This window comes from Kribbella sp. NPDC056345, assembly GCF_042262745.1.
Taxonomy (GTDB): Bacteria; Actinomycetota; Actinomycetes; order Propionibacteriales; family Kribbellaceae; genus Kribbella.
The window spans coordinates 113,915-167,436 of record NZ_JBHJQQ010000016.1 but is presented as its reverse complement, the minus strand read 5'-3'; the positions used below and the strand labels follow the sequence as shown (position 1 = coordinate 167,436).

At 68.5% G+C, this 53,522-nt stretch carries 52 protein-coding genes and 1 rRNA gene (1 of these 53 cut by a window edge); 44 read left to right on the top strand and 9 right to left on the bottom strand.

Going from position 1 to position 53,522, the window contains the following annotated elements:
• Positions 1 to 158: 158 nt before the first annotated feature.
• The 8 genes from rrf (at position 159) to ACFCV3_RS37165 (ending at position 7,811) form a co-directional block, all read left to right on the top strand.
• A 5S ribosomal RNA gene (rrf, locus tag ACFCV3_RS37200) occupies positions 159 to 276 on the top strand.
• Positions 277 to 876: 600 nt separating this feature from the next.
• Positions 877 to 1,779 (top strand): hypothetical protein, encoded by a 903-nt coding sequence (locus ACFCV3_RS37195; RefSeq protein WP_376038682.1) that lies wholly within the window; start codon positions 877 to 879, stop codon positions 1,777 to 1,779.
• Positions 1,776 to 2,633, top strand: a complete 858-nt coding sequence (locus tag ACFCV3_RS37190; protein WP_376038680.1) for a hypothetical protein — start codon at positions 1,776 to 1,778, stop codon at positions 2,631 to 2,633. The genes ACFCV3_RS37195 and ACFCV3_RS37190 overlap by 4 nt, the downstream gene beginning before the upstream one ends.
• 238 nt (positions 2,634 to 2,871) lie before the next feature.
• Positions 2,872 to 3,714, top strand: a complete 843-nt coding sequence (locus ACFCV3_RS37185; RefSeq protein ID WP_376038678.1) for a CHAD domain-containing protein — start codon at positions 2,872 to 2,874, stop codon at positions 3,712 to 3,714.
• Positions 3,715 to 3,746: 32 nt separating this feature from the next.
• Positions 3,747 to 4,451, top strand: coding sequence for a GntR family transcriptional regulator (locus ACFCV3_RS37180; protein WP_376038676.1), 705 nt, complete (start codon positions 3,747 to 3,749; stop codon positions 4,449 to 4,451).
• Positions 4,448 to 5,467, top strand: coding sequence for an ADP-ribosylglycohydrolase family protein (locus tag ACFCV3_RS37175; protein WP_376038674.1), 1,020 nt, complete (start codon positions 4,448 to 4,450; stop codon positions 5,465 to 5,467). Before ACFCV3_RS37180 ends, ACFCV3_RS37175 begins: the two co-directional genes overlap by 4 nt.
• An 11-nt stretch (positions 5,468 to 5,478) precedes the next feature.
• On the top strand, positions 5,479 to 6,921 hold the full coding sequence (locus tag ACFCV3_RS37170; RefSeq protein WP_376038672.1) for a purine-cytosine permease family protein: 1,443 nt from the start codon (positions 5,479 to 5,481) through the stop codon (positions 6,919 to 6,921).
• Positions 6,918 to 7,811: a PfkB family carbohydrate kinase gene (locus tag ACFCV3_RS37165; RefSeq protein ID WP_376038669.1), complete on the top strand. Its 894-nt coding sequence runs from the start codon at positions 6,918 to 6,920 to the stop codon at positions 7,809 to 7,811. The genes ACFCV3_RS37170 and ACFCV3_RS37165 overlap by 4 nt, the downstream gene beginning before the upstream one ends.
• Here the strand turns inward: ACFCV3_RS37165 and ACFCV3_RS37160 are convergent.
• Complete coding sequence (locus ACFCV3_RS37160; RefSeq protein WP_376038667.1) at positions 7,798 to 8,958, bottom strand: DUF1015 domain-containing protein; 1,161 nt, start codon at positions 8,956 to 8,958, stop codon at positions 7,798 to 7,800. The two genes, ACFCV3_RS37165 and ACFCV3_RS37160, sit on opposite strands and share 14 nt — an antisense overlap.
• Before the next feature lie 24 nt (positions 8,959 to 8,982).
• Here ACFCV3_RS37160 and ACFCV3_RS37155 point away from each other — a divergent pair, with 24 nt between their 5' ends.
• From ACFCV3_RS37155 to ACFCV3_RS37085, 15 genes are all read left to right on the top strand, one after another.
• On the top strand, positions 8,983 to 10,095 hold the full coding sequence (locus ACFCV3_RS37155; RefSeq protein ID WP_376038664.1) for an HAD-IIA family hydrolase: 1,113 nt from the start codon (positions 8,983 to 8,985) through the stop codon (positions 10,093 to 10,095).
• Positions 10,096 to 10,138: 43 nt separating this feature from the next.
• Positions 10,139 to 10,642, top strand: coding sequence for a polyhydroxyalkanoate synthesis protein PhaF (locus ACFCV3_RS37150; RefSeq protein ID WP_376038661.1), 504 nt, complete (start codon positions 10,139 to 10,141; stop codon positions 10,640 to 10,642).
• 1 nt (position 10,643) lies between these two features.
• On the top strand, positions 10,644 to 11,147 hold the full coding sequence (locus ACFCV3_RS37145; RefSeq protein WP_376038659.1) for a hypothetical protein: 504 nt from the start codon (positions 10,644 to 10,646) through the stop codon (positions 11,145 to 11,147).
• Positions 11,147 to 11,965: a TlyA family RNA methyltransferase gene (locus ACFCV3_RS37140; protein ID WP_376038656.1), complete on the top strand. Its 819-nt coding sequence runs from the start codon at positions 11,147 to 11,149 to the stop codon at positions 11,963 to 11,965. The genes ACFCV3_RS37145 and ACFCV3_RS37140 overlap by 1 nt, the downstream gene beginning before the upstream one ends.
• Before the next feature lie 10 nt (positions 11,966 to 11,975).
• Positions 11,976 to 12,905: an NAD kinase gene (locus tag ACFCV3_RS37135; RefSeq protein WP_376038654.1), complete on the top strand. Its 930-nt coding sequence runs from the start codon at positions 11,976 to 11,978 to the stop codon at positions 12,903 to 12,905.
• Positions 12,905 to 14,629 (top strand): DNA repair protein RecN, encoded by a 1,725-nt coding sequence (gene recN, locus ACFCV3_RS37130; RefSeq protein ID WP_376038652.1) that lies wholly within the window; start codon positions 12,905 to 12,907, stop codon positions 14,627 to 14,629. Before ACFCV3_RS37135 ends, recN begins: the two co-directional genes overlap by 1 nt.
• Before the next feature lie 97 nt (positions 14,630 to 14,726).
• Positions 14,727 to 15,908 (top strand): putative cytokinetic ring protein SteA, encoded by a 1,182-nt coding sequence (gene steA / locus ACFCV3_RS37125; RefSeq protein ID WP_376038649.1) that lies wholly within the window; start codon positions 14,727 to 14,729, stop codon positions 15,906 to 15,908.
• Positions 15,905 to 16,852, top strand: a complete 948-nt coding sequence (locus tag ACFCV3_RS37120) for a copper transporter (protein WP_376038646.1) — start codon at positions 15,905 to 15,907, stop codon at positions 16,850 to 16,852. Before steA ends, ACFCV3_RS37120 begins: the two co-directional genes overlap by 4 nt.
• Position 16,853: 1 nt before the next feature.
• On the top strand, positions 16,854 to 17,666 hold the full coding sequence (locus ACFCV3_RS37115; RefSeq protein WP_376038644.1) for a hypothetical protein: 813 nt from the start codon (positions 16,854 to 16,856) through the stop codon (positions 17,664 to 17,666).
• Positions 17,663 to 19,228 (top strand): murein biosynthesis integral membrane protein MurJ, encoded by a 1,566-nt coding sequence (gene murJ / locus ACFCV3_RS37110; RefSeq protein WP_376038641.1) that lies wholly within the window; start codon positions 17,663 to 17,665, stop codon positions 19,226 to 19,228. Before ACFCV3_RS37115 ends, murJ begins: the two co-directional genes overlap by 4 nt.
• Positions 19,225 to 20,250 (top strand): glycosyltransferase family 4 protein, encoded by a 1,026-nt coding sequence (locus tag ACFCV3_RS37105; protein ID WP_376038638.1) that lies wholly within the window; start codon positions 19,225 to 19,227, stop codon positions 20,248 to 20,250. The genes murJ and ACFCV3_RS37105 overlap by 4 nt, the downstream gene beginning before the upstream one ends.
• Before the next feature lie 21 nt (positions 20,251 to 20,271).
• Positions 20,272 to 21,996, top strand: coding sequence for a CTP synthase (locus tag ACFCV3_RS37100; RefSeq protein WP_376038636.1), 1,725 nt, complete (start codon positions 20,272 to 20,274; stop codon positions 21,994 to 21,996).
• Complete coding sequence (locus tag ACFCV3_RS37095) at positions 21,996 to 22,643, top strand: NUDIX domain-containing protein (protein ID WP_376038633.1); 648 nt, start codon at positions 21,996 to 21,998, stop codon at positions 22,641 to 22,643. The genes ACFCV3_RS37100 and ACFCV3_RS37095 overlap by 1 nt, the downstream gene beginning before the upstream one ends.
• 65 nt (positions 22,644 to 22,708) lie before the next feature.
• On the top strand, positions 22,709 to 23,287 hold the full coding sequence (locus tag ACFCV3_RS37090; RefSeq protein ID WP_376038630.1) for a GNAT family N-acetyltransferase: 579 nt from the start codon (positions 22,709 to 22,711) through the stop codon (positions 23,285 to 23,287).
• 95 nt (positions 23,288 to 23,382) lie between these two features.
• On the top strand, positions 23,383 to 24,102 hold the full coding sequence (locus ACFCV3_RS37085; RefSeq protein ID WP_376038628.1) for a peptidylprolyl isomerase: 720 nt from the start codon (positions 23,383 to 23,385) through the stop codon (positions 24,100 to 24,102).
• Position 24,103: 1 nt separating this feature from the next.
• On the opposite strand, the gene ACFCV3_RS37080 is transcribed toward ACFCV3_RS37085, so the two are convergent.
• Positions 24,104 to 24,694: a hypothetical protein gene (locus ACFCV3_RS37080; protein WP_376038626.1), complete on the bottom strand. Its 591-nt coding sequence runs from the start codon at positions 24,692 to 24,694 to the stop codon at positions 24,104 to 24,106.
• Positions 24,695 to 24,722: 28 nt separating this feature from the next.
• On the opposite strand from ACFCV3_RS37080, the gene ACFCV3_RS37075 reads away from it, so the two are divergent.
• Positions 24,723 to 25,139, top strand: a complete 417-nt coding sequence (locus ACFCV3_RS37075; protein ID WP_376038623.1) for a cupin domain-containing protein — start codon at positions 24,723 to 24,725, stop codon at positions 25,137 to 25,139.
• Between the two features lie 3 nt (positions 25,140 to 25,142).
• Here ACFCV3_RS37075 and ACFCV3_RS37070 read toward each other — a convergent pair whose 3' ends face one another.
• Together ACFCV3_RS37070 and ACFCV3_RS37065 are read right to left on the bottom strand one after the other, a co-directional pair.
• Positions 25,143 to 25,838, bottom strand: coding sequence for a DUF4386 family protein (locus tag ACFCV3_RS37070; RefSeq protein WP_376038620.1), 696 nt, complete (start codon positions 25,836 to 25,838; stop codon positions 25,143 to 25,145).
• A gap of 117 nt (positions 25,839 to 25,955) precedes the next feature.
• Positions 25,956 to 26,786 carry an LLM class F420-dependent oxidoreductase gene (locus tag ACFCV3_RS37065; protein WP_376038617.1) on the bottom strand — a complete coding sequence of 277 codons (831 nt, stop codon included), beginning with the start codon at positions 26,784 to 26,786 and terminating at the stop codon, positions 25,956 to 25,958.
• A 285-nt stretch (positions 26,787 to 27,071) separates the two neighbouring features.
• On the opposite strand from ACFCV3_RS37065, the gene ald reads away from it, so the two are divergent.
• The 11 genes from ald (at position 27,072) to ACFCV3_RS37010 (ending at position 39,192) form a co-directional block, all read left to right on the top strand.
• Complete coding sequence (gene ald / locus ACFCV3_RS37060) at positions 27,072 to 28,187, top strand: alanine dehydrogenase (protein WP_376038615.1); 1,116 nt, start codon at positions 27,072 to 27,074, stop codon at positions 28,185 to 28,187.
• A complete protein-coding gene (xerD, locus tag ACFCV3_RS37055; RefSeq protein ID WP_376038687.1) occupies positions 28,184 to 29,113 on the top strand; it encodes a site-specific tyrosine recombinase XerD in 930 nt (309 codons plus the stop codon). The genes ald and xerD overlap by 4 nt, the downstream gene beginning before the upstream one ends.
• Positions 29,114 to 29,466: 353 nt before the next feature.
• Positions 29,467 to 30,375, top strand: a complete 909-nt coding sequence (locus ACFCV3_RS37050) for a ParA family protein (protein ID WP_376038685.1) — start codon at positions 29,467 to 29,469, stop codon at positions 30,373 to 30,375.
• Complete coding sequence (locus ACFCV3_RS37045) at positions 30,360 to 30,725, top strand: hypothetical protein (RefSeq protein WP_132407981.1); 366 nt, start codon at positions 30,360 to 30,362, stop codon at positions 30,723 to 30,725. Before ACFCV3_RS37050 ends, ACFCV3_RS37045 begins: the two co-directional genes overlap by 16 nt.
• Positions 30,726 to 30,727: 2 nt before the next feature.
• Positions 30,728 to 31,708, top strand: coding sequence for a segregation and condensation protein A (locus ACFCV3_RS37040; RefSeq protein WP_376038613.1), 981 nt, complete (start codon positions 30,728 to 30,730; stop codon positions 31,706 to 31,708).
• Positions 31,705 to 33,237: an SMC-Scp complex subunit ScpB gene (gene scpB, locus ACFCV3_RS37035; protein ID WP_376038610.1), complete on the top strand. Its 1,533-nt coding sequence runs from the start codon at positions 31,705 to 31,707 to the stop codon at positions 33,235 to 33,237. The genes ACFCV3_RS37040 and scpB overlap by 4 nt, the downstream gene beginning before the upstream one ends.
• Positions 33,230 to 33,964 carry a pseudouridine synthase gene (locus ACFCV3_RS37030; RefSeq protein ID WP_376038607.1) on the top strand — a complete coding sequence of 245 codons (735 nt, stop codon included), beginning with the start codon at positions 33,230 to 33,232 and terminating at the stop codon, positions 33,962 to 33,964. The genes scpB and ACFCV3_RS37030 overlap by 8 nt, the downstream gene beginning before the upstream one ends.
• A gap of 93 nt (positions 33,965 to 34,057) precedes the next feature.
• On the top strand, positions 34,058 to 35,419 hold the full coding sequence (gene pafA, locus ACFCV3_RS37025) for a Pup--protein ligase (RefSeq protein WP_376038604.1): 1,362 nt from the start codon (positions 34,058 to 34,060) through the stop codon (positions 35,417 to 35,419).
• A gap of 51 nt (positions 35,420 to 35,470) precedes the next feature.
• Entirely contained in the window at positions 35,471 to 36,745 is a 1,275-nt protein-coding gene (locus ACFCV3_RS37020) for a GNAT family N-acetyltransferase (RefSeq protein WP_376038601.1), read from the top strand.
• Positions 36,746 to 36,803: 58 nt separating this feature from the next.
• On the top strand, positions 36,804 to 38,078 hold the full coding sequence (locus ACFCV3_RS37015; RefSeq protein WP_376038599.1) for a GNAT family N-acetyltransferase: 1,275 nt from the start codon (positions 36,804 to 36,806) through the stop codon (positions 38,076 to 38,078).
• A gap of 142 nt (positions 38,079 to 38,220) precedes the next feature.
• Positions 38,221 to 39,192 (top strand): FKBP-type peptidyl-prolyl cis-trans isomerase, encoded by a 972-nt coding sequence (locus ACFCV3_RS37010; protein WP_376038596.1) that lies wholly within the window; start codon positions 38,221 to 38,223, stop codon positions 39,190 to 39,192.
• Positions 39,193 to 39,233: 41 nt separating this feature from the next.
• Here the strand turns inward: ACFCV3_RS37010 and ACFCV3_RS37005 are convergent, their stop codons facing one another.
• Together ACFCV3_RS37005 and ACFCV3_RS37000 are read right to left on the bottom strand one after the other, a co-directional pair.
• Positions 39,234 to 39,689, bottom strand: a complete 456-nt coding sequence (locus ACFCV3_RS37005; RefSeq protein WP_376038595.1) for a hypothetical protein — start codon at positions 39,687 to 39,689, stop codon at positions 39,234 to 39,236.
• 31 nt (positions 39,690 to 39,720) lie between these two features.
• Positions 39,721 to 40,821, bottom strand: coding sequence for a DUF3866 family protein (locus tag ACFCV3_RS37000; RefSeq protein ID WP_376038593.1), 1,101 nt, complete (start codon positions 40,819 to 40,821; stop codon positions 39,721 to 39,723).
• 78 nt (positions 40,822 to 40,899) lie between these two features.
• On the opposite strand from ACFCV3_RS37000, the gene ACFCV3_RS36995 reads away from it, so the two are divergent.
• Both ACFCV3_RS36995 and ACFCV3_RS36990 read left to right on the top strand, forming a co-directional pair.
• Positions 40,900 to 41,856 (top strand): helix-turn-helix transcriptional regulator, encoded by a 957-nt coding sequence (locus ACFCV3_RS36995; RefSeq protein ID WP_376038591.1) that lies wholly within the window; start codon positions 40,900 to 40,902, stop codon positions 41,854 to 41,856.
• Positions 41,849 to 42,820, top strand: coding sequence for a helix-turn-helix transcriptional regulator (locus tag ACFCV3_RS36990; RefSeq protein WP_376038589.1), 972 nt, complete (start codon positions 41,849 to 41,851; stop codon positions 42,818 to 42,820). The genes ACFCV3_RS36995 and ACFCV3_RS36990 overlap by 8 nt, the downstream gene beginning before the upstream one ends.
• Here ACFCV3_RS36990 and ACFCV3_RS36985 read toward each other — a convergent pair.
• A complete protein-coding gene (locus ACFCV3_RS36985; protein ID WP_376038586.1) occupies positions 42,817 to 44,007 on the bottom strand; it encodes a winged helix DNA-binding domain-containing protein in 1,191 nt (396 codons plus the stop codon). The genes ACFCV3_RS36990 and ACFCV3_RS36985 overlap by 4 nt on opposite strands.
• A gap of 118 nt (positions 44,008 to 44,125) precedes the next feature.
• Between ACFCV3_RS36985 and ACFCV3_RS36980 the strand changes: the two genes are divergently transcribed.
• The 5 genes from ACFCV3_RS36980 (at position 44,126) to ACFCV3_RS36960 (ending at position 49,504) form a co-directional block, all read left to right on the top strand.
• Positions 44,126 to 44,290, top strand: coding sequence for a hypothetical protein (locus ACFCV3_RS36980; protein ID WP_165952621.1), 165 nt, complete (start codon positions 44,126 to 44,128; stop codon positions 44,288 to 44,290).
• A gap of 60 nt (positions 44,291 to 44,350) precedes the next feature.
• Complete coding sequence (locus ACFCV3_RS36975; RefSeq protein WP_376038584.1) at positions 44,351 to 44,650, top strand: twin-arginine translocase TatA/TatE family subunit; 300 nt, start codon at positions 44,351 to 44,353, stop codon at positions 44,648 to 44,650.
• Positions 44,651 to 44,671: 21 nt separating this feature from the next.
• Entirely contained in the window at positions 44,672 to 45,496 is an 825-nt protein-coding gene (gene tatC, locus ACFCV3_RS36970) for a twin-arginine translocase subunit TatC (RefSeq protein WP_238176385.1), read from the top strand.
• Positions 45,496 to 46,368 carry a diacylglycerol/lipid kinase family protein gene (locus ACFCV3_RS36965; RefSeq protein WP_376038581.1) on the top strand — a complete coding sequence of 291 codons (873 nt, stop codon included), beginning with the start codon at positions 45,496 to 45,498 and terminating at the stop codon, positions 46,366 to 46,368. The genes tatC and ACFCV3_RS36965 overlap by 1 nt, the downstream gene beginning before the upstream one ends.
• A gap of 286 nt (positions 46,369 to 46,654) precedes the next feature.
• Positions 46,655 to 49,504: a DEAD/DEAH box helicase gene (locus tag ACFCV3_RS36960; RefSeq protein ID WP_376038578.1), complete on the top strand. Its 2,850-nt coding sequence runs from the start codon at positions 46,655 to 46,657 to the stop codon at positions 49,502 to 49,504.
• 34 nt (positions 49,505 to 49,538) lie between these two features.
• Here the strand turns inward: ACFCV3_RS36960 and ACFCV3_RS36955 are convergent, their stop codons facing one another.
• Positions 49,539 to 51,587 (bottom strand): alpha-amylase family glycosyl hydrolase, encoded by a 2,049-nt coding sequence (locus ACFCV3_RS36955; protein WP_376038575.1) that lies wholly within the window; start codon positions 51,585 to 51,587, stop codon positions 49,539 to 49,541.
• Positions 51,588 to 51,661: 74 nt separating this feature from the next.
• On the opposite strand from ACFCV3_RS36955, the gene ACFCV3_RS36950 reads away from it, so the two are divergent.
• A complete protein-coding gene (locus tag ACFCV3_RS36950) occupies positions 51,662 to 52,903 on the top strand; it encodes a serine hydrolase domain-containing protein (protein WP_376038573.1) in 1,242 nt (413 codons plus the stop codon).
• Here ACFCV3_RS36950 and ACFCV3_RS36945 read toward each other — a convergent pair.
• Positions 52,900 to 53,364, bottom strand: a complete 465-nt coding sequence (locus ACFCV3_RS36945) for a MarR family winged helix-turn-helix transcriptional regulator (RefSeq protein ID WP_376038571.1) — start codon at positions 53,362 to 53,364, stop codon at positions 52,900 to 52,902. The genes ACFCV3_RS36950 and ACFCV3_RS36945 overlap by 4 nt on opposite strands.
• A gap of 63 nt (positions 53,365 to 53,427) precedes the next feature.
• Between ACFCV3_RS36945 and ACFCV3_RS36940 the strand changes: the two genes are divergently transcribed.
• A protein-coding gene (locus tag ACFCV3_RS36940) for a cupin domain-containing protein (protein ID WP_376038568.1) crosses the window boundary here: on the top strand, positions 53,428 to 53,522 show its 5' end (the start). It continues 277 nt past the right edge of the window; only the first 95 of its 372 coding nucleotides appear in the window; the start codon lies at positions 53,428 to 53,430; its stop codon lies off the right edge, out of view.

Below are 53,522 nucleotides of genomic sequence, written 5' to 3'. Positions count from 1 at the left end.
ACACCAACCACTGGTTGGCGATGACACAGACCGCTGCGCTACAAGTAACTCGCGTTCACTGTACGGTTCCCAGAATATGAACAGGACCCCCAGCAACCACACCCCCGACCGGGGTGTGTGACTGTGCAGGGCTGGTTGTTTGTATATCTGAATAGTGTTTCGGTGGTCATAGCGTCGGGGAAACACCCAGTCTCCATTCCGAACCTGGAAGTTAAGCCCTTCAGCGCCGATGGTACTGCGACCGGGAGGTCGTGGGAGAGTAGGACGCCGCCGGACATTCACACTGTTAAGGGCCACCCCGCAAGGGGTGGCCCTTAGCATTTGTCTGGCCCATTTTTTCTTGCTGCGCCGTTCTCTGGGCGGTGCTCGCTGGGTGGTCTCCGGGCCGCTCGATGCGGGCGTCCGGGGCCTGGGGCGGTAGGTTTGTGCGGTTACCCCGCACTACAGCATCGTTAGGAGTCACAGTGGCGACGCCACCTCGCAATCCCCGATCCGGCTCGGGGGACCGACGCGGTTCCTCCGGGAGCAGTGGACGTCCCAGCCGTAGCGGTGGGGGACGTCCCGAATCCGGTGGTGCCGGCTACAGCGGTAAGCGCTCCGGTTCCGGTGGCGGTTCGAGCTCCGGTGGCGGGTCGGGTTACAGCGGCAACCGTTCGGGGTCAGGTGGCTCAGGCGGTGGTTCCGGCTACGGCGGCAACCGGTCGGGTGGTGGTTCCGGCTCGGGTGGTGGACAGCGGAGCTCTGGTGGGTTCCGGGATGGCGCGAGTCGCGGTCCTTCCAGTCGTGGGGACAGCCCGCGGACCGGGGCTCCTCGCTCTGGTGGCAACCGAGACGATGCCCGGACCGAGAACCGGCGCGGGTTCGCCGGCTCCCGTGGTGACGACAAGGGTCGCCGGGATCCCTTCGGAGGTCAGCTCGCCGGTCGTGACGACCGCTCCACAGGTGGCGACCGCGGTGGGTACAACCGCGACGACCGCTCGAGTGGCGGCGACCGCGGCGGCTACCGTCGCGACGACCGTTCTGGTGGCGGCGACCGCGGTGGGTACAACAGAGACAACCGCGCTACTGGTGGAGCTGGCCGCGACGACCGCCCCAGTGGTGGCGGCTACAGCCGCCCTGCAGGTGGCGGTTACAAGCGTGACGACCGTTCCGGTGGTGGCGATCGTGGTGGCTTCCGCGGGGGTGACCGTCCGGCGCGTGATGACCGTGGTGGCTACAACCGTGATGACCGAGGCGGGGCGCGCAGTGAGCGCCCGGCACGGGACGACCGTGGTGGGTACAGCCGCGACGCACGGCCTGCTCGCGATGATCGGGGCGGCTTCAACCGCGATACGCGTCCGGCGCGTGATGACCGGCCCGCACGTGACGATCGGGGCGGGGCGCGCAGTGAGCGCCCGGCACGGGACGACCGTGGTGGGTACAGCCGGGACACTCGGCCTGCTCGCGATGACCGGGGCGGGTACAGCCGGGACACTCGGCCTGCTCGGGATGAGCGGGGTGGGTTCAGCCGCGATACGCGGCCTGCTCGGGATGAGCGGGGTGGGTCGGCTGGTGGGTTCCGGCGGGATGACCGGGGCGATGGCCGGCGGGATCAGCGGTCGGCTCGGGATGAGCGGGGCGGCGCTCGGGGTCCTGCTCGTAGTGCGGGGCCGGCTCGTGGTGAGCGTGGCGCGTTCAAGCGGGACGATCGGGGTGCGCGCGGTGGACGGGACGACCGTCGTGGTGGACCGCGGCGGGATGACGAAGAGAAGGTCGGTCCGCGTCGCGACGACCCGGTGATTCCTGCGGACATCACCGGTGGCGAGCTGGATCGGGGTGTGAAGGCCGAGCTGCGCTCGTTGCCGCGCAGCCTGGCCGACCTTGTCGCTCAGCACCTGGTGGCGTCCGGCCGGTTCCTGGACGACGAGCCGGAGCTTGCGTACCAGCACGCCCGGACGGCTCGGCGGCTCGCCGCGCGGCTGGGCGGTGTTCGCGAGGCCGTGGCGATCACGGCGTACCTGGCTGAGCACTACGACGAGGCGCTGACCGAGTTCCGCGCCGTACGGCGGATGACCGGGAACCACGAAGTACTGGCGATGATGGCCGACTGCGAGCGTGCGCTCGGACGACCGGAGAAGGCGCTGGCGCTGGCACAGGACAAGCACGTTCGGGACCTGTCCGAGCCGACGCAGATCGAGCTGTTGATCGTGACGGCCGGTGCACGGCGTGACATGGGCCAGACGGCGGCCGCGATCCAGGTGCTCGAAGTACCGGAGCTGACCAAGCGCACCCGGGCGGAGTGGTTGCCGCGCCTGCGTTACGCGTACGCCGACGCCCTGGCCGCTGCTGACCGCACCGAGGAAGCTCTGGTCTGGTTCCACCGTGCTGCCGGCGCCGACGCCGATGGTTCGACCGGAGCTGCTGAGCGCGCCGCCGAGCTCGAAGGCCTCGAGTTCACCGACCTCGACGAAGACCTCGAGGACGAGGAGATCGAAGAGGCGAAGGAGACCGACGACGCCGCGACGGTCGTGGAGGTCGACGAGGTGGACGACGAAGACAACTTCGGCGACCTCGACGAGTCCGACGACGAGGATGCCGAGGACGAGTCGCCTGAGGTGGTCGCGGAAGACAAGCCGGAGAAATCCGAGCAGTAGAACAAATCGCGTTGAAGGAGCCGCCGGGGTGATCCCCGGCGGCTCCTTCGCATTCACGGAGCCGACGCTGCCGGGTCGACCGGTCCTCTAGTCGAGGGTGCGCACAGCCATTCGGGGGTCTGAACAGGTCATACCTTGTTCGCGGCCCCCAGATGTTGTTCACACCCCCGGCTTGTGGCGGCGCGGTGGAGACTCGCGGGGGAGGTCGTGGCGGCGCTGGAGCCAGGAGAATGGGGCGATGAGTGCGAGTGTGAGGGTTCTGGCGGACGATCCTGTCGGGGTGCTGGTGGGGGCGGCGGTCGCCAAGGGGGCTCGGCGGTTGCAGAAGGCTGTGCGGATGGTGGAGAAGGGGGAGGACGACGCCATCCATCAGGTGCGGGTTTCGTGCCGGCGGTTGCGGAGCGATCTGAAGCTGTTCCGGAAGTTGCTGGCGGGGGAGTGGGCCGGCGCTCTGCGGGCGGACCTGGCTGCGTTGGCGCTGGCTTGCGGTGAGGCTCGGGACCTTGAGGTGATTGCGGTGCTCGTGAAGGAGACCGCGCACAGCGAGGACGACGCCGCGCACGTCGACTACATCCTGAGCACGCTGACTGCGGGCCTGGCGCAGGCGTCAGCGCGATCCTCGGCGGTGATGCTCGGAGACGACACCGCCGCGCTACTCCGAACTCTGGAGACGGCGCCGGAGCTCTCAGAGAAGGCAGAGACGCCCTGCGGTGAGGCGCTACCCCAGTTGCTCGACGGTGCCGCGCGGCTGTTCGCGCGGGAGGCGGACAAACTGCAGCCGTGGACACAGGACGACGACTGGCATGAGGTGCGGTTGCTGGCCAAGCGAGTCCGGTACGCCGCCAACACCTGCGCGACTGTGCTCGGTGATGAGGCGAAGGCGACCGCCGTACAGGCTGCGCGGTATCAGGAGCTGCTCGGGCAGCACCAGGACCACTGCGCCGCCGCGGACGCGCTGACTGGGCTGGTGGCGGATGCGGGGTCGGAGCGAGCGTTCACGCTAGGGCGGCTGGTCGAGCGGCACCGGGCGGCCCGCAAGCCGCTGCGTGAGGAGTTCCTCAGCCTCTACCACCGCTCTTGACAGGCTGACCACCTGGTTGTACATGTATGTACATGTCTGAACAGGTAGGTCGTTCGAAGCGATCCCAGCTGGTCGCGGAGATCGCCACCGACATCCGGACCGGGCGACTCGGCCATGGTGAGCGGCTGCCGGGGGAGAACCAGCTCGCGACCCGCTACCAGGTTTCCCGCGGCACGGTCCGGAGCGCGCTGGCCGAGTTGCAGCGGCGCGAGCTGATCACTACCGAGACCGGAGTCGGCTCGTTCGTCACCTTCGACGGCAAGGAGCTGGACCAGCAGATCGGTTGGGCTCGCGCGCTGGCCGAAGGCGGCGCAGATGTCGGCACCGAACTGCTGGGGATCGCGGCAGGCGGGGATCCGGCGATCGAGGAGCAGTACGGTCCGGTCGTCACGGTACGGCGGTTGCGTCGCGCAGGCGGGCACCCCGTCTCGATCGAGGTCTCCGCGCTACCGGCTACCGGAGCGCTGGCGGACCTGCCGACTACCGGACTGGTCGACGACTCGATCACCGCAACTCTGCGCGCAGCCGGCCGCCATGGCGTCGGAGGCGAGCAGTGGATCTCAGTCGAGCCACTGGACGCCGCTGATGCCGCACTGCTCGAGCGAACACCCGGGGAGCTGTTCCTGCAGGCAATCCGGGTCACACGCGATCAGAACGGCGATCTCGTCGAGCACGTGGTGAGTCTGCTGGACCCCCAGCGCTTCCGGTTCCACCTGAGCTTCCCGGCGACCCGATGAGCACCCGGGACCGGGCACTGGGCGCTCTGTACGGACTGGCCTTAGGTGACGCGCTGGGGATGCCCACGCAGTCGCTGTCCCGGGCCGACATCGCACTGCGGTACGGCGTGGTCGATCGGCTACTGCCCGGAGCTTCGGACCAGCCCATTGCGCCAGACATGCCAGCCGGGACGATCACCGACGACACCGAGCAGGCACTGCTGCTCGCACGGCTTCTGATCGAGGGAAACGGCCGAGTGGATCCCCATCTGTTCGCTGAGGCCCTGCAGTCCTGGGAACAGGACATGATCAGCCGCGGCTCCCTCGACCTGCTCGGACCGTCCACCAAACGCGCACTGGATCGCCTCGCTGACGGGGTGCCGGCTGAGCAGACCGGCCGGGACGGTACGACGAATGGCGCGGCCATGCGGGTTGCGCCGGTCGGCATCGCGTACGGCGTAGACGTGACCCGTGGGGCCACGCACACAGCGCTGGTGGATGCGGTGGTCGAGTCATGCCGGGTCACCCACAACACCGGCCTCGGGATTGGCGCAGCTGCCGCAGTGGCTGCGGCAGTCTCGGCTGGAGTGGCCGGGGCTGACCTGCCCACTGCGCTGGCCACAGCTGAGGAGGCCGCAGCAGCTGGCGGTCGGCGCGGCCACTGGGTTGCCGGTGGCAGCATCGCCGCACGGCTGCGCTGGGTCCGTGGCTGGGCCCGCGGCCTCACTCCTGCCGAACTCGTCCCGGCCCTCGACGAAGTCGTTGGTACGTCGGTCGCTGCCAACGAATCCGTCATCGCCGCGTTCGCCCTGGTCGAGGTGCTCGGCAACGACGTCCGCGCTGCGCTCACCACGGCCGCGTCACTCGGTGGCGACACCGACACGATTGCCGCGATCTGTGGCGCCGTACTCGGTTCGCACCACGGCATGTCCGGACTACCGGCCGATCTGCTCGACCAGGTTCGCCAGGTCAATCGCCTCGATCTCGACGCGACTGTCGACGGACTGCTCACGCTGCGCGCTACCAATCTCCCCTGAAGGAGGCCGCTATGGCCACCGATACTGCAAGCCAGGCAACAGAATCCACGCTGGAAAACAGAGGCATCGAGCCGGTCCCGGTCGGCGAACGCACGGGCCGTCCCGGTCAGCTGTTCTGGGTCTGGTTCGCTGCCAACATCTCCATCCTCGGTCTGCCGCTGGGGGCCACGCTGGTCGCGATGGGGATGACGGTCTGGCAGGCCGTCATCGCAGCGGTCGTCGGCTCGGTCGGGTCGTTCGCGATCGTCGGGGCGATCTCGATCGCCGGCCGCCGTGGTGGTGCGCCCGGTCTGACGTTGTCCCGCGCGACGTTCGGTGCCCGCGGCAACATTGGTCCGACGCTCGTCTCGCTGTTGTCCCGGCTGGGCTGGGAGACCGTGAACACCACGACCGCGGCGTTCGCGCTGCTCTCGCTGGCCACGATCCTGTTCGGCACCAGCCCGGCGGCGAAGGAGCATCCGGTACTGACGATCGTCGCCATCGCGGTGTTCGAGCTGCTGACCGTGCTCGTCGCCGGACTCGGTCACGCCTTCCTGGTGGCCGTGCAGCGGTGGGCGACCTGGGTGTTCGGAGCGCTCAACATTCTGGTCGGCGGCTTCCTGGTGGCGACCGTCGACTGGTCGGCTGTTGGAGCTGCCTCGCCCGCACCCGTCGGTGTGGTCGTGGCTGGGATCGGTGTGATCGCAGCAGGTACAGGTATCGGCTGGGCGAACGCATCGGCCGACATGTCTCGCTATCAGGCTCCGACTGTGCGCGGCGGTTCGCTGGTGTTGTCGGCTGCGGCCGGTGCGGGTATACCGCTGGTACTGCTGATCTCGCTGGGCAGTCTGCTCGCAGCAGGCGACCCCACGCTGGCGAACGCGGGGGACCCAGTTGCCGCGATCCGCGCGATGCTGCCGAGCTGGATGGCTGTTCCGTACCTGATCGCGGCGTTCGGTGGACTGTTGCTGTCCAACCACCTCTCGGTCTACTCGGCCGGGCTGACCACGCTCACCCTCGGTGTGCGGGTTCGGCGGGTGTACGCGGTGGTGGTCGATGTGACGGTCACCTTCGCCGGGGCGATCTACTTCCTGCTCATCGCTGACGGGTTCTATGGTCCGTTCATCGCCTTCATCAGCGCACTGGCCATTCCGATCACAGCGTGGGTCGGAGTGTTCGCCGTCGACATGCTGCGACGCCGTCACTACGACCCTGACGCGCTGCTGGACACCCGTCGTACCAGTGCTTACTGGTACCGCGGTGGCGTCGCCTGGCGAGCGTTCGGGGCCTGGGCGCTGGCCATCGTGGTGGGCTACCTGTTCGCGACTCTGGGGCCCGCAGCGGATCCCTGGTTCACCGGACCGCTCGCTGACACGTGGTTCGGCGCGAACGGGCTGGCCTGGGTGATCACCTTCGTTGTCGGAGCAGGGTCGTACGCCGCACTCGGTGGTGCCCGTCAGGAGGATGCACAGTGACCGGGCGGCTCGTGCACACCGGACAGGTGGTCATCGATCTGGTCATGCAGGTACCCGCTCTGCCACCGGTTGGCGGTGACGTGCTGGCGCTCTCCACGGTCGAGTACGTCGGCGGTGGGTTCAATGTGATGGCCGCCGCGGCCCGGGCCGGTGCCACCGTGGTCTACGCAGGTGGCCACGGCACCGGACCGCGAGGCGATCGGGTGCGGACCGCACTCGCCGCAGAGGGCGTCAAAATCGAGCAACCGATCACTACTGCGATCGACACCGGCGTGTGCGTGGTACTGCTCGACAACACCGGCGAGCGCACGTTCGTTACCGGTAGCGGTGCCGAGACAGCTGTTGGAGACGCACTCCCTGATCTGGACGCTTCTGACATCGGCTACGTCTCCGGCTACAGCCTGGTAGTCCCGGAGAAAGCCGAGCAGGTGCTGGCGATCCGGGGCGGCAGGCTATTGATCGACCCCGGCCCACTCGTGGCCGACATCGCTCCGGACGTCTGGGCGCGTGCCTTGGCTCGCACTGCGGTGCTGAGCTGCAACGACCGCGAGGCCCAGCTACTGACCGGCCTCTCCGATCCCCTTGACGCTGCGCGGGAGCTGGCCACCAGAGTGCCGCCAACAGCCGTCGTCGTGGTGCGGATCGGGGCAGGTGGCTGTGTCGTGGCGCAGGACGGCACAGCGCAGGTGGTGCCGAGCATCCCGGTGGATGTGGTGGACACCAACGGTGCCGGGGATGCGCACTGCGGTTGGTTCGCGGCTGAGCTTCTCCGCGGCACCGACGTACTGGAGGCTGCCTGGCGGGCCAACATCGCCGCAGCCATTGCCGTCACCCGCAGTGGCCCGGCAACAGCGCCGACCCGCAGTGAGGTCGAAGCTAGAGCATCCTGAACAGCAGGCCGACGCGCGGCTTCGGACCGAACGAGGTGGCTTTCTGCGGCAGGATGACGCCCTGGATCGCCGAGCCGAGGACCTGGTCCAGCCGTGGAGCCGTGAGCTCGATGGCTGCTTGCGAAGGGCCGGCCAGGGCCAGTGCGTCGGACCAGGTGTGGTGGAAGGTCACCTCGTCGACCGGAGCACCCCACGCGGGGAGGAGGTGCTCGTGCAGGGATGAGACGACGGGGACGGTCTGACCGTTGGCCGGGCGGACCGTGAGCCACGCTGTGCCGTCGGTCAGCCGGATGTGGTCCGGGAGGGTCTCGGACCGCCCAGGCAGAACGTCCCAGCCGTCCGGGGTGCGGGACTCAACCATCTCCAGCGTCAGACCCGGCACCACTCGGTGAATGGGGTCCAGGGTCAGCGGGTGCCGGTTGTAGTCCACCAGCATCGCCAGGCCGGACGACGTACTGGATCGGTCCGGTTCGCGACGGTTGCGCTCCAGGTACGCCGCGTAGCGGTGGTGGCCGTCGGCGATCAGCGCCTCGTGCTTGGCGAGCTCGACGGCGATCACTGCGAGCGTTTCGGGGTCTTCGATCCGCCAGATGCGGTGTTCGGCACCGTTCTCGGTTTCGGCCTCCACCCACGGCACTCCGGTCCGGGCGGCGTCCACTGCGTCGCTGGCCGCACCACCGTCGCCGTACGCGAGCAGAATGGGCTCCAGGTCCGCGTCGGTGGCCTCCATCAGTTCGAGGCGGTCGTCGACCCAGTGCGGCATCACGTTCTCGTGCGGCAGCACTACGCGTCGCAGCGGATCCAGAGCCAGCGCACCGACCAGACCGCACAGTACGGCGTCGCCCAGGCGCTGCTCATAGACGTACAGCGCGGGCCGCGGGTCCTGGATGACCACTCCTGCGGCCTGCCATGCGGCCAGCCGCTCCGCGGGCTCGTCGTACCGGTTCGGACCGAGGTTGGGGTCGCGTGGAAGGATGAGCCTCACCATGTTGTGCAGATCAGACGCAGTCAGCCGCCGGACCAGCGCGGGTTCCAGCACGTCGTACGGCGGCGATGTGACGGCCCCGAGGCCGCTCACCATGCCCGCCACGAACCGCCAGGCCCGCAACGGGTCCAGCCGCAGCACGCTCGCCCTCGAATCCGGCATGAGCGGCATCGTACGGGCGGACCGATGACGGCGCACCGCGAAGCGCCCGCGCCGCTGTCGGAGTGTGATGAACCGCTCGCGAGCCGGTACGACGTCGCCCTGCTGGATCTGGACGGCGTTGTGTACGTCGGTCCGGACCCGGTACCGGATGCGCCCGAGCACCTGCGGAAGGCGGCCAAGGAGGGCATGCGGATCGGCTACATCACCAATAACGCCAGCCGTCCGGCAAGAATCGTGGCCGAGCACCTGGCGTCGTTCGGGCTGGATGTGATCGCCGACGACGTGGTGACGTCCGCACAGGCCGCAGCGAAGCTGATCGCGTCCGAGTACCCGAAGGGCTCGCCGGTGCTCGTCATCGGTGGCGAGGGACTCATCTCGGCTCTGGAGGAGTACGGGCTGACGCCGGTCCGCAGCAGCGACGCCCGCCCGGTGGCCGTCGTACAGGGCTTCCACCCGGATGTGAACTGGGTGATGCTCGCGGATGGCGCGCATGCGATCAACGAGGGCGCCAAGTGGTTCGCGACCAACCTCGACCTGACGATTCCGACGGCGGCCGGCATGGCGCCCGGGAACGGCACGCTGGTACAGGCTGTCCGGGCTGCGGTCGAGGTGGACCCGGTCGTGGCCGGGAAGCCGGAGCCGCCGTTGCTGGAGACGAGTATTGAGCGGCTGAAGGCGAAGAAGCCGTTGATGATCGGTGACCGGCTGGACTCCGATATCGCTGGTGCGCATGCGGTCGGGATCGCCAGTCTGTGGGTGGCAACCGGTGTCCACGATGCACATGACCTGGCACAGGCGCCGAAGGACCAGCGTCCGACGTACATCGCTCCTGACCTGGCAGCGCTGGCACAGAAGCAGCCTGGAGTGACGGTTGACGGCAGCAAGCACACCTGTGGTGGCTGGACCGCCGAGGTCGTGAACAACGCCGTGGCGGTCAAGGGTGAAGGTGAGCCGTACGACGGTCTGCGCGCGATCCTGTCCGCCGTCTGGACCGCTGTCGACGCGCCGGTGAAGCCCACAACCAAGACTGCCAAGTCAGCGACCCGCAGCAGTCGCCGTCCGCTGCCGAAGCCCGCACCGGCTCTCGGCACGATCGCAATCAACGGTGCGCTCCACCGGGTCGGCCTGGACAAGTGAACCCGAAGCGCTACCGTTGCTGGAACGAAGCGAGGAGGCAGTCATGGTGATGGACGCACTGCGCGGCTACGTACAGCTGGCGAACGGTCTGGCCGAGGTCAGCAAGCAGAAGGCCGAGGCGGCGGCGAAGGCGTTGCTGCAGCAGACGGGTGCGGATGCACTGACGTCCGGGCTGACCACGAAGGTGAGCGACCTGGCCGACGAGATCGTTGCCACCAGCAAGAGCAACCGCCAGCTGCTGCAAGCGATCGTGACGAACGAGGTCGAGGGCGCCGTGGCGCGGCTCGGGTTCGTCCGCTCCGAGGAGGTCGCGGCGCTGACCCGGCGGGTCCAGCAGCTGGAGACCGAGCTCGCCGAGGCCCAGGCCGAGGCGCCGGCTCCGGTGGCGACTGCCCCGGCGACGAAGACCCCCGCCAAGAAGGCAGCCCCGGCGAAGAAGGCTCCCGCGAAGAAGGCGGTGGCCAAGAAAGCAGTAGCCAAGAAGACGGTCGCGAAGAAGGCTCCGGCCAAGAAGACGGCGGCGAAGAAGACGGCGAAGAAGGCCTGACGTGACCGAACACCCTGGCGAGCAGTTCCCCCCGGACGTCGACCCCGACGTGGAACCGGACTACACGCCGGAGCACGAAGAGGAGCGCCCGGCCCAGCCCGACTACGACGCCGAGCCCGGCTCCCAGAGCCTGGCGTACGACGAGGAGTCGCCGGGGCCGGAGTACGGCGAGGAGTCGCAGGAGACGGTGGATCCGGAGCCGGCCGAGCACGCTGGTGTGGATCCGGCCGAGGTGGAGTTCGGGCCGGAGTTCGCCCGCGACCCCGGTCAGCAGCACGAGCGCCCGTTCGTCGCGGAGCCGGCCGACTCGGGCACCGAGCAGCACGACACCGAGCAGCACGACGACGACTCCGGTCACCCGTTGGTGGACGAAGTGATGGGGCGGCTGCACGACCTGCGGGACAAGCCGGTCGCTGAGCACGCGGAGGTCTACGCCGACCTGCACGAGCGGTTGCAGACCGCACTGGTCGAGGCGGACGCCGACCAAGGCGACCGCAGCCCGTAGTGGCCAAGGGAGCGGCGAAGCGCACGCGGCTCGACGCTGAGCTGGTACGGCGCGGGCTGGCCCGGTCGCGCGAGCAGGCGAGTGAGCTGATCGCGGCCGGCAAGGTGAAGGTGTCCGGCGCGGTCGCGTCGAAGCCGGCGACCGGTGTCGGGACCGATGCGCCGATCGTGGTCGACACCTCGGCGACCGACGACCCCGGGTATGCGAGTCGTGGTGCGCACAAGCTGATCGGCGCACTGGAGGCGTTCCCCGAGGTCCAGGTGAAGGGCCGGATCGCTCTCGACGCGGGCGCGTCCACCGGCGGATTCACCGACGTACTGCTGCGCAACGAGGCCCAGCACGTGTTCGCGGTTGATGTCGGCTACGGACAGCTGGTGTGGGCGCTGCAGACCGACGAGCGGGTCACGGTGATGGACCGGACGAACGTCCGCACCCTCACGCTCGAGCAAATCGGTGGTGAACCGGTTGACCTCGTGGTCAGCGACCTGAGCTTCATCTCGCTCACACTGGTGCTCCCCGCACTGCTCGGAGTGGTGAAACCGGACGGCGAGCTGATGCTGATGGTGAAACCGCAGTTCGAGGTCGGCAAGGAGCGGCTGGGCAAGGGCGGGGTGGTGCGCGACCCCGAGCTGCGGGCGGACGCCGTACGGGGAGTTGCGGCCAAGGCGCAGCAGCTCGGCTGGGGGATTGCCGGGGTGGCGGCCAGTCCGCTGCCCGGACCGTCCGGAAATGTCGAGTACTTCCTGTGGATACGGCGTTCGGCGCCGCCGCTGGATGAGACGATGCTGCAGGACGCGATCGAGCGTGGACCGCAATAGGAGGGGACAAGTGGCTGAGCCGCGGCGCGTGCTGGTGGTGACGCACACCGGCCGTGAGCAGGCGGTCGGGGTGGCGCGCGAGGCGCACCGGCTGCTGACGGATGCCGGACTGCTGGTCCGGCTGCTCGCGAACGAGGCCGACGACCTCAAGCTCGAGCCGGTCGAGATCGCCGTCGACCCCGACAAGGCCGCGCAGGACGTCGAGCTGATCATCGTGCTCGGCGGCGACGGTTCGATCCTGCGCGGTGCCGAGCTGGCCCGCCCGCACGGTACGCCGGTGCTCGGCGTCAATCTCGGGCATGTCGGGTTCCTGGCCGAGGCCGAGGTCGACGACCTGGAGCGGATCGTCCAGGTGGTGGTGGACCGCAGCTACACGGTCGAGGAGCGGATGACGCTGGCCGTCGACGTCCGCCACAACGACGAGCTGATCTTCGAGACCTGGGCGCTGAACGAGGCGAGTATCGAGAAGGCCGCCCGGGAGAAGATGCTCGAGGTGCTGGTCGAGGTCGACGACCGCCCGCTGTCCCGCTGGGGCTGCGACGGGGTCGTGGTCGCGACGCCCACCGGCAGTACGGCGTACGCGTTCTCGGCCGGTGGCCCGATCGTCTGGCCGGCGGTCGAGGCGATCATCCTGGTCCCGGTGAGTGCGCACGCACTGTTCTCGCGGCCGATCGTGGTGGCGCCGTCGTCGCGGCTGTCGATCGAGCTGGTGCCGTCCTGGAACGGCCGTGGGGTGCTGTGGTGCGACGGCCGGCGGATGGTCGAGGTGCCGCCGGGGGCCGAGATCGTGGTCCGCCGCGGTGCTCGCCCGGTCCGGCTGGCCCGGGCACACGAGGCGCCGTTCACCGATCGGCTGGTGGCCAAGTTCGACCTTCCGGTGCTCGGCTGGCGTGGTGCCGCCGAACGCAAACGCAATCCCAACGGTCAACAGGAGACCTGATGCTTTCGGAAATCCGCATCATCGGCCTGGGCGTGATCGAGGACGCGACGCTGGACCTCGACCCCGGGTTCACCGCCGTCACCGGCGAGACCGGCGCCGGTAAGACGATGGTCGTGACCGGCGTGAACATGCTGCTCGGCGGCCGTGCCGACAGTGGGCTGGTGCGGCACGGGGTGCGGCGGGCGCGCGTCGAGGGCCGGGCGACCAACGTCCCGAAGTCGATCGTGCAGCAGGCCGAGGACCGCGGCGGCGAGATGGACGACGAGGAGCTGCTGATCGCACGCGAGCTGTCGTCGGAGGGACGCTCGCGGGCATTCCTCGGCGGGGCGTCGGTGCCGGTGTCGGTGCTCGGCGACGTGACCGGCGACCTGGTCGCGATTCACGGACAGGCCGATCAGTGGCGGCTGCTGCAGCCGGCCCGGCAGCGCGAGACCCTGGACACCTTTGCCGGTAAGCCGGTTCTGGTGCCACTGCAGGAGTACGCGGCGTCGTACAAGCGCCACCGTGAGGTCGAGGCCGAGCTGACCGAGCTGACCACCAGGCAACGCGATCGGCTCGCCGAGGCGGACCGGCTGCGGTTCGGCCTGGAGGAGGTTGCGAAGGCGGAGCCGCTGCCCGGTGAGGACACCGAGCTGGCGGCCGAAGAGGAGCGGCTCGCGTACGCCGACGGTCTGCGGACCGCGGCCACCAACGCGGGTGAGGCACTGGCTTCCGAGGATCTCGAGGCGACGCGACCGAGCGACGTACTCGGTCTGCTGGCGCTGGCGAAGCAACTGCTGGATGGCGAACGTGAGCACGACGCCAAGCTGGCCGAGCTCGCGGACCGGGCCGGCGAGCTCGGGTATCTGGCGGCAGACCTGGCCGGCGAGCTCTCGTCGTACGCCGCCGACGTGGACACCGACCCGGCCCGGCTGTCGGTGGTGAGCGAGCGGCGGTCGCTGCTGACGAACCTGATCCGCAAGTACGGCGGTGAGCAGGGCACTGCGGACGAGGTGCTCGACTGGGCCAAGCGATCCGCCGAGCGGCTGGCTGAGCTGGATGGCAGTGATGAGCGCGTCGAGCTGCTGACCGGTGAGCTGGCCGAGCTGGACGCCAAGCTGGCCGAGCTCGGCCGCCAGGTGCGGGAGGCGCGCATCGAGGCGGCGCAGCGACTCGGCGTACTGGTGTCGGAGGAGCTGACCGGGCTGGCGATGCCGCACGCGACGCTGTCGGTCGAGGTGCACGAGACGTCGGCCGGACCGTTCGGTATCGACGAGATCGAGTTCTGCTTCGCGGCGAACCCCGGCAGCCCGGCCCGCCCGCTGCAGAAGTCGGCGTCCGGTGGTGAGCTGTCCCGCGTGATGCTGGCGCTCGAGGTGATCCTGTCCGACACCCACAAGGTGCCGACGCTGGTCTTCGACGAGATCGATGCCGGCATCGGCGGTCGCGCGGCGGTCGAGGTCGGCAAACGGCTCGCCCGGCTGGCCGAGAAGGCCCAGGTGATCGTGGTGACCCACCTGCCGCAGGTCGCCGCGTTCGCCGACCGGCATGCCGTCGTACTGAAGAGTGACGACGGTTCGGTCACCACAAGTGGACTGGTCGCTCTGGATGACGACGCTCGCTTGAAGGAGCTGTCGCGAATGATGGCCGGCCTGGAGAACTCCGACGCCGCCCAGGCCCACGCCGAGGAGTTGCTCGCGCTCGCGGCCGAGCGGCACAACAAACCCAAGAAGAAGAAACGCTAGGTACGGCGGGGCAAACGGTCGTTCCAAAGGATGATTCGGCCGGGCGGAGGGGGATTGAGCCGGAAGCGGGCTGGGGACGTGGCAGGATGAGAGCGCGATGAAACTGCCCAGCCTGCGGAGAGCACGCCCGACTGAACTGCCCGGATCTGCCGGTGTGGTCCGGCTCGATCGGCGTACCAAGAATCTCACCAAACGGCTGAAGCCGGGTGAAATCGCGGTCATCGACCATGTCGACCTGGACCGGGTGAGCGCCGAGGCGCTGGTGAACTGCAAGATCGCCGCGGTGGTGAACGTCGCGGACTCGATCAGCGGCCGCTATCCGAACCTCGGCCCGGAGATCCTGGTCGAAGCCGGTATCCCGCTGGTCGACGGTGTCGGCCGCGAGGTGTTCTCGGTGCTGCACGAAGGTGAGCACGTCCGGTTGTACGACGGCACCTTGTACCGCGGTGACGAGGTCATCGCTAAGGGTGTTGCGCAGGACAGCCAGTCGGTGGCCGAGCTGATGGACGATGCCCGGGCCGGGCTGTCGACCCAGCTCGAGGCGTTCACCGCCAACACACTCGAGTACCTGCGCCGCGAACGCGATCTGCTGCTGGACGGGGTCGGCGTACCTGAGATCCACACACCGATGGACGGCCGGCACGTGCTGATCGTCGTTCGTGGCTACGACTACCGCGAGGATCTGGTCGCACTGCGGCCGTACATCCGCGAGTACCGGCCGGTGCTGATCGGTGTCGACGGTGGCGCGGATGCACTGGTGGAGAACGGTTATGCCCCGGATCTGATCGTCGGCGACATGGACTCGGTCAGCGACGAGACGCTGAAGAGCGGCGCCGAAGTGGTCGTGCATGCGTACCGCGACGGCCGTGCGCCGGGATCGGAGCGGCTGGAGCGGCTCGGCGTGGAGTCGATCGAGTTCCCCGCGACCGGGACCAGTGAAGACGTCGCGATGTTGCTGGCCGACTCCAAGGGTGCCTCGCTGATCGTCGCGGTCGGCACCCACAACTCGCTGGTGGAGTTCCTCGACAAGGGCCGCTCCGGAATGGCCAGCACCTTCATCACCCGCTTGCGTGTCGGCGCCAAGCTGGTGGATGCCAAGGGCGTCGGCCGGCTGTACCGCAGCCGGGTGTCGACGGGCCAGATCATCGCACTGGTCGTGGCCGGCCTGTTCGCCCTCGGGATGGCGATGGTCGCCATCGACGCCGACGAAGTGCTGTGGTCGATCCTGCGGGCGCGCTGGAGCGACTTCGTCTACTGGATCCGGGAGCTGTTCACGTGATCGACTTTCGCTACCACATCGTCTCGATCGTGGCGATCTTCTTCGCCCTGGGCGCCGGGGTGGTGCTCGGCGCCGGTCCGCTGAAGGGCACTGCCGGCGACGTGATCCAGAACCAGGCGAACGTCGACCGCGCCAATCTCGCCGACGCCCGGGCGGAGATCGTCCAGCTCAAGGCGCTGAACAAGTATCACCAGGACTACGAGGCCAAGGTGACGGCCGGGCTCGCCAACGGCAAGCTGACCGACCGCAAGGTCGCACTCGTCGCAATGCCGGGGGCCGAGGGTGACCTGGTCAACTCGATCAACGACGAGCTGGAGAAGTCCGGCGCCCAGGTCACCGTGCGGGTCTCGGTGAACCCCAAGCTGCTCGACCCCGGTCAGCGCCAGCTGGTCGAGCCGCTGGTCACGCAGTTGATCACCTCCGACATCACCGTCCCGCAGGACTCCACGACGTACCAGCGGGCCGGGCTGATCCTGGCCCGCGGTATCGCGGCCAAGGACCCGGCGCGCACGGTCGACGACGAAGCGAACAAGATCAACAGCGGTCTGACCAGCTCCGAGCTCGTGACGTTCAAGCCGTCGCAGTTCAAGGACCGGGCCACCCTGATCGTGGTGGTGGCCGGCAAGCCGGCAACGCCCCCGCCGGCCACCTCGTCGTACAGCGATGCGGTGGATCTGATCGAGGGGCTGGACCAGGGCAGCGGCGGTGTGGTCGTGGCCGGGACGCCGGACACCGCGAAGGACGGTGGACTGCTGAAGGCATTGCGCAGTGACTCCGACGCGACCAAGATCGTTTCCTCGGTGGACGTGGCCGATCTGCCGGCCGGGCAGATGACCGTCGTCTTCGCACTGGTCGAGCAGACGACCGGTAAGGCAGGCCAGTACGGTGCCTTCGACGCGAAGGACGGCATCGCGCCGGCCGCCGTACAGGTGAAGGACAACTGACGTGGGAATTCTGAGCGCTGCCGTTGCGGCGGCTGCGACTGCTGCACTGGAACGCGCCGCGGAGAAGCTGCCGAAGGAGAACCGGCAGCCGTTCGAGCGGACCAACCACCGGGGTGAGCCGGTCACGCTGCTGGAGGGACCGGTCGCGGTCCTCGGCGCACTGGCCGGTGTGCTCGCCGCACCGTCGACTCCGGGCAAGGTGAAGGCCGCTGCGCTGCTGGCGGGCTCGGTGTCGGGTGCAGTCGGCGCGTACGACGATCTGCGCGGAACCACGCAGGCCAAGGGCTTCCGGGGACACCTGTCCGCGTTGAAGCGCGGTGAGGTGACGAGCGGTGCTGTGAAGATCCTCGGCGTCGGAGCCGCCGGCCTGGCCGCTGCGGCCTTGCTGCCGCGCAAGTCGACCGGTGTGAAGGCACTGGCCGGTGTAGTCGCAGACGGCGCTCTCATTGCCGGTACGGCGAATCTGACCAATCTGCTCGACCTGCGCCCGGGGCGCGCGCTGAAGGCGGTTGCCGCAGTCAACGCACCCCTCGCCGTCGTCAACGGCCCAGCCGCTGCCGTGGTCGGTGCAGCTGTGGCGTCTGCACCTTCCGACCTCGGTGAGCGGTCCATGCTCGGCGACTGTGGAGCCAACGGCCTAGGCGCCATCACCGGCACCGCCCTGGCCGCCTCCCTCCCACGTCCCCTCAAGACCCTCCTGCTGGCAGCCGTCGTCGGCCTGAACCTGGCCAGCGAAAAAGTCAGCTTCACCAAGGTCATCGCAGACACCCCGGTGCTCGACAAGATCGACCAGTGGGGCCGACGCCCCCGGTGAGATCGCGCATTGCGCAGGCCGCCTTGCTGGTGGCCGGTGTCACCGTCCTTGCCCGTGTGGTGGGGTTTGGGCGGTGGCTGGTCTTCTCCAAGACTGTTGGGGCTGGGTGTTTGGCTGAGGCCTATACGACGGCCAATCAGTTGCCGAACATCCTGTTCGAGATCGTGGCCGGTGGTGCGCTTGCCGGGGCGGTGATTCCGGTGCTGGCCGGGCCGGTGGCTCGGGGGGATCGGATTGCGCAGGGGCGCATCATTGGGGCGCTGTTGTCGTGGTCGTTCCTGTTGCTGGCGCCATTTGCGCTTCTGTCCTGGTTGCTCGCTTCGAGTTATACCGACGCGCTGCTGGACCCCGGAGCGGACTGTGCGGGCTCGGCGGCGACCGCTACCCGGATGCTGGTGATCTTTGTCCCGCAGGTGTTCGGGTATGCGCTGGCGGTGATCGCTACCGCGGTTTTGCAGTCCCACAAGCGGTTCGGGGCCGGGGCGTGGGCGCCGCTGGTCTCGAGCTTGGTAGTTGTCGGGACATACCTGGTGTTCGCAGCCATGGCTCCTGATGCGGACCGCGCGTCGGATAGCGCGAACGCTGTACTCGCCTGGGGGACCACAGCAGGCGTTGCTGCGCTGGCGTTCACCGTGCTGATTCCGATGTTGCTGCTGCGACTACCGATCAGACTGACGCTCAGACTCGACCCTGGCGTCGGACCGGTACTACGGAAGCTCGCACTGGCCGGGCTGGCCGTGCTGATCGCTCAGCAGCTCACCTTCGTCGTCACGACGTACCTGGCCAATCACCGCGGTGTCGCGGGCAGTATCGCCGTCTACACATGGGCGAACGCGGTCTACCTGCTCCCGTACGCGGTCCTCGCCGTACCGATCACCACTGCGGTGTTCCCGCGCCTGGCTGCGGCGTACGAGGCAGGGGAGCAGTTCGACCTGTACGCCGCCGCTTCGTCCCGCGCGGTCATGCTGGCCGGCGGTGCCGGTGCCGCACTGCTCGTTGGGACCGCCGTACCGGTGGCGCGGATCTTCGCGTACGACGATGGCGCCGTACGGGAAGCTCAGGCGACTTCGCTCGGCAACGGGTTGATCGCGTTCGCTCCAGCCGCCATCGGGTTCGCCGTACTGATGCATGTCGGGCGGGTGCTTTACGCGCGGCACTCCGGTCGACAGGTCGCCCTCGTCACGTCCGCTGCGTGGGTGCTGGTCGCGGTGTCGGCTGTCGTGCTGACAGCGCAGTGGGATGCAGTGCCTGCGCTAGCGGCCGCGATGTCCATCGGCATGGTCGTTGGAGCAGTCGCGCTACTGGTGGTGCTTCGCCGGGAGGCCGGGGCTGCCGCACTGGCCGGGCTGACGCGTGCCACGCTGGCTGCGGTCGTCGGCGCCGTACTGGCTGGTGCTGCCGGCTGGGCGGTCGCTCTCCCGGCCGCTGATTCCGGAGTGGGTACCGCGGTTCTGTTCTCGGTGCTGTCCGGCCTGGCTGTCGTCATCGTGTACGCCGGAGTCGCCGTCGTACTGGATCGCGCGGACGCTCGCGCATTGCTCCGTCGAAAGGTTGTGGCATGAGGATCGGTCTGCTGCTCGCCGAGTCGCGCGGCGGGATCGGGCAGCACGTCGCCTCCCTGGTACCGCGGTTCCTCGCAGCCGGTCACGAGGTGGTCGTCTGCGCACCGCCTGGTACCGCCGAGCACTTCGACTTCGGTGCGGCGACTGTCGTCACCCAGGCTCCCGCACTCCGCGGTTCGGACGTGATCCACGCGCACGGCTACCGCGCCGGGATGACTGCGCTGCGGGATCGCTCCAAGTTGCGGCCGCTCGTCGTCACCTGGCACAACGCAGTGATCGCTCCGGGCCCCAAGGGCCTCGTGATGCGACTGGGACAGCGTCTGGTCGCCAAGGGTGCGGACGTGACGCTAGGAGCCTCCAGCGACCTTGTGGAGCTCGCCAAGAGCCTCGGAGCGCGTGACGTGCGCCTGGCGCCCGTCGCCGCGCCCACGATGTCCCTCGCGACCGTGCCAGCGGCCGCCATGCGCGCCGAGCTCGGCCTGACCGACCAGCCGGTTGTGCTCACCGTCGGCCGACTCGCGCCACAAAAGGACTACCCGACGCTGCTGTCCGTAGCGGCCCGGGTGCACGAGTCCACTCCGGACGCGGTCTTCGTGGTGGTCGGTGACGGTCCGCTCCGGGACAACCTGCAGGCCCGGATCGACGCCGAGCAACTGCCGGTGCGGTTGCTCGGACACCGCAGCGACGTGGCGAACCTGCTCGGGGCGGCCGATGTCTTCCTGCTGACCTCGCACTGGGAGGCGCGGGCCCTGGTAGTCCAGGAGGCGATGCAGGTCGGCGTACCGGTGGTGGCGACCGCGGTCGGCGGTATCCCGGAGCTGGTCGAGGACTGCGCCGTACTGGCGTTCCCCGGCGACGCGGACGGGCTGGCCGACGGGGTCCGGGCGATCCTCGCCGAGCCCGCTACGGCGAACGCTATGCGGACGCGTGGCCGGGAATTGGCGGCGAAGTGGCCGGACGAGGACGGGGCGGCGAAGAATCTGCTCGACATCTACGCGGGTCTCGTCGCGACCACCCCTTGACAACAGGTAGGCTGGAGGCCCGTGGACAGGGTTTCGAGCTCGCAGCAGACCAAGCACGTTTTCGTCACCGGTGGCGTGGCCTCCAGTCTCGGCAAGGGGCTGACGGCGTCAAGCCTCGGCAGTCTGCTGACGGCTCGGGGCATCCGGGTGACCATGCAGAAGCTGGATCCGTATCTCAACGTCGATCCGGGCACGATGAATCCCTTCCAGCACGGCGAGGTGTTCATCACCAACGACGGTGCCGAGACCGATCTCGACATCGGCCACTACGAGCGGTTCCTGGACCGCGACCTGTCGCAGGTCGCGAACGTGACGACCGGGCAGGTCTACCAGCACGTGATCGCCAAGGAGCGGCGCGGTGAGTACCTGGGCGACACCGTCCAGGTGATCCCGCACATCACCAACGAGATCAAGGAACGGATGCTCGCGATGGCGGGCCCCGATGTCGACGTGGTGCTGCACGAGATCGGTGGCACGGTGGGTGACATCGAGTCGCTGCCGTTCCTGGAGGCGGCCCGGCAGGTCCGGCACGACGTCGGCCGCGACAACGTCTTCTTCCTGCACATCTCGCTGGTGCCCTACATGGCGCCGGCCGGTGAGCTGAAGACCAAGCCGACCCAGCACTCGGTGGCCGCGCTGCGCTCGATCGGTATCCAGCCGGATGCGATCGTCTGCCGCGCCGACCGCCCGATCCCGGACGCCGTGAAGCGCAAGATCTCGCTGATGTGCGACGTCGACGTGGACGCCGTCGTGGCCGCCGCGGACGCGCCGAGCATCTACGACATCCCGAAGGTGCTGCACGCCGAGGGCCTGGACGCCTTCGTCGTACGGCGGCTCAACCTGCCGTTCCGTGATGTCGACTGGACCCGCTGGGACGAGCTGCTGAAGGTCGTGCACCACCCGAAGGACGAGGTCACGGTCGCCCTGGTCGGCAAGTACGTCGACCTGCCGGACGCGTACCTGTCGGTCGCCGAGGCGCTGCGGGCCGGCGGTTTCGGCAACGACGCCAAGGTCAACCTGCGCTGGATCGCCTCCGACGAGTGCGCCACCCCCGAAGGTGCCGCGAAGCTGCTCGGTGACGTGGACGCGATCTGCATCCCCGGTGGGTTCGGGGTGCGCGGGATCGAGGGCAAGATCGGCGCGATCCGGTTCGCCCGCGAGAACGGCGTACCGATCCTCGGTCTGTGTCTCGGCCTGCAGTGCATGGTGGTCGAGGTGGCTCGCGACCTGGCCGGCCTGACGGAGGCGAACTCGACCGAGTTCGATCCCGACGCCGAGCAGCCGGTGATCGCGACCATGGAGGAGCAGAAGGACATCGTCGCCGGTGGCGGGGACATGGGCGGCACGATGCGCCTCGGCCTCTACCCGGCGAACCTGGCCGAAGGCTCGATCGTCCGCGGCCTGTACGGCGCTTCCACGATCCAGGAGCGGCACCGCCACCGCTACGAGGTGAACAACGCCTACCGTGACAAGCTCGAGGCCGCCGGCCTGGTCTTCAGCGGCCTGTCGCCGGACCACGAGCTGGTCGAGTTCATCGAGCTCGATCGTGCGCAGCACCCGTACTTCGTCGCCACCCAGGCGCACCCGGAGCTGCGCTCGCGCCCGACCAAGCCGCACCCGCTGTTCGCCGGCCTGGTCGCGGCCGCCCTGGTCCGCCAGCGCGAGTCCCGCCTCCCGGTCGAAGAGCCGGCCCCTTCGAAGAAGACCGCCGCCACCAAGTCCAAGCCCGAAGCAGTCAAGGCGTGATGGATCACCCCGAACTGCGCTTCGGTGCCGGGCTGACCGACGTACCGGAGAAGTGGCCGGTCTCGTCGTCGGAAACGGTGCACTCGACGGGCCGGGTCATCTCGGTCCGTCGCGACACCATCGAGCCCGAGGGCCGCGACACCTTCGTCCGCGATGTCGTCGTACACCCCGGCGCGGTCGGCGTGGTCGCGCTCGACGACAAGAACCGCATGCTCCTGGTGCGCCAGTACCGGCACCCGGTCGGCTACCGGCTCCTGGAGCCGCCGGCCGGACTCCTCGACGTACAGGGTGAGCAGTACCAGCTCGGCGGCGAGCGTGAGCTCTGGGAGGAGACCGGCACCAAGGCCGCCAGCTGGCGCATCCTCGTCGACGCCTTCACCTCACCCGGCCTCACCAACGAGGCCGTCCGCATCTTCCTGGCCCGCGACCTGTCACCCGCCGACGAGGCCTACACGCGCCTGCACGAAGAAGCCGACATGGAAACGGTATGGGCTCCGCTGGTCGAGGTAGTAGGCGCCGTCCTGGCCGGCCACCTCCAGAACCCCATCCTCGTGATGGGCGCCCTAGCCGCCTGGACCGCCCTCAACGGCCCCGGCTTCGACACCCTCCGCCCAGCCGACTCCCCGTGGCCCGCCAAGGATCTGTAGCCGGCCTGGACCGTTCCTGGACCCATGCGTGTAAACCTGGTCGAATACTGACCTCGGGAGCGCCGGTGACAGACACCTACACGACTCGGCCGTTGGCGCCGGAGACCTGGGATGACTTCGCTGCCTTGGTGGAAGCCAACAACGGAGTCTGGGGCGGCTGCTGGTGCATGGGCTTCCACGTCGAAGGCTTCGGCGAGCCACCCCACAGCCCCGAACGCAACCGCGCCGCCAAGCGCGCGCACGTAGACGCAGGCACCGTTCACCAGATCCTCGTCTACGACGCAGACGGCACCTGCGTGGGCTGGTGCCAGTACGGCACCCCAGCCGAACTACCCAACATCAAGAACCCAGCCAAGTACCACGCCGGCGACCCACAACTCCCCGCCTGGCGCATCGGCTGCATCTTCACCAGCAGCCGCCACCGAGGCCGCGGCGTAGCCCGCGCAGCTGTCAAAGGTGCCCTGGACGCGATCCAGGCCGCCGGTGGCGGACTCGTGGAGGCCTACCCGGAGCAGACCACCGACCGCAAACCGCAGCGCGGCGCCTACCTGCACACCGGCCCCGAGGAGCTCTACGAGCAGTTCGGCTTCGTCCGTGACCGCCAAATCGCCAAGTGGCGCTGGGTCATGCGCACAGAAGTCTGACCTGACACATCTTTGCCACAGCACCTGTGCGCTTGACCAGGGCGTTGGTGGGCATCACGCTTCCGGAGGACCGCGTTCACTGTGGGAGGAGATTTATGAAGGTTTCGGCTGTGATCGCAGGGGCGACCCTGATGGTGGCCACTTTGGTGGTTGCTACTCCGGCGCAGGCTGCACCGCCGACCGGTACCAAGGGGCCGTGTGGTTACACCAGTACGCCGGATGAGCCGCCGGCGCGGCCGGTTTCGTTGCCGCCGGATCCGGAGCACACGCCGGACAAGGGTGTGGTGAAGGTGGTGGTGGCCACCAACCAGGGGCCGATGCTGTTGTCGCTGGATCGGGCCAAGGCGCCGTGCACTGTGCAGAGCTTCCTGCACCTGGCTAAGAGCCGGTTCTATGACTTCACTACGTGCCACCGGCTCACGTTGTACCCGACTCTGAAGGTCCTGCAGTGTGGGGACCCGAGTGGTACCGGTGAGGGTGGTCCGGGCTACTCCTACAAGGATGAGCTCCCGACGGACCTGCCGAACTGGCCGACCGATCCGACCGGGGCCAGCAAGGTCTACGCGCGTGGTGTTCTCGCCATGGCGAACGCCGGGCCGGCCACTAACGGCAGCCAGTTCTTCCTGGTGTTCGGGGACTCCCGCCTGCGGCCGAACTACACCATCTTCGGTTCTGTGGACCGCACCGGCCTCAAGACTCTCGACCGGGTCGCCGCTGGTGGTATCACGCCCACTTCCGAGGACCCGGCTCCGGTTGACGGACCGCCGGCCCGCAAGACCGACATCCTGGTTGCCCGCTCGCTGGGTGCCCGCTAGGTCAGACTGCCTCGCCGCCGCCCTCAGCCAGGGCGGCGGCGACCAGCTGGGCGTTTTCGGCGTGCTTCTCGGACGGGACGTTCGGGAGCAGGTCGTCCCAGGCGGCGATCATTGCGCCGCGCAGCTGCATCATCCCGAGTGGGCGCGCCATGAACCACAGATGGAAGTGCTCGCTCCCGTCACCCCACCGGTTGAAGTGCGTTCGCCCGACCGCGTCGAGCCGCCCGATCGCTCCGGCCACGCGCTGGATCAGCACTCCGAGCGTCGCGGTGAGCTCGGGAGGCAGATTGTCGAGCCGGTAGTGCTCCCGCGGCTCGAGGAGCGCGACGAACGGTAGCCCGCGCTCGTCGAAGCTCTTCAGCTGCCACTGGTCGTCGCGCCAGATCACGAGCCGGTCCGGTGCGGCGCAGGTCCCACATGGTTCCCCACCGGGCTCACCGCGTCGCGGCGGCTCCGGGATCACCGGCTCCGCCAGCGGCACGACCTGGACGTCACCCTCGAACGGAAAGAATGGGTGGCCGACCAGCTCCGCGGCCGACAGGCGCTCGCCGTACGGGAGGTTGCGGTGGTACTCCGAAGGCAGTTCGCTCATGCATTGCACTGTGCCGGAGGATTGGGGCATGACGAAACCGGATTTGGCGGAGTTGCTGGGCCTCGAGGCGCATCCGGAGGGTGGGTGGTACCGGGAGACCTGGCGCTCCGAGGTGAGCTTCGAGCCGGAGGGGTACGACGGGAAGCGGGCGAGCGCGACGGCGATCTACTTCCTGCTGGGTCCGGGGGAGGAGTCGCAGTGGCACCGGGTGCGGTCGGCGGAGATCTGGCTGTGGCACTCCGGTGGGCCGCTGACACTCGAGTACGGCGACAGTCCGGAGCAGGCGGCGTCGTACACGCTGGGAGGTGACGTGGCCGCCGGACAGCAGCCGCAGGTGGTGATCCCGGCCGGCGCGTGGCAGGCCGCGCGGCCGGCCGGAGATCAGGCGGTGCTGGTGTCCTGCATAGTGTCGCCCGGCTTCGACTTCGCGGACTTCACCATGTAGGTGTCACATCTGCGGTACGGCGGCCTCCCCGGTCGTCATTTCGGGCAGGTGCTCGCGGACCATGTAGCCGCCGGCACAGGCGATCCAGAGTGCCGAGAGCAGCAACGGGACACCCGTCATCAGGAAGCCACCGGCAGCGAAGGTGCCGGTCGAGGCGAAGATGCCGAACGAGCCGGCGATGGACACCACTGCCGCCAGCAGGGCCAGGTAGCCGAGCCAGTTCGGCATCAGGTGGGTGCGCATCACGCCGATCCCGGCCGCGGCCAGCGGTAGTGCCGCCGCGAACCCGATCATCGTGGTCATCACCGATGTCATCTCGAACATCATCATCGTGAGCGCGGCGTCCCGCCCGGCGATACCGAAGGCGGTCGCGCCGGTCAGGCAGGCGTTGACGAAGATCGCGCCACCGACCAGCACCGAACCCGCCAGCAGTGCCAGGTGGACGTCACTGCGCTCGTCGCGCTCCCGCATCGCCTCGGCGAAGGCGGACGCGAACCAGATGACCAACCCGCCGGCCGCGGCCCACATCAGCGCACTGGTCAGCAGCATGTCGCGGTTGTCGGCGATCCAGGCGGTGATGGTGCTCGCTGATTCGTCGACGTTCGGTGGGTTGCCGGGCAGGAACCTGCCCAGGAGAGCCAGGACGACGAAAGCCAGCCCGGCGAAGCCACCCCACCGCAACTCGTGTCGCTCAGTCATGGGGAAACACCTCCAGTGTGCGTACCACGAAATGTGGTGCGTCTACTGCTGATATTCCTCCGCTTCGGCCAGCCGTCAAGAGGTGCCGCCCGGCGAACCGGACGGCACCGTGCACCCCTACTGGAGAACGGTTGCCAGGGCCTCGTACCCGGCCAGCAGATCGATGCCTTCGCGGCCTAGTTGCTGGATCGCGACATGGTCGGCGCCGGCTGCGAGGTGGGCGTTCAGTCCCTCGGCGATCTCCACGGCCGACCCGTGCAGCACCAGCGCGTCGACCAGCCGGTCGCTGCCGCCGTCGGCGATGTCGTCGTCGGTGAACCCGAGACGCTTCAGGTTGCTGACATAGTTGCCCAGGGCCAGATAGGTCGCGAGGTAGTCGCGGGCCGTGGTCCGGGCGATGTCCACATCCGTTTCGAGCACGACCTTCTGCTCAGGCGCGAGCAGCACTCCGCCGCCCAGACTGCGACGTGCCTCCCGAGTGTGCTCCGGGGTAGTCAGGTAAGGCAGTGCGCCGGCCGTGCGGCGACCGGAGAGCTGCAGCACCTTCGGCCCGAGTGCAGCCAGCGCCCGCCGCTCGACCGGTACCTTCGCATCGTCCAGCTCGTCGAGGTAGGACACGATCGTCTCGTACGGCGACCTGTACTCCGCGCTGCGCTCCCGGTGCCCGATCCCCACCCCGAGCAGGAAGCGCCCCGGCGCCGACTCTTCGAGCCGGTGGTACGAGACCGCCACCTCCTCCGCCGGCGACTTCCACATGTTCACCACGCTGGTGCCGACAGCAACAGAACTCGTTGCGGCCAGCAACACCTCGGCGTCGCGCAGACCGGCTCCCGGGGACGCGCCCAGCCACAGCGCGCCGTACCCGGCCTGCTCCAGCCCGGCCGCGAGCTCCGGACCCCAGTGCTGCGCACCGTGCCAGACCCCGAAGCGTCCCAGTTCGATCGCCACGTCGTACCCCTCTCGTCATCCCACTGTCAGGCGCACACCCGGGGCGGTCGGGCGGTACTTGCAAGGAGAAGCATCTCCGATGGGACGGTGGTCGCGTCAATGATGGTTGTCACGTCAAACGTGGCTCGCACGCTACTTACGAGTTACATCAAGATCAGACCAACCGGTCAGGTGGTATGGCCCTGGCAGGCATACACTCGGCAGCGACCTGGCATCAACCGCTCACCGCCGGGCCGCGGTCACAACGATGTGCGCCGTCCTCGGAGAAGGAAAGAAGGGCAAGCAGTGAAGGTCGGAGTTCCGAAGGAAGTCAAGAACCACGAGTACCGGGTGGCCATCACGCCGTCCGGTGTGCACGAGTTCGTGCGCCACGGGCACGAGGTTCTGATCGAGCAGAACGCGGGCAGCGGATCGCTGATTCCCGACGAGGAGTTCGTCACGGCCGGGGCGCGGATCGTGCCCACCGCTGACGAGGTGTGGGGCGAGGCGGACCTGGTTCTGAAGGTGAAGGAGCCGGTTGCTGAGGAGTACCACCGGATGCGCAGGGGCCAGGTGCTGTTCACCTACCTGCACCTCGCGGCCAGCCAGGAGTGCACCGACGCTCTGCTGACCGCCGGCGTCACCGGTATCGCCTACGAGACGGTGCAGCTGCCGGACGGCTCGCTGCCGCTGCTGGCCCCGATGAGTGAGGTTGCCGGCCGGCTCGCTCCGCAGTCCGGCGCTTACCACCTGATGCGCAGCGGTGGTGGGCGTGGTGTGCTGCTCGGCGGTGTGTCCGGAACGCACCCGGCCCGCGTGGTCATCCTCGGTGCCGGTGTCTCCGGGATGAACGCGGCCGCGATCGCGCTCGGTATGCAGGCCCAGGTCCAGCTGTTCGACCGCAACATCGCGCGGCTCCGCCAGGCCGACCAGATCTACCAGGGGCACCTGCTGACGATCGCCTCGAACGCCTACGAGATCGAGCGCGCGGCCCTGGAGGCCGACCTCGTCATCGGCGCGGTGCTGGTCCCCGGTGCGAAGGCGCCGAAGCTGATCGACAACGAGCTGGTCAGCCGGATGAAGCCGGGCAGTGTGCTCGTCGACATCGCGATCGACCAGGGCGGCTGCTTCGAGGACTCGCGTCCGACCACCCACGCGGACCCGGTCTACCAGGTGCACAACTCGCTGTTCTACTGCGTCGCCAACATGCCCGGCGCGGTGCCGAACACGTCGACGTACGCGCTCACCAACGTGACGCTGCCGTACGCGATCGAGCTGGCCAACCTCGGCTGGCGGGAGGCCCTGAAGTCGGACCACAGCCTGGCGCTCGGCCTGAACACCTACGACGGCCACATCACCTACGGCCCGGTTGCGGACGCGCACGACCTGTCCCAGCTGAAGCTGGACGAGGTCCTGGTCTGAGCATCAGCCGGGCGGTTGGTGCTTACCTCGACCACTTGACGGTCGAACGCGGCCTCGCCGCGAACACCCTGGCGTCGTATCGGCGTGACCTGCGCCGGTACGACGGCTATCTCGCGTCGACCGGGATCTCCGAGCTCGGTCGAGTCACCGAGGCTGTGGTGAGTGATTTCCTGATGCGGTTGCGTGAGGGCGACGAGGACCATCCGCCACTCACCGCATCCAGTGCTGGGCGCACAGTCGTTGCAGTGCGCGGTTTTCACAAGTTCTGCCTGCGTGAAGGGCTGACCGAGGTCGACCCGGCCGCTGCGGTCAAACCGCCCGCACCCCCACAGCGGTTGCCGAAGGCGCTGTCCGTGGACGAGGTGACCAGGATCCTGGCCGCCGCGGCTGGTGCGGAGGCGGAGCCCGCCGTACTGGCTACTCGGGACGCTGCACTGCTTGAGTTCCTCTATGGCACTGGTGCGCGCATCTCGGAGGCCGTTGGGCTGGATGTCGACGACATCGACCTGGAGGTCGGGGCGGTTCTGCTGCGCGGCAAGGGCAGCAAGGAGCGGGTCGTTCCAGTCGGCAGCTACGCGCTGAACGCACTGTCGGCGTACCAGGTGCGTGGCCGGCCCGATCTGGTCGCGCGGGGTCGCGGTACGCATGCACTGTTCTTGAATGCACGCGGCGGCCGGCTCTCACGGCAGAGTGCCTGGACGGTACTGCGGCGTGCGGCGCAGCGGGCCGGGATCGCGAAGGAGATCTCCCCGCACACCCTGCGGCACTCGTTCGCCACCCACCTGCTCGACGGCGGCGCCGACGTACGAGTGGTGCAGGAGCTCCTCGGCCACGCGTCGGTGACGACGACACAGGTCTACACACTCGTCACCGTGGATAAGCTCCGCGAGGTTTACGCGACATCCCATCCCCGAGCCTTGTCGTAGGGTGGGGGGCGGTGCAAAGCGGATCGGCACGGTGTGCAATGATCTGCTCACGGTCGGTCACCGCAACGGGGTGATCGGCCTACCGTGGAATGCCGACCGGAAACCGCTCGACCCGGGTGCGGAGTGGCCGCTTGAGAGTGCTTGAATGCACGCTTACAGTCGCAGGCGTCGCCCGTATCGGTTGAAAGGTTTGGCGAGTCATGAACGAGTCGACATTCCCGGGCACCGAGCAGCACGATCTCGAGCAGTACGGCGCCCAGCACGGTACCGAACAGCCTCAGCCGGCGGCGACGCCAGCCGAACCCAGCGCGCCGCCCCAGCGCACCCTGACCCCACCCGAGAACTATGCGGCGATGCCGAGGCCCACGGCCAAGCTCACCGCGGAGGACCTTGCACCTGTGAGCGATCCCAGCGGCCCGCGCAAGATCGGGCCGACCGGCCGTCCGATGCCGGACCTGCCGGTACCCCTGCCGCCGACCAAGACCGGTCCGGCGCAGGTGATCGCGATGTGCAACCAGAAGGGTGGCGTGGGCAAGACCACGACCACGATCAACCTCGGTGCCGCGATCGCCGAGACCGGCCGCAAGGTGCTGCTGATCGACTTCGATCCGCAGGGCTCGGCCTCGATCGGGCTCGGCGTCCAGCCGCACGAGCTGGAGCTCTCGGTCTACAACCTGCTGATGCAGCGCGACGTCACCCCCGCCGAGGTCATCCAGCAGACCCGGGTCGAGAACCTCGACCTGCTGCCGGCCAACATCGACCTGTCCGCGGCCGAGGTGCAGCTGGTCCAGGAGGTCGCTCGTGAGTACACGCTGCAGCGCGTGCTCGAGCCGATCATCCCGCACTACGACATCATCCTGATCGACTGCGCGCCCTCGCTCGGCCTGCTCACCGTGAACGCGTTGACTGCCTCCAACGGGCTCGTGGTGCCGCTGGAGTGCGAGTTCTTCGCGCTCCGTGGGCTGGCCATGCTGACCGACACCATCGGCAAGGTGAAGGACCGGCTGAACCCGAAGCTGGAGATCGTCGGCATCCTCGGCACCATGTTCGACGGGCGCACCACGCACGCGCGTGAGGTGCTCGACCGCGTCGTCCAGGCCTTCGACGAGCGGGTTTTCCACACTGTCATCCGGCGCACCGTGAAGTTCCCCGAGACCACCGTCGTCGGCGAACCGATCACGACGTACGCGCCTTCGTCCCAAGCGGCCACGCAGTACCGCGATCTTGCCAAGGAGGTGCTGGCGCGTTGTCCCGCCGGGTGAGCCTGCCAGGTGCCAGTGAACTCTTCGGGGGTGCGGCACCGCAGCAGACCAGACCCGAGAAGCGCACCACCACTGACGGACCGGCGTCGAGCTCCGTACGTTCGCGTACGGCGGTCGCCGACGACCGGAAGTCCAGTGGACGGATCCGTCACGACACGAAGATCACCGTGTACGTGACGGAGGAAGAGCTGCTCGGACTGGAACAGGTGCGGCTGGCGCTGCGGGCCGAACACGGCCTCAGCGCGGACCGCGGCCGGATCGTCCGGGAGGCGATCGACGTCCTGCTGGCCGACTTCGTCGACCACGGGCCGGACTCGGTGCTGGTACGGCGGCTCAAGGCGTCGGAGTGACCGTGGCGGACTCCCTGCCCCTGGATATCGGCGCCGGCGGCGACGCCGTACCGATTGTTGCCGAGGGCAAGAGTTTTGAGGTTCACCTGGTGAACTTCGACGGCCCGTTCGACCTGTTGCTGCAGCTGATCAGCAAGCACAAACTCGACATCACCGAGATCGCGCTGTCGGTGATCACCGACGACTTCATCGCGCACATCAAGGCGCTGGGGTCGGAGTGGGATCTGGATCAGACGTCGGAGTTCCTGCTGATCGCGGCGACGCTGCTCGATCTGAAGGCGGCGCGGTTGCTGCCGAAGGGCGAGGTCGAGGACGACGAGGACCTGGCGCTGCTCGAGGCGCGGGACCTGTTGTTCGCGCGGCTGCTGCAGTACCGGGCGTTCAAGCAGATCGCTGCGCTGGTCCAGGAGCGGATGGCGCAGCAGGCCAAGAGCTTCCCCCGGTCAGTCGGCGTGGAGCCGCGGTTCGCCGAACTGCTGCCTGAGGTGCTGCTGGGGATCGATCCGAACGGTCTGATGCTGCTGGCGCAGAAGGCGCTCGCTCCGAAGGACAACATTCCTGAGGGTGTCTCGCTCGCCCACCTGCACGCGCCGGCGGTCACGGTTCGCGAGCAGGCGCTCGTCATCGTCGATCGGCTTCGCCGCCAGCGCAGTACGACGTTCCGCATGCTGGTCGCGGATTCGCCCGACACCGTGACCACGGTGTGCCGGTTCCTGGCGCTGCTGGAGCTCTTCCGCTCCGCCGACGTCTCCTTCGACCAGGTCACCCCGCTCGGCGAGCTCACCATCCGCTGGACCGGCCCCGACGACGGCGAGATCGCGGTCAGCGACGAGTTCGACGAAGAGAACCCGCCGCCCTCCGACGACGGCGAAGCCCCCACAGTCACCGACGAGGACTCCTTCCTCGAACCAGGCGACTCCCTGACCGAAGACCCTGAGGCCCCCGCCCAGCCCGAACCACCCCACGAGACGGTGCCCCAGTGACCGAACACCCCACAACCCCCACGGACGAGCACACCCCGCACGACTCTCCCGTGGACCCGACCCCCGAGCCCACGGACTCCCCGGCAGACGACTCCGACGTGCACACCACCTCGGACGAAGACGCGGCACCGGCGGACACACCCTCGGCCGCAGATGCGGAGTCGCTGGACTCGGACGAGAGCGACGTACAGGACGCCACCGCCACGGACTCCCCGGCGGACAGCTCCTCGTCGGACGACTCCGCCGCTCCCGAGCCCACCTCAGCCGTGGAGGGTGCGACTACCTCCGAGGGCGCTTCGCCGGGCGGCGCTGACGCGGATGCCGAGGGCGCTGCCCCGGTAGACGGTGGTGGGGTTGCGGGCGAGGGCGGTGAGCCTGTGGACGCCGGCTCGGTGGTTGATGCTGGTGTGGACGCGGTGGACGCGGTGGACGCGGTGGACGCGGTGGACGCGGTGGACGCGGTGGACGCGGCGCCGGGGAGCGGCGTACCGGACGCGGAGGATGCGGCGGGCGGGGAGCCGGGGAGCGGCGTACCGGGTGTGGACGGTGCTGACGGCGTCGCGGGGGATGAGGATCATTTGCCGCCGGGGCAGACCGAGGTGCCTGTCGGGGACGAGGTGGTGATCGATGACGACACCATGCGGCGGGCGATCGAGGCGATTCTGATGGTGACGGACGAGCCGTTGCCGGTGCTGACGCTGGCGCGGGCGGTGGGGCGGCCGACGGGGGACGTGACTGCGGCGCTGGCGGAGTTGTCGGGGGAGTACACCGAGCAGGGGCGTGGGTTCGACCTGCGCGAGATCGGTGGTGGGTGGCGGTACTACACGCGCCCGGAGGCGGCGGCGTTCGTGGAGCGGTTCGTGCTCGACGGGCAGCAGGCGCGGCTCACCCAGGCGGCACTAGAGACACTGTCCGTCGTCGCCTACAAGCAGCCGGTCAGCCGGGCGCGCGTCTCCGCCATCCGTGGTGTGAACGTGGACGGCGTCATGCGCACCCTGATCGCCCGCGGTCTGGTCGAAGAGGCCGGCGCGGACACCGAATCCCAGGCGACGCTCTACCGCACCACCTCGTTCTTCCTCGAACGGATGGGCATGCAGTCGCTCGACGACCTGCCCGAGCTCGCGCCGTACCTGCCGGACATGGACGACATCGAGGACGAACTCGCCGCCCAGTCCCTCCCCCCGGTCCCCGAGGAGGCAGCGGCCGACAGCACGCCGCCCGCCGAGCCGGACGAGGAGGAGACCGGCCCTCTCGAGAACGACCTGGCCCCACCTGCCGTCACCCCGAACGACCCCGAAGACGAAGACCCCGAAGACGACGAGCCCGAGTACGCCGACCTCCCGACCGAGCAGGTCGAGTCCGGTGAGCCCGCATCCGAGGCGTCTGAGGGTGAGCCGGTCCAGGAGGACGAGGCTGGGGATGCGCCCAGTCGGTGGTATCCGTACGACCAGACGGCCGAGGAGATCGGCTCCGCGGACGACGTACCGAGTAGTGAAACAGACGGAGAGTTGCGTGAGCGGGGTGAGTGACGACGAGGGTATTCGGCTGCAGAAGGCGCTGGCGCAGGCTGGTGTCGCGAGCCGGCGGAATGCCGAGATTCTGATCGAGCAGGGGCGTGTCGAGGTCGATGGCGCGGTGGTGACGGAGTTCGGGACGCGGGTGGACCCGGCGGTCTCGGTCATCCGGGTCGACGGTGAGCGGATCCCGCCGACCAGTGCGCACGCCTACCTCGTGCTGAACAAACCACGTGGGGTAGTCACCACGATGTCCGACCCCGAGGGTCGCCCGTGTGTCGCGGACTACGTGCAGGACCGTACCGAGCGCCTGTTCCACATCGGCCGGCTCGACACCGACACCGAGGGCCTGCTGCTGCTCACGAACCACGGTGAGTTCGCGCACCGCCTCGCGCACCCGTCGTACGAGGTCTCCAAGACGTACGTCGCCGAGGTCGAAGGCAACGTCAAGCCAGGCACCCTCCGCCGGCTGCTCGACGGCGTCAACCTCGACGACGGCCCCGCCCAGGCCGACGCCGTCAAGGAAATGTCCAGTATCCGCGGCCGCACCCTGATCCAGATCAGCCTGCACGAGGGCCGCAACCGCATCGTCCGCCGCATGTTCGACGCCATCGGTCACCCGGTCAAGCGCCTGACCCGCACCGCCATCGGCCCGGTCCGCCGCGGCAACCTGCACACCGGCGAACTCCGCGAACTGGACCCCAAGGAACTCGGCCAGCTCCTCGACATCGTGGACCTGTAAGCCCTTCCCGGCAGACCACAAAGGGATAACGCCCGGCGGCGGCGCGCCTGAGACAGCGCACGGTTGTCGGAGGCGGGACGTAGTGTGGTGGATGTGAACCGGCGAATCTTCGGACTGGAGAACGAGTACGGCGTCACGTGTACCTTTCGCGGTCAGCGCCGACTGACCCCCGACGAGGTGGCGCGGTACCTGTTTCGGCGGGTTGTGTCCTGGGGGCGGAGCAGTAACGTCTTCCTCCGCAACGGGGCACGCCTCTACCTCGACGTGGGCTCCCACCCGGAGTACGCGACCGGCGAGTGCGATTCGGTCACCGACCTGATCGCGCACGACAAGGCCGGTGAGCGGATTCTCGAAGGGCTGCTGGTCGACGCACAGAAGCGGCTGCACGACGAAGGCATCTTCGGTGACGTCTACCTGTTCAAGAACAACACCGACTCGGCCGGGAACAGCTACGGCTGCCACGAGAACTATTGCGTGAGCCGGCACGGCGACTTCGCGAAGCTGGCGGACGTCCTGATCCCGTTCCTGGTCACCCGGCAGCTGATCTGCGGGGCCGGCAAGGTGCTGCAGACGCCGCGCGGTGCGGTCTACAGCGTGAGCCAGCGGGCCGAGCACATCTGGGAGGGCGTCTCCAGCGCGACGACGCGGTCCCGGCCGATCATCAACACCCGTGACGAGCCGCATGCCGACGCCGAGCGGTTCCGCCGGCTGCATGTGATCGTCGGCGACTCGAACATGTCCGAGACCACGATGCTGCTCAAGGTGGCCAGCACCGACCTGGTGCTGCGGATGATCGAGGCCGGGGTCGTGATGCGCGACCTGACCCTGGACAACCCGATCCGGGCGATCCGCGAGATCAGCCACGACATGACCGGCCGCCGCGAGGTCCGGCTGGCCAACGGCCGCGAGGCGAGCGCCCTGGACATCCAGGGGGAGTACCTGTCGAAGGCGCGTGACTTCGTCGACCGCCGCGAGCTGGGTACGCCGACCGTGGAGCGCGCGCTGAACCTGTGGGAGCGCTGCCTGAAGGCGATCGAGTCCGGCGACCTGTCCGGGATCGAGCGTGAGATCGACTGGGTGATCAAGTACCGGTTGATCGAGCGCTACCGCCAGCAGAACAACCTCGGCCTGGCCAGTCCGCGGGTGGCCCAGCTCGACCTGGCGTACCACGACATCCACCGGCCGCGCGGGCTCTACTACCTGCTCGAGCGCCGCGGTGCGGTGACCCGGGTGGTCGACGACCTGCGCATCTTCGAGGCCAAGTCGGTACCGCCACAGACCACGCGGGCACGCCTGCGTGGTGAGTTCATCAAGCGGGCCCAGGAGCGCCGCCGCGACTTCACCGTCGACTGGGTGCACCTGAAGCTGAACGATCAGGCGCAGCGCACGGTGCTCTGCAAGGACCCGTTCAAGTCGCACGACGAGCGCGTCGAGAAGCTCATCGCGAGTATGTAGTCCCTGGCTAAATCGGGTGACCGGTCGGCTCATGCCCTCTACAAAGAGGGCATGACGATCGAGATCCGGCCGATCACCCGAGCCGAGGCCAAGGACTACCTGCGGGTGATGCCGTGGGCGAACGGATTCCCGCAGGAGGAGCCCGAGCCCTCGGCCTGGTACGCCGGCCGCGCGGCCAACCCGCCGCAGCGCAAGGCGACGCCCGACCAGCTGGACCAGTACGCCGACACCCTGCTGACCGACTGGTTCCGCCCACAAGCGGCCTTCGTGGACGGCAAGATCGCCGGCGGTTCCGCGATCGTGTCCGTCGAGATCACGCTGCCCGGCGGCCGCCAGGTCCCGATGGGCGGAGTCACCTCGACGGCCGTGCTCCCGACGTACCGGCGGCGCGGACTGCTGCGGAAGATCATGACCGCGATGCTGGACGACTGCCGGGAGCGCGGTGAGTTCCTGGCTGGGCTGAGTGCCAGCGAGGCGACGATCTACGGCCGGTACGGGTTCGCTCCGGCGACTTTCCAGCACCGGTGGGAGGTTCGGCGCACCGACGTTGCGTTCCGTACGCCGTTCACCGATCCCGGCAGCCTCGATCTGGTGGACGGCGCCACCGCTGCGGCGATTTGGCCGGTTCTGCACGAGCAGGTGCGGGCGATGCGCGTCGGTGAGGTCAGTCCGCTGCCAGGGAAGTGGAGCGCTCTCGCTGACGGCACACTGCCGGCGGATGGCTCCGGACCGGCACACCACCTGATCCACCGCGATGCCGCGGGCCAGGTAGACGGCGCAGCGATCTTCCGGCTGCCGTGGTCTTCGGATCCGGAGTACGCGGGCGAGCTGCAGGTAGAGGCGTTCGAAGCGCTCAACCAGGACGCCTACCGGGCGCTCTGGGGCCTACTGCTCGATTTCGACCTCACCAAGCGCGTGGTGGCAGCACGGCGGCCAGTGGACGAGCCGCTGCGCTGGATGCTGACGAATCCGCGCGCACTCAAGCTCACTCGGACGCGTGACAACCTCTGGCTGAACATCCTCGACGTACAGCGCGCACTGGAAGCCCGCACCTACGCAGCAACCGATGCGCTCGTTCTGGAAGTGGACGGCGTCAGTTGGCGCTTGGACGCGGCTACCGACGGAGCAGCCTGTACGGCGGCGCCGGGTGAGCCTGCGGACATCAGCCTGACCATCAACGAGCTGGGATCGCTGTACCTCGGCGGAGTCCGGGCCAGTGAGTTCCGTGACGCCGGACGGCTCACAGAGCACACCAGTGGTGCGGTGTCCCGGCTGGATGCGCTGTTGCGACCGGACCGCGCCCCGCACAACGCAGTGGGCTTCTGAACGGCCCGAAGGGGCAAAGCAAAGTGCGAGGCCGGTCTCGGACGCCTATACAGGTGAGATGACGATCGAGACCCGGCCGATCACCCAAGGCGAGGCCGTCGAGTACCTGCGACTGACTCCGTGGGTCAGCGGCTTCCCGCAGGAGGACCCCGAGCCAGTCGCCTGGTACACGGGTCGCGCCGCCTACCCGCCGCTGGTGCCGCCCACCGCCGAGCAGTTGGAGGGGTACGCCGCTGGGCTGCTGACCGACTCGTACCGCCCGCAGGCCGCATTCGTCGACGGCAAGCTGGCAGGCGGTTCCGCGATCGTGCCGGTCGAGATCACCCTGCCCGGTGGCCGGCAGGTCCCGATGGGCGGAGTCAGCTGGACGGCGGTGCTCCCGACGTACCGGCGGCGCGGACTGCTGCGGCAGATGATGGGCGCGCTGCTGGACGACTGCCGCGAGCACGGTGAGTTCCTGGCTGGCCTCAGTGCGAGTGAGGGCACGATCTACGGCCGCTACGGCTTCGGTACGGCGACCTTCCAGCACCGGTGGGAGGTTCGGCGTACCGACGCTGCCTTCCGTACGCCGTTCTCCGATCCCGGCGGGCTTGAGCTGGTGGACGGCGCTACCGCTGCGGCGATTTGGCCGGTTCTGCACGAGCAGGTGCGGTCACAGCGCGTCGGGGAACTCAAAGCGCAGCCAGGCAGGTGGGACGGGCTCGCTGCGGGCAGACTGCCGGCCGACGGCGGCGGACCATCGCACCACCTGGTGCACCGCGACGCTGCGGGCGAGGTGGACGGCACAGCGACCTTCCGGCTGCCATGGTCACCGGACCCCGACTATGCGGGCGAGCTGCAGGTAGGGGCCTTCGAAGCGCTCAACCCCGAGGCCTCCCGGGCGATGTGGGGCCTACTGCTCGACTTCGACCTCACCAAGCGCGTGGTAGCAGCAAGGCGACCGGTAGACGAGCCACTGCGCTGGATGCTCGCGAATCCGCGGGCACTCAAGCTTGCCCGAACGCGTGACAACCTCTGGCTGAACATCCTCGACGTACAGCGCGCACTAGAGGCCCGCACGTACGCAGCAACCGATGCGCTCGTCCTGGAGGTCGACGGCGTCAGCTGGCGCCTGGACGCATCCCCGGACGGAGCAGCCTGTACGGCGGCGCCTGGGGTAGCCGCGGACGTCAGTCTGACCGTCAGCGAACTGGGATCGCTGTATCTGGGCGGCGTCCGCGCGAGTGAGTTCCGCGACGCCGGACGGATCACAGAGCACACCAGTGGTGCGGTGTCCCGGCTCGACGCTCTGTTGCGGGCAGACCGCGCTCCGCACAATGCGATGGCCTTCTGAGCGGCGTGACTGTACGTGGTGTGACCCAATGGTGACGCAGGTGGCGGCTGGTGAGGTTGCGTGTGCAGGCTAGGGTGGTCCGCGTTGTTGCCCGTCGATCGAATGGCGCAGACCGCGCCGGGATGTTTCGAGGTGCTGGTTCGTGCGCAAGTTGCTGAGTCTGGTCGCAGTCGTGGCCTTGGGGTCGTCGATGGTGGCCTGCGGTTCCGAGAAGAAGTCCGAGTTCGGAGCCGGTGGGATCAAGGTGACGTCGGAGTTCGGTCAGAAGCCGACCATCACGCACCGCGAGGGTGAGCCGGACAAGACCCTGGTGACCGAGGTCCTCAAGGAGGGCGACGGTCCCGAGGTGAAGAAGGGTGAGCTGCTCACCGCGAACTACCTCGGCCAGATCTGGCGCGACGGCAAGGTCTTCGACAACTCCTACGACCGCGGTGCGCCGTCGTCGTTCCCGATCGGCGTCGGTGGCGTCATCGGCGGCTGGGACGAAGGGCTGGTCGGCAAGAAGATCGGCAGCCGCGTGATGCTCTCCATCCCGTCCGACAAGGGATACAAGGAGAAGGGCAACGAGCAGGCCGGGATCAAGGGTGACGACACGCTGATCTTCGTCGTCGACCTGGTCGGTTCGGCCGCGAACGACACCAAGCTGGACGCGGAGCCGGCCACCTCGGCGAACACCAAGATCAAGGTCACCGGTGAGCTGAACGGCGAGCCCAAGGTCAGCGTTCCGGCCGGCACCAAGCCGCCGGCGAAGCCGGGCAAGCCGGTCGTGGTCGCGCTCGGCAAGGGCAAGCCGGTCGAGAAGGGCAGCCAGCTGATCGGCCGCTACGTCGTCTTCGACTACACCGGCAAGAAGCAGGCCAGCACCTGGGACGGCCAGCCCGCCAGCCAGAGCGGCCCGGCCCAGCCGGGTGCGCCGACGGACCAGCTGCAGGTCGGCCCCGGCCCGGGTGGTCAGGCCGGTGCCCTCGACGGCATCGCCGGTATCCCGGTCGGCAGCCGCGTGCTGGTCGAGCTCCCCGCGACCAAGGACGCCAAGGGCAAGGCGGTGAACGCGTTCGCGGTCATCGACATTCTGAACGCCTTCCCGGCCCCGAAGCAGCAGCCGGGCCAGTAGTTCCCCGGTAGTTCTGCAGGCCGTCTGACCGCACGCTGCGGTCAGACGGCCTTTGCGTTGCGGAACCAGCGGTTGGTCTCCGGATGGAAGGTCAGTGCGAGTGCGGTCAGCAAGGCAGTGAGATGAACGCTGCGGAGCAACGCGGCGAGCAGGAACTGCGGGGACCAGTCGAGGCCGGCCAGGTCGTGGTCGAGCAGCCAGGTCACCGGTTCCCAGAGCAGCGACGTGAGGCCGACCGTGCCAAGCAGGCCGGTCAGCACGTAGCGGGACCACCTGACCCCGTGCTGGAAGTAGCGGTCGATGACGACGAACAGACCGCCGTACACGAGAGCTCTGATGGCGACCTGCGCGGCGATCGCCGGCATGGCGACGCCGTCTCCGATCGCACCGACGACTCCGATGACCGACTCGGCCACTCCGGCGCAGACCGCGAGCAGCCACATCAGGGTGGCCCACCGCGCGGTCAGCGGTGCTTGGGGGCGTACGAGAACTGTCATGCTCCAAGGCTGATCCAGTACGGCGTCGAACTCAGGAGTACTGCGACCCCAGTCCGGGTGGTGGTATGTCCACCAGTCTGGCCGCGTGACGACCCGCAGCGGCCGCTGCCTCGAAGTACGCGCGGTCCTCATCGAGCGAGCGCCCCATGGTCGACAGCTTGACCGGTGCGGCCAGCATGGCGTCGTACAGACCGCCCACACCGATCCGTACGACGCGGTGGCGGGCCTTGAGCGGTTCGGCGGCGTCGCGGACCGCATCGCCGAAGTCACCGTCCAGATCCGGTACGACGACGTCCGCCGGCTGCAGTGCGACCCGGCCGTACGCGGTGAGGCTGTGATGGGAGATCCCGCGATGCCGGGGACGCGGATCGGCCTCGGAGATGCGCAGCGATGCCACAGCGCGCCCGCCGAGCGTCTCGACCGCGTTGACCGCCTCACCGGACTGCACGCCACTGAAACCCCAGCGCGTCCCAGTGCCCAGGTTGCCCGGTCCCTGCGTCAGTACGACGAGCTCCGCCGCCAGCACGTGTACAGCGGTCAGCAGCCCGGTGTGAACCGTGACCGCCTCCCGGTCGCCGCCGTACGCCTGCCCGACGGTCACTGTGCTGCTCAGCCAGCCGGCCTCGCGCAGCGCTGCCACACTCCGCGAGAAGGCGATTGGCAGCGCACCCCCGTCGGTCATCACGTAGACGACCCGAGTGTTCGGCCGCGCCTCGTACACCCCGGCCAGTACGGCGGGCAGTGCGGAGTGCAGGTCCGCCACGACCACCGGCGTACCGAACAGGTCGTCCGCATCGCGCAGTACGTCGTGGTCCGGCGACTCCTGGTCGTCCGCCCCCATCACCATCGTCTGCAACGGCGTGTAGCGCGCCTTCACCAGATGGCCGCCCTCCGGCGGGTCCTCCGGCAGCCGGTCCGGCAGTGCCACCACCAGTGCGTAGCCGCCGGTCCCGAGTCCCTTGTCGAGCGCACTGACGTTCAGCAGCACGCGGTCACCCGCGACCGGCGTACCGACCAGCTCCGGGTAAGCCAGCGCACGCACCCGCTGCGCACCGACCTCCACGATCAACTCGACCGCACCGGCCCAGCTCCGGCCCACCTGCGACACCACGCCATCACGCCACCGAATCACACGCCGACCCTAGTCGGTCCGAACACCTGTTCGGTGGGGGAGGAGGGTTTTGGCCGGGTGAGGCCGTAAGGTGGTCGGGTGTCGGCGCGGAAGAGTGAGCGACTGCTCAACGTGGTCATCTGCCTGCTGGTCGCGCGCACCTACGTGACCAAGGAGCGTATCCGCGAGGTCGTCGAGGGGTACGCGGGCCAGACCGACGATGCCTTCGAGAAGATGTTCGAGCGCGACAAGGACGAGCTGCGCGATCTCGGCATCCCGATCGAGATGGGCACGATCGACAAGTTCTTCTCCGACGACGTCGGCTACCGGATCCGCCGGGACGTCTTCGAGCTGCCCGAAGTGCACCTGGAGCCGGACGAGGCCGCCGTACTGGGCGTTGCCGCGCGGGTCTGGCAGCACGCTGGGCTGTCCGAGGCCACCACGTCGGCTGTGCTCAAGCTGAAGGCAGCTGGTATTCAGACCGACCAGTCCGCGCTGAGTGCGATCGAGCCGCATGTCGGAGCGTCGGAGCCTGCCTTCGACACCGTCTGGGCTGCTGTCGTCAGCCGGACCGCAGTGCGGTTCCAGTTCCTGCGCAGTGGCGCTACCGAGTCCATGACGCGGACGCTGGAGCCCTGGGGCATCGTGTCCTGGCACGGCCGTTGGTACGTCGTCGGCCGCGACCGTGATCGCGAAGCGACCCGCATGTTCCGGCTGTCCCGGATCGGTGGCGACGTGAAGACGGTCGGCGAGGCAGGGGCGTTCACGGTCCCTGAGGGCACCGATCTGCGCTCCCTGGTCTCAGAGCTCGCTCCGCCGCGTCCGACGTCGGAGGCGAAGGTCCGGGCGCGGACCGGCTCGTGTGTGAGCCTGCGCCGCCGTGCCAACGCCATCGAGCCGTACGAGGAGGGCTGGGACCTGCTCCACGTCCCGTACGCCGATTCCGCCGTGCTGGCCGAGGAGATCGCGTCGTACGGACCGGATGCCGTGGTCGAGGGCCCTGGTGACGTGCTGGACGGTGTGCTGTGGCGACTCCGGACGGTGGCCGGTGTCTAACGCACGTGATCAGGTGCAGCGCCTGCTCGCCCTGGTGCCGTACCTGCGGGAGAACGACGGAGCCCGGGTCGACGACGTCGCCAAGGAGTTCGGTGTCCGGCCGAAGCAGATCCTCGCGGATCTGAAGGTGTTGTGGTTCTGCGGTCTGCCGGGTGCGCAGATGGGCGATCTGATCGAGATCGACATCGAGTCCGCCGAGGGCGAAGGCGTCATCCACATCAACAACGCCGACTACTTGGCTCGGCCGCTGCGGCTGGCGGCCGACGAGGCGCTCGCGCTGCTGACCGCACTGCGGACGCTGCGCGAGGTGACTGCCGGTCACGACCGGGATGCGGTCGACCGGGCGATCGCCAAGCTGGAGCAGGCCGCCGGTGAGGCGGCCGCGGCCCATGAGGGTTCTGCGGCCCATGTGCACGTCGAGCCGACCAGACCGGAGATCGCTGAGACGGTCAACCGGGCGCTGGCTGGGAAAAGGCGCCTGCACCTGACGTACGACGTACCGTCGCGGGACGAGACCACTGAGCGGGATGTGGACCCGATGCGGCTGGTCGTGTCCGACGGGCGCAGCTATCTGGAGGCGTGGTGCCGGCTGGCGGAGGACGTGCGGCTGTTCCGGCTGGACCGGATCGCTGCCGTCAAGCTGCTCGATCTGCCGAGTGAGCCGCCGCCGGAGGCGACCCCGCGCGACCTGTCGAACGGTATGTTCCAGCCGTCCGAGCGGGACCTGCTGGCCACGATCCGGCTCGCGCCCCCGGCCCGCTGGGTCGCGGAGTACTACCCGAACGAGTCGGTCGAGGAGGGCCTCGAAGGCTCACTCGTCGTCAAGCTCCGGGTCGCTGACATCGCCTGGCTGCAGCGTCTGGTGCTCCGCCTCGGCGGTGCGGCGACTGTGCTCGATCCGCCCGACCTGAGCAGTCAGATCGCCGAAACGGCCCGCGAAGCTTTGTCGGCGTACGACCTCTAGCCCTGGCTGAGCTGTCGCTCCAGCGGGACCCGGAAGCGGGGTGTGACGCGGACGCCGGCCAGCCAAGTGGTCCACCGGGCTGCCTCGGCCTCGACCAGCTCCTCGGTCTCCCGACCGACGTCCTCGAGGAGCTCGAAACGCACCTCACCGGACTCCGGCTGACCCCAGCCGCCGATGATCCGGCCGTCTGCCCAGACTGTCGGCCCGATGTTGCCGGTGGTGTCGAAGAGCCTCGCCTTGTGCGCACCGAGGTACCAGCCGCGGTCCTTCCACCCCATCGGCGTCGGGTCGAGCGCAGGCAGGAACGCCACCCACGGCTCGACCGGGACCTCAGGCTCCTCGTCACCAGGCAGCACATAGCCGACCTGACCGTCCAGATCGACCGCTACCGCCTCCACTGCAGCCAGAGCCTTCTTGGTCTGGCCGCCTGTCCACCCGGCCCACCACTGCAGGTCAGCAGCCGTCCCAGGACCGAACGACGCCAGCCAGGCTCGTGCCAGTGCTACTCGGGCCTCCTCGGCCACCGGCTTGTCGCCCAGTCCACCGGCCAACCAGTCCTCCGCAGGAGACCACTGGTGCTGACTGCTCAGCCAGGTGCCGAGTGGCCGGCCGCGGACGATCCGGCCCTCGACCGCCAGCTGGAACAGCACCCGGCTGGTCACGTACGGCGCGGCGGCGTACGCCTTGCCCTCAGCCATGTTGAGCCGGGTCCGCAGCCGAGGCTCGTCGGCTGACAGCTCCTGCGCGGTGGCTGAACCACGCAGCGCCAGTGCGGTCGCGGTGGACTCCTCGACGGCCCGCAGCCACGTGCCGCAGGACTCGGCGTCACCGGCCACTCCGGCCTCGGTGAGGTGCTTGACCAGCAGTTTGCGCTGCTTGACCGCAATGTCGTCCGCACAGGCCGCCTGGACGATCGGCCCGAACGACGTCGGTACGACGAACACTGTGCGGCGCATCCCGAGCATCCGGATCAGCGAGCGCTCGTCGTACAGGGCACGCTCTGTAGCGGCGACGTCACTGCCAGGCACTCTGGCGGCGACCGACAGGTGCACGGTGGCCGGATCCGTGGCGTGCAGCGCGACCATGGCCGCGGCCGCCTCCGCCGCATCTGCCGCCTGGCTCGACGCTGCGAGCCGGTGCCGGCGCCCGATCCGCGCCCGCCGCTCCTCGACCCCGATCTGCCGCATTCCGTCCCCTCACCTGCCTGCCGGACACCTGGTTTTACCATCACGTTCCGACACCGTTGTCGGCCGGGACGCCCCGGGCGACGTGGGTGCTGCCGGAGAACCGGCTAGGCTCCTTGCTATGTACTGGCTCTTGCTCTTCCTCGCGGTGGTGGCGGTGTGGCTTCTGGTCCTCGCTCTGCTCGCGAAGAAGCTCTGGGGCAAGTCCAAGGCGCTGCTGCGTGAGTTGGGCGCCGCTCAGTCCAAGCTGGACGCTGCAATGTCGGAAGACCGGGTCCGGGCGTAGTATCCGTCTCGAATCTCCGGCGTGTGCCACGAGTAGAAGTTCTGTGAAAGGGAGACCGACATGAACCCGCTCATCACGATGCCCTCGGGCGCAGAGTGGCTGGTCGTCCTCGCGATCGTCGTCCTGCTCTTCGGATCGACCAAGCTGCCCGCCCTGGTCCGCCAGCTGGGCAAGTCGAAGAAGATCTGGGAGGAAGAGGTCGGCCCCCGCAAGAAGGACGCGGAGCTGACCGGAGAGGCGAGCACGCCGCCGGCCCAGACCCCTGTGCAGCAGCAGGCGGCCCCGCAGGCTCAGGCCCAGCCGAACCAGGCCAACGGCCAGGCGAGCGGCGACGGTCTGCCCCCGCACACGGCCAACTGAGCCGAGTAGTACGTCTTGTCGATGGTGAGGTTCGGGCGACGCAAGGAGAAGAAGGAGCGCCGCCCGAAGGACGAAGAGGGTCGGATGACCCTGCGCGAGCACATCACCGAGCTGCGCAACCGGCTGGCCATCGCGGTGCTCGCGATCGTGCTGATGTCGGTCCTCGGGTACATCTTCTACGACCACGCGCTGGCGTTCCTGAAGAAGCCGTTCGACGACGGCGTCGCAGATCTCCTCGCCAGCAAGAACGGCGGCAGGAAGCCCGAGCTCACCTTCAACTCGGTGACCTCGCCGTTCACGTTCCAGATCAAGATCTCGCTGGTGTTCGGCCTGATCCTGTCCAGCCCGGTCTGGCTGTACCAGCTGTGGGCGTTCATCGCGCCCGGCCTGCACCGCAGTGAGAAGAAGTGGGCGTACCTGTTCGCGGCGATCGCCACCCCGCTGTTCGCCGCCGGTATCTGGGTCGCCTACTGGACACTGCCCAAGGGCATCGAGATCCTGATCGGCTTCACCCCGAGCTTCGCCCAGAACCTGATCACCCTGCCGGAGTACCTGGACTTCGTGCTGCGCACGATGCTGGTCTTCGGGATCGCGTTCCTGCTGCCGCTGGTGGTGGTGCTGCTGAACATCCTGGGCATCGTCCCCGCGTCGGCCCTGGCGAAGTTCCGGCCGTACATCATCTTGGGCATCTTCCTCTTCGGCGCGGTGGCGACACCGTCCGGTGACCCGTTCTCGCTGATGTTCCTGGCGATCCCGATGTGTCTGCTGTTCTTCGGCGCCGAGATCGTCGCCAAGCTGAACGACCGCCGCCGGCGGCGCAAGTCCGACGAGTTGCTGGAAGCCTGATGGCCCGCAAGATCGCGCTGGTGGTGAACCCCACCAGCGGTCGAGGACTGGGCGCTCGCGTGGCGCCGGTGGTCCAGGCGCGGCTGGAGTCGGCCGGTCTGACCGTCGACACCTACCAGACCACCTGCGCCGAGGACGTCGGCCGGATCTCGGCCGAGGTGATCGGATCCGGTGCGGATGCGGTCGCCCTGGTCGGTGGTGACGGCACGATCCACCTCGGGGCTCAGGTGCTGGCCAAGTCGGGCATGCCGTTCGGTGTGATCCCGGCCGGGACCGGCAACGACTTCGCCCGCGGTATCGGCCTGCCGTTGAACGACCCGACCGCGGCGGCCGACCTGATCGTGGGCGGCACCACCCGCACGGTCGACCTGGCCGTCGCGAAGGGTGAGTTCATCACCACCGTCGTGGCCGGCGGCTTCGACTCGCTGGTGAACAAGCGCGCCAACGCGATGACGTGGCCCAAGGGCAACTCCCGCTACACGGTCGCCACGCTCGCCGAGCTGCGCACCTTCAAACCCCTCGAGTACGTCGTCACGGTCGACGGCCAGGTGATCGAGACCCGCGCGATGCTGGTCGCGGTCGGCACCGGACCGACGTACGGCGGGGGACTGCAGATCTGTGCCGGGGCTGTCGTCGACGACGGGCTGCTCGACATCACGATCATCCAGCCGGTCTCCCGGCTGAAGTTGCTGCAGCTGTTCCCCAAGCTGTCCAAGGGCACCCACGTCGGGCACCCGATGGTGCGCGCGCTCCGCGGCCGGTCCGTCCGGATCGAGTCGCCCGGCATCACGGCGTACGCCGACGGTGAGCCGCTGGGCCCGCTCCCGGTCGACATCACGATCGCGCCGGGGGCACTGACCGTCTTCGCCTGAGCGGCGGAAAAACATCTGTCGCTGAACTATTCTCAACTCCGTGCTCCATCTGATAGGAAAGCTTCCTATCAGTTTCTCCCTCTGACGCCCCGGCGAGGTGGACGGCAGCGACTCCCACGTTGGGCTCGACCCGAACTACACCAGGGACTGGGCGACCGCCGCCGCGGAGACAGCTACCACATCGGCTGACCGCCCTCAGCCGCAGCCGGGCCCCACACCACCAGGGTGGGGCCCGGCCTGCGTATGTCCGTGGGTTTTTGGGGGAGGCGTCGAATAGTGTGTAGGCATGAGCACTCCGTCCGAGAAGTACGCAACTTTCCGCTCGGACCAGGAGCATCCTGCGGTCAAGGAGTTCCGCGGGCTTTACGACTTCGCGCTGGACGAGTTCCAGTTGCGCGCCTGCGCGGCGCTGGAGGACGGTCACCAGGTGCTGGTGGCCGCGCCGACCGGGTCGGGTAAGACGCTGGTCGGCGAGTTCGCCGTGCACCTGGCGCTGCAGCGCGGGCAGAAGTGCTTCTACACGACACCGATCAAGGCCCTGAGCAACCAGAAGTACGCCGATCTCGTCAGCCGGTACGGCGCGGATCAGGTCGGACTGCTCACCGGGGACAACTCGGTCAACTCCGAGGCCCCGATCGTCGTCATGACGACCGAGGTCCTGCGGAACATGCTGTACGCCGGTTCCCGCACCCTGCTCGGCCTGTCGTACGTCGTGATGGACGAGGTGCACTACCTGGCCGACCGGGCGCGCGGGGCGGTCTGGGAGGAAGTGATCATCCACCTGCCGGACTCGGTGTCGGTGGTGTCGCTGTCCGCGACCGTCAGCAACGCCGAGGAGTTCGGTGACTGGCTGGCGACTGTCCGCGGTAACACGGTCGTCGTGCTGGAGGAGAAGCGGCCGGTGCCGCTGTTCCAGCATGTGATGGTCGGGAAGCGGCTGCACGACCTGTTCGCGGGGGAGACGCCCACGGCCGGCGCCGGTGCGCAGGCACAGTTCGGCCCCTCGGCCGGCCGCCCGAACCGCTCGGGGAATCCGGCCAAGGCAGCAGGGACGTCGACGGACCTGCGCGACCTGGTCAACCCGCAGCTCGTCAAGATCGCCCGCGACGACAACCGGATCTTCCGCGACGACTCGCGCAAACCACGCCGGCGCCGCGACCTTCCCAAGAACCGCCCGCAGCGGTCGCACTTCACGCCGTACCGGTCGGATGTGGTGGAGGAGCTGGACGCGGGTGCGCTGCTGCCGGCGATCTTCTTCATCTTCTCCCGCAAGGGCTGCGAGGACGCGATGCTGCAGTGCCTGCGTTCCGGCCTGCGGCTGACCAAGCCGTCGGAGCGCGACGAGATCAAGCGGGTGCTGGCCGAGCGGACCGTCGACCTGCCGGACGAGGACCTCGGCGTCCTGGGGTACCACGACTTCTCCGAGGCGCTCAGCCGCGGGATCGCGGCCCACCACGCGGGCATGCTGGCGGCGTTCAAGGAGGTCGTCGAGGAGCTGTTCGCGCGCGGCCTGATCAAGGTCGTGTTCGCCACCGAGACGCTTGCCCTGGGCATCAACATGCCGGCGCGGACCGTCGTCCTGGAGAAGCTGAGCAAGTGGAACGGTGAGGCGCACGTCGACATCACCCCGGGGGAGTACACGCAGCTCACCGGGCGGGCCGGGCGGCGCGGGATCGATGTCGAAGGACATGCGGTCGTGCTGTGGCAGCCCGGGTTCGACCCGCGGGCGGTGGCCGGGCTGGCGTCCACTCGTACGTATCCGCTGCGCTCGTCGTTCTCCCCGTCGTACAACATGGCCGTCAACCTGGTCCGCCAGGTCGGGCGGACGCGGGCTCGGGACATGCTGGAGCTGTCGTTCGCGCAGTTCCAGTCCGACCAGGCCGTGGTCGGGCTCGCGCGTCAGGTGCAGCGCAACACCGAGGCGCTCGAGGGCTACAAGGAGTCGATCGACTGTCACCTCGGCGACTTCCTCGAGTACGCCGCCCTCCGCCGCCGGATCGGGGATCGGGAGTCCTCGGGCTCCAAGGCACGCAAGCAGGACCGCCGGGTCGAGGCGCAGGAGTCGATCGAGAAGCTGAGGATGGGTGACGTGATCCGGATCCCGGCCGGCCGCAGCGCGGGCTGGGCGCTGGTGCTCGACGCGGGGATGCGGTCGGAGCGCGAAGGGCCGCGACCGACCGTGCTGACGCTGGACCGGCAGGTGCGGAAGCTGTCGATGATCGACTTCCCGACCCCGGTCGAGGCGATCAGCTCGCTGCGGATCCCGAAGAAGTTCAACGCCCGCAACCCGCAGCAGCGGCGTGAGCTGGCGCAGGTGCTGCGGGTTCGCACCGACATGCTCGGTGAGGACGGACCGCCGTCACGCACCCGCGGCCGGGATGTGGTCAGCCACGCGGACGACCCGGAGCTGCAGGAGATGCGGGCGGAGCTGCGTGCGCACCCGTGCCACGGTTGCTCCGACCGCGAGGACCACGCCCGCTGGGCCGAGCGGTACTTCCGGCTCGACCGGGAGAACCGGGACGTCCAGCGCAAGATCGAGCAGCGGACGAACACGATCGCCCGCCAGTTCGACCGGGTCTGCCAGGTGCTCGACGCCCTGCACTACCTGGACGGCGACAAGACCACCGAGGCCGGAGACCGGCTGGCACGGATCTACACCGAGCTCGACCTGGTCGCGGCGGAGTGCCTGCGGCAGGGCGTGTTCGACGATCTCACCGTGCCCGAGCTGGCGGCCGCGCTGGCGGCGCTCGTCTACGAGTCACGCTCCAAGGACGAGCCCACCTCGCCCCGGCTGCCGCAAGGCGACGTCCGCCCGGCGCTGGAGAAGATGGGTCGGATCTGGCGCGAACTGTCGGCCCTGGAGCGGGACATGCGGGTCGACTTCCTGCGCTCGATGGACCTCGGCTTCTGCTGGCCGGCCTTCCGCTGGTCCGCCGGTGCGTCCCTGGCCGAGGTCCTCTACGAGTCGGACCTGGCGGCCGGTGACTTCGTCCGCTGGACCAAGCAGCTCATCGACCTCACCGAGCAGGTAGCCGACGCCGCGGGTGACACCCCGCTACGCCACACCGCCCGCCAGGTCGTCGAGCAGATCCGCCGCGGCGTCATCGCGTACGCCGCGGTGGTCGACGACGCCTGAGCCGGATGGGGGAAAGCGGCGCGCCCTCCACCACCTAGCGGCTGAGGGTGGCTGAGCCGGTTCGGCCTTGGCGGTCCTTCACCACGACGCGGAGCTCGGTCGCCTGGACCTTGGTGTAGATCCGGTACGGCGCTGCGTCGTCGGTGCCGAGGACTTGCCAGTGGCCGTTGACGCGCGCGGCGAAGGTCGCTTGGGCGTACGGCTGGTCGGGCGCCGTAGCGATCAGCTCGGTGCGGCCGTCGGAGGTGGTGTTGCCGAGGGCAAGGGTCGGTTTCGGCGCGGTTGCGGCGGGCGGCAGTGGCTTGCTGCTGCGGTAGACGACTGAGCTCAACGCCGGCACAGTCACGCGGATCGTCCCGCCGGAGCTGAGCGCCGTCGTACGGTCGGGCCGGATCCGGTCGTACCGTCCGGCTGCTCCCACCGGTACGTCGACAGTCTTCGCGACCGTGGAGGCGTTGAGAGCGACGACGTACTCGCGACCCGACTCGCGATCGATCCGGCTGAACGCAACCACGTCACCGTCGCTCAGCCGCAGTACCTGATTGCCGTGTTTCCAGACCGGGTCGGCAGCGGTGAAGTGCGCGAGGTCAGCCAGCTGCTTGTACAGCGGGTGTTTCGGGTCGAAGTTGTCGTCACCCGGCGTCCGGTCCGTCCCGACCTGGTCCTGGTCGACGAAGTCCGGCACCTTCGACGGGAACATGTCCTGCCGCGCCTCCGCATCACCCGCGACCCCGGCGAACCCCTGCTCATCGCCGTAGTACACAACCGGATTCCCGCGCCACAGATACAGCAGCTCGTTCCCGAGCTGCACCCGCGCCAGCCACTCCTGCTCGCTCATCCCCGGCCGATCCTGCTTCAGCATCGTCGACAACCGGCCCATGTCGTGGTTCCCGACGAACGTGGTCAGCGAGTAGGCATTCGAGTCGGCATCGGTATAGAGGTCATCGGCGTCCGCGACCCGGCCGAGCTCCGCCGCCCGCTTCCCGGCGAGGAACGATCGCGCCGCACCCTGGAACGGGAAGTCCAGTACGGCGGGCATCTTCGCATCCGTCGTGTAGTGCGAGGTGAGCAGCGGGTCGCCGGAATAGACCTCACCGAACACGAAGAAATCTTTCTTGCCCTGGGCAACGGCATACCGCTGGATGGCCGGTGCGAACGCCTGCCAGAACTCGTCGTTCACATGTTTGGTGGTGTCGACCCGGTACCCGTCGATGTTCATCGTGCGGATCCACGAGGAGTAGATCTGCTCCATCCCGGCGACCACGCGCGGGTGCTCGGTCATCAGGTCGTCCAGTCCGAAGAAGTCGCCGTACTCGAGCTGCTCGCCCTCGAACACGGTCGCGTCGCCGCGGTTGTGGTAGAGCGTCGGGTCGTTCAGCCAGTCCGGCTTCTTCAGCGTCGGGTGGTTGACGATCGGCTTGTAGGGGAAGGAGGTCTCGACCGACAGCTTCGGGAAGTCCGGCCGGCCCGCGACCGCCTTGATGTCGAACGGTTTGCCGTCGGCATCCCGGTACGGCGTCTCCGCCAGCGTCTTGTACGGGTGCGGACCGTCGAAGGTGATCTCGTCGGCCGTGTAACCCGCGGTGATGTCGAAGAACACCTTGATCCCGCGGGCATGGGCCTTGTCGACGAACGCCCGCATCTGCGCCGCCGTACCGAAGTGCGGATCGAAGCTGGTGAAGTCGGTGATCGCATACCCGTGGTACGCCGCGAACGCGCCGGCCGCGCCGAAGTCGACGACCCAGCGGTTGCGGAACGGCGGATTGATCCAGACCGCCTTCACCCCGAGCCCGGCCAGGTAGTCCACCTTGCCGCTGAGCCCGGTCAGATCGCCACCGTGGAAGAACTGCTTGTCCGTCGGATCGAACCCGTTCACGAGCCGATCACCCGGTACGCCGCCACGATCGTTGCCCGGATCACCGTTCGCGAACCGGTCGATCATCACCATGTAGAACGGCACCCCGGACAGCCCGGTCCGCACCGAGTCGCGCGCGAGCCCGGCATCCGGCGTACCGGCTTGTGCTGGTTGCACGGTGGCGAGCAAGGCAAGGGCCAAGGCCAGTGCGGTGGCTGTCTTCTTCACCCTCAGCACGCTAATGGACCGATGGGTTTATAGGGTTGCGATGGCATCCGCCTGCCATCGAAGGAGTCACCTCTGTGGAACTGTCCCGCCGGAATCTCGGGAAGCTCACCGTCGCCACCGGAGTGGCCGCCGGGATCGGAGTCGCGGTAGGCGTCGCGGCCGATGCCGCGACCTGGAAGGTGACCGGCACCGCCGTACCTGCGCTGGCCGGGTTCGACAGTCAGATGAAGACGTTCATGCAGGCGCGCGGCGTGACGGCCGGTCAGCTCGCCGTTACCTACAAGGGACGGTTGGTGCTTGCCCGCGGCTACAGTGCCGGTGCGGCTGCCGTCCAGCCGACGTCACTCTTCCGGATCGCGAGTCTGTCCAAGTCGCTGACCGCGGCCGCGATCCTGCGCCTCGAGCAGGACGGCAAGCTGAAGCTGGGCTCCAAGGTCGTCGACATCCTCGGGATCACCGCACCGGTCGACCCGCGCTGGTCGGACATCACGCTGTGGCGGCTGCTGCAGCACCTGGGCGGTTGGGACCGCGCGGTCTCCGGCGACCCGAACTTCAAGGACGCCACGATCTCGCAGGCGCTCGGTGTCCCGATGGAGCTGAAGCACGCCGATGTCATCAAGTACATGACCGCCCAGAAGCTGGATGTCGCACCGGGCACCAAGTACGCGTACTCGAACTTCGGCTACCTGCTGGCCGGCCGGGTGATCGAGAAGGTGTCCGGGCTGAGCTACGAGGCCTACGTGCAGCAGAAGCTGCTGGCGCCGTTGAAGATCAAGCGGATGGCGCTCGGCTGGAGCATTGCCAAGCACACCGGTGAGCTGTCGTACGAATCGCAGTACACCGGCCGGACTGTGCTCAACACGTCGGGTGCGACGGTCGCAGCGCCGTACGGGACGTTCAGCATGCGCACACAGGACGCCAACGGCGGCTGGATCGCCAGTGCGCCTGACCTGGTCCGGTGGGCGAAGATGTTCGACGCACCGGGGGCAGTGCTGAACAGTACGTCGCTGGGGCGCGTCTGGGCGAAGCCGGAGACCGGCATCGATCCCGCTGGCTGGTACTACGGCCTCGGGTGGCACGTGCGGCCGGTCACCACTGGCGGTACCGGTCGCAACACCTGGCACACCGGCAGCATGGCGGGCACGTCCACGCTGCTCGTCCGCACGTACAACGGCATGAGCTGGGCGGTGCTGTTCAACCGGCGCGACGACCCGTCCGGTAAGTCGTACGGCGACATCGACCCGGCCATGTGGACAGCGGCCAACGGCGTCAAGACGTGGCCGACGCACGACCTGTTCCCGCAGTACTTCAGTTAATACATCAGTGCTTTGAAGTGCGGGGTGATGACCTCGCTCTCGCCCGCCATGGCGGCCAGTACGTCGCGTAGTCCGTCGACGGCCTGGTCGCCGAAGCGGGTGCGTAGCCGGCGTTCGTAGGCCTGGTGGTACTTCCGGGCCGCCTTCAGTGCGGCCTGGCCGCGGTCGGTGAGGTGCAGGAGGCGGACCCGGGCGTCGGACGGGTCGGGGCGGCGTTCGACGTACCCACGCCGCTCCATGTCGTCGGCGAGCTGGCTCGCGCCCTGCTTGGTGATCTCCAGCCGCTCCGCCATCCCGCCGATCGTCGTCGGCCCGTCGCCGAGCGTGCGCAGCACGAAGCCGTCCGACCGCCCTTGGTCGGTGAACCCCTGCTCCGCGGTCGCCGCGCGCAGCCCGCGCACGAACTCCTGCTCGGCCAGCAACAGCAGGATCCCGAAATCAAGCTTGCCCGAATCCGTCATACCCGCCATGATAGTCAAGTCAGCTTGGTCAAGCTGGCTTGACTAAATAGTGGAGGGGATTTCATGCCAGTCGTTCGTGCGGCCGACGCGCCGACAATGGAGCTGCCCGGTCTCGAGTTCACCGTGCACGCTTCGCCCAGCCTGGGCTCGCCCAACGT

Bases quoted from the DNA above. Each gene is read 5' to 3' on its own strand.
- ACFCV3_RS37185 (WP_376038678.1), top strand. From the start codon at position 2,872: ATGAGTGCGAGTGTGAGGGTTCTGGCGGACGATCCTGTCGGGGTGCTG.
- ACFCV3_RS37180 (WP_376038676.1), top strand. From the start codon at position 3,747: ATGTCTGAACAGGTAGGTCGTTCGAAGCGATCCCAGCTGGTCGCGGAG.
- ACFCV3_RS37175 (WP_376038674.1), top strand. From the start codon at position 4,448: ATGAGCACCCGGGACCGGGCACTGGGCGCTCTGTACGGACTGGCCTTA.
- ACFCV3_RS37170 (WP_376038672.1), top strand. From the start codon at position 5,479: ATGGCCACCGATACTGCAAGCCAGGCAACAGAATCCACGCTGGAAAAC.
- ACFCV3_RS37160 (WP_376038667.1), bottom strand. From the start codon at position 8,958: ATGCCGGATTCGAGGGCGAGCGTGCTGCGGCTGGACCCGTTGCGGGCC.
- ACFCV3_RS37155 (WP_376038664.1), top strand. From the start codon at position 8,983: ATGACGGCGCACCGCGAAGCGCCCGCGCCGCTGTCGGAGTGTGATGAA.
- ACFCV3_RS37150 (WP_376038661.1), top strand. From the start codon at position 10,139: ATGGTGATGGACGCACTGCGCGGCTACGTACAGCTGGCGAACGGTCTG.
- recN (WP_376038652.1), top strand. From the start codon at position 12,905: ATGCTTTCGGAAATCCGCATCATCGGCCTGGGCGTGATCGAGGACGCG.
- steA (WP_376038649.1), top strand. From the start codon at position 14,727: ATGAAACTGCCCAGCCTGCGGAGAGCACGCCCGACTGAACTGCCCGGA.
- ACFCV3_RS37105 (WP_376038638.1), top strand. From the start codon at position 19,225: ATGAGGATCGGTCTGCTGCTCGCCGAGTCGCGCGGCGGGATCGGGCAG.
- ACFCV3_RS37095 (WP_376038633.1), top strand. From the start codon at position 21,996: ATGGATCACCCCGAACTGCGCTTCGGTGCCGGGCTGACCGACGTACCG.
- ACFCV3_RS37085 (WP_376038628.1), top strand. From the start codon at position 23,383: ATGAAGGTTTCGGCTGTGATCGCAGGGGCGACCCTGATGGTGGCCACT.
- ACFCV3_RS37080 (WP_376038626.1), bottom strand. From the start codon at position 24,694: ATGAGCGAACTGCCTTCGGAGTACCACCGCAACCTCCCGTACGGCGAG.
- ACFCV3_RS37075 (WP_376038623.1), top strand. From the start codon at position 24,723: ATGACGAAACCGGATTTGGCGGAGTTGCTGGGCCTCGAGGCGCATCCG.
- ACFCV3_RS37070 (WP_376038620.1), bottom strand. From the start codon at position 25,838: ATGACTGAGCGACACGAGTTGCGGTGGGGTGGCTTCGCCGGGCTGGCT.
- ACFCV3_RS37050 (WP_376038685.1), top strand. From the start codon at position 29,467: ATGCCGAGGCCCACGGCCAAGCTCACCGCGGAGGACCTTGCACCTGTG.
- ACFCV3_RS37020 (WP_376038601.1), top strand. From the start codon at position 35,471: ATGACGATCGAGATCCGGCCGATCACCCGAGCCGAGGCCAAGGACTAC.
- ACFCV3_RS37015 (WP_376038599.1), top strand. From the start codon at position 36,804: ATGACGATCGAGACCCGGCCGATCACCCAAGGCGAGGCCGTCGAGTAC.
- ACFCV3_RS37005 (WP_376038595.1), bottom strand. From the start codon at position 39,689: ATGACAGTTCTCGTACGCCCCCAAGCACCGCTGACCGCGCGGTGGGCC.
- ACFCV3_RS36985 (WP_376038586.1), bottom strand. From the start codon at position 44,007: ATGCGGCAGATCGGGGTCGAGGAGCGGCGGGCGCGGATCGGGCGCCGG.
- ACFCV3_RS36980 (WP_165952621.1), top strand. From the start codon at position 44,126: ATGTACTGGCTCTTGCTCTTCCTCGCGGTGGTGGCGGTGTGGCTTCTG.
- ACFCV3_RS36975 (WP_376038584.1), top strand. From the start codon at position 44,351: ATGAACCCGCTCATCACGATGCCCTCGGGCGCAGAGTGGCTGGTCGTC.
- tatC (WP_238176385.1), top strand. From the start codon at position 44,672: ATGGTGAGGTTCGGGCGACGCAAGGAGAAGAAGGAGCGCCGCCCGAAG.
- ACFCV3_RS36965 (WP_376038581.1), top strand. From the start codon at position 45,496: ATGGCCCGCAAGATCGCGCTGGTGGTGAACCCCACCAGCGGTCGAGGA.
- ACFCV3_RS36960 (WP_376038578.1), top strand. From the start codon at position 46,655: ATGAGCACTCCGTCCGAGAAGTACGCAACTTTCCGCTCGGACCAGGAG.
- ACFCV3_RS36945 (WP_376038571.1), bottom strand. From the start codon at position 53,364: ATGACGGATTCGGGCAAGCTTGATTTCGGGATCCTGCTGTTGCTGGCC.